Below are 57671 nucleotides of genomic sequence, written 5' to 3'. Positions count from 1 at the left end.
GCGAGGCGAGCACGATCGGGAGCGAGAACACGTACCCCCGGCTCGCCCTGACCAGGCGCCGATCCGCGATGCTCACAAGATCACTGTCCACGAGCACGATGCCCCCGGCTCCGAGCGCGAAGGACGTCCGCACGATGGCGCCGATGTTGCCGACGATCTTCACCCCGTCGAGGACGATGAGGTCGCCGGTCGTGCCGGCCAGATCGTCGAAACCGCACGGCTTCGGGACCCGGGCGATACCGAACGTCTTGGGTCTCTTGTCGGTCTTGAACACCTGATTGACGATCGAGGACTCGATCAGGCGGACCGGAATGTTCTGCTGCTGACAGGCGGCGAGCAGTTCACTCGGCATGGGACTGGTCTCGATCCCGTAGACCTCGATGAAGTCCAGCCCCGCGCGAATGCATTGCAGGAGAGGCTCCGTGTCCTCGATCAGCGCCGTCCGGACAACGGATCTCGAATGCTTCGTGACGTCGATGATCCTTTGTACGGCAGGATCGGATCTCCCGGTGATAACGTCAAGGCTGGTCATGACGGGAATTTAGCATGCGCATTATCGGCTCTTCGTGCCTGGCGGGGGTGCACGGGCGACCCGCCCGTGGGCGGGGTGAGCGGGGCGCAGGGGCCGAGGCCTTCGGGGGTGAAGCTACCATGCTCCGCGTCCCGCACGGCCTCGGCCCTCGGCGTGATCGATCCCGGGTGACTCACCCACAAACGCTCACGAGGGCTTCAGCTCGGCCAGCGAGCGTCGCATCACGTGGGCCACGAAAGCCTCGCCGGCCGGAATAATGCCCAACCGGTTGTTGGTGGTGTGAAGGTAGTTCGCCAGACAGCCGGCGTACGTGGTGTCCCCGAGCCGGAGCTGCGCGAGATCGCCGTCCGTCGCTTCGCCGTGAGCGGAGTGCGCGGAGGCCAGCGCGTTCGCGTAGATGTCGTGGAACGCGTCAGTCCTGCCCTCGAGCCAGACCGACCTGCAGAGGTTCGTCACGCTCTCGCGCGTCCTGTCGTAGAGGCTCGGCCACATGTCGTCGTATCCCGGCGGTACGTAGCGACGCCACCAGGCCTCGTACCTGCCGAGGAATTCCCGGCTCTCCTCGACCCCCAGACCCGAGCCCCTGAGCGACATGGCCATGATCCTCATGGCCTCCCCGATCGGCGCCTTGAGCTCGCGGTCCGCCTGGGCGGAAAGGAGATCGAGCACCGCGACGGAGGTCTCGCAGAAGACGCGCTCGGCGATGTCGACGCCCACGGTCCCGCCGTACTTCCGGTACTCGGGAACGTAGTCGGCCGGTTCGATGGTGCCGGCCGGCCTGATCTCCGCCGGTTGTTCACCTTCGAGGTCGGCGAGCTCGGACTGGAGGGAGACCTCGTACGCGTACTCGTCCGACAGCTCTGTCGTGAGCTGCGGGACTGCGGAGGCCAGTGATGTCCTGACCGCCTCGAGGGTGGCCTCCAAGGCGCCGTCGATCCTGAGCCGGATGTGCGGACCGCCCTGCCAGTACCGGAGGAAGAAGAAACGGTCCCGCCCGCCGGTATCCCGCACCAGCGGACCGATCACGTCGCACAGGAATCCGGTCTGCAGGGAATGCGGCAGGTAGATATGGAATGCGCGCCAGCCGCCCTGGGCGGGTCCGTTACGCATTGTCTCTGTAGAGCTCAACGAAAAACTCCTCCGCGGCTGCCGGTCCCGTACCCTCGTCGTACTCGTCGACGGCCGGCAGACACTCTCGAATCGACACGTATATGTCGTCCCGTGACAGTGCGGACTTCGCGAAGCTCCGCACGAGGTAGGGATTCCGGAAGTCCACGTACATCGGCTTGTGGACACTCGCCTTGTGCAGGTGCTCGAAGTCGGACCAGTTTCGCGGGAGTCCCTTGGTCCGGCCGGCCAACGCGTTGTACTCCGCCAGCGTCTGGCAGAGCACGAAGGCGTGCCGCGGCAGGCCGCGGTTCCGGCGCCACTCGTCGAACTCGATCAGAGCCTGGTACGAATCCTTGCTCACCTCGGACAGCATGGGCATGTCCTTCGCCGGCACGGTCCACGACTGCCTGTCGACGACGACGTCACCGACCACGAGGCGAGGCGACGAGTTCGGATACGAACTGGGATCCAGTGCGTCCCGGATGTCGTTCAACGGATGCCAGGGGTACCGAGTCGTCGGGCTCAGTGCCTCCAGCAACTGGTACAGCACGGGAACCCCGACCGGGATCAGGAAATTCATGGGCATCAGGTCGAGGGCTTCCTCGGCCTCGGGGTCCCACAGAGCCAAGGTCCGGTTGGCGTGGTCGACACGGATGTGCAGGTCACCGAGGCCGTACGCCTTCTGTTCCCCCGCCGCGGGCCACGACCCGGGATAGTTCAGCACCTTGTCCGTCAGAGGCGGGTGCAGATTGAAGTTGAACCCAAGAACCGCGTTGAGGTCCACCTGCTGGGGAAAGGCGCGCCGGAGGTGCTCCCGGAGGGTTGATCGCAGCGTCCACCCGTCGACGCCGGACCCCTCGATGAACTTGCTGAACCTCGAGAAGTAGACGCCGTACCCGGTGAGCACACCGTTCACCACGATCGTGGGCGACGGTGTGCTGCGGGCGAACTGGATGCGGAAGGTGATGGACTCGGGATCCACGCAGTCCGTCACGGCCGCGCACGCGTCGGCGACCGCGCCCGGCTCCAGGCGCAGGACCCCGTCCTCTTCCACGATCTGCTCACCGATCTCGCGCAGCGCCTGAGCACGCTGTGTCGCGAAGGCCTCCGCGAGGGCGGATCCCCGGCCCGCGAGCACACTGTCCTGCTCGGCTTCCGACAGCCGGGTGAACCGGTCGAAGAACTCCAGGAACGGCAGGGTCTCGCGCTCGCCGAAGTGCGCGACGGCGAACGAGTACAGGCCCAGTCGCTTCACCTGCCCGTAGTCGAGCATGGACGAGAACCGCCACATGCTCTCCAGTGCGGGGATGTTCTCGGAGACGGAATCCAGGCTCCAGGTGGCGGGCGGCGCCTGTGTCCAGGCGTCCTCGTACACGGGCGAACGGACGATCGCCTCCGGCGGCGGGCCGACCGCGCAGACCTCCGAGATCGCGGAGATGGCCCGGTCCCCGGCGAGCAGCAGGGACTGGCGTTCCGGAACCGAGGCGTCCGGGAATCTCGTCTCCAGCTCCCTCAGTGTGGCGAGGTGACCCGCCAGGACGGACGTGGCCTCGGTCGTCCCGGAGCCGATGAACTCGGCCAACTGCTGCGCATACGCGGGGTCCTGCTCGTCGATGCCCGGACGGAAGGACAGCAGACCGGTACGCAGGAGCGCGTTCAGGATCTTTCTGCTGACGGCGTCGTCACCGGTGAGCCCGGTCAGGCCCTGGAGCACAGCCGGCACGGGTGCCGAGCCATCCGCCAGTACGGCCAGGACACGGTCGACGGTCGCGTCACGCTTGATCCGCACGACCGCTTCCGAGCCGCCGTACCCGCCCGCGCGCCCGTCGGACCTGATCCCGATGAACTGGATCGAGGTCGCGTCCGATCGCAGCGACGAGTTCAGGAGCAGGATGCCGAGGTCCAGGCCGCCGGGGACTCGCTGCAGTCCTCCGACCAGCCAGTTCAGCAGGACGCGGTTCAGCGTCGTCTCGGAGTGTGTGTCGCTGCCGCCCGTCGGGCCGCCGGCCCCGGCGATGTCGGGCGGGAAGGCGCCGACCTCGGTGAACCGACCGAACGGCGACGGCTTCAGGGCCGCTCGATAGGCGAAATTGACCAGCGAGGACTCCCAGGTCCGCACCTTGCTCGGTTTGGCGGACGCGCTCTCGCCGGAGACGTACCGGAGCAGGCTCTGGTACAGCTGATCACCCGAGAGCTGGATGCTTTTTGCCATGGCATCGTGGTGGAACAGCCGACGGAAGCCGGCCCGCGCCGACTCCTTCTCGGCCTCGAACGACGACCGCGACTCGCTTTCGCAGCTCCGTGCCCGCTGGACGAGTTCGTACCACGTTTTCACCTGCGACAGCGTGCCGCCGTCCAGATGCGGCTGAAGCGTCTCGATCCGGCGCAGTGCGCGGTCGGCCCTCTGGTTGTAGATGTCGCGCCGCAGCTGAACGATCTCGGCGCGCACCGACTCGTCCGCGCCCGGCACGAGCCCGGCGAGCAGATCCGACAACTTGCCTGCGCAGTGCTCGCTCTCGGCCCTGAGTTCGTGGAGCTCGTCGATCTTCGCCCAGGTACGCTCGAACTGCAGGTCGCCGAGCTCGGCGACGGGCAGTCTGCCGCGCCGGTAGACGACGTAGGGACTGATCTTCACGTTCATCGAGCGGTACCCCCCGATCGCACGAGCACGGACTCCTTTCCTGGCATTTCACGAATGTGGCGTGCCACCGGTGCGGTGACAACTGGCGGCCGGGCACGGCCTAGGGGAACGGGTGCGGCGGAACGTCCACCGGTGACTGCCCGGGCGACAACTGGGAGACGCAGGGCAGGGAATCGCAGTGGAGCCGAGGGAGCCCCTCCATTCTTCGGGTGTCGTGCCCGAAAGTCATCGGCAGGAATCCGGGGACGAAGGCGCGTGTGCAGACCAGTTCGCGCCACCGCAGCTCCGGGGTGGTGACATCGGCCGCGTACACGTCCGAGCCCACCGCCTCGATCCTCCCCCGCACGTAATCGAGGTCCTCCCGGAGCGTGGAGAACACCGGACCCGACTTCGACACCTCGGTGAGGCTGATGTCGGGACGGTCTCGCGTCGTCAGGAAGTCGAACCACTCCCTGGACGTGGGCAGGGCCCCGACCAGGCTGTGGTCCGACATCGTCCGCACCGAACGGAAATCCGCTGCCAACCGCTCGCCGTGCTCGCGATTCCCCTCGAAGGAATGCGTGATGGCGGACAGAATGGCGGAGACCTCGAGAATCGCCGACTCGGCCGCCGACCTGGGGTACAGACTCGCGCCGGCCGACACGAACGTGCAGGGACCCGACGTCGAGTCGCGTTGGGCCAACGCGACCACGACGGGGATCCCGGTGTCCAGAGCCGCCCAGTAGAGCCGAATGCGGAATCCCGTGACGATTTCTACGCGCTCCACCAGGTCCTGGATCTCGCGGTCGGCCGGCCCCAGCGTGAGCTCGGGAAGAAGGAGTCTGCGGTACCAGGTCAGCAGGAAGGCATCCCGCTCGACGATTTCGAGAATGCCGTGCAGCGTCGCTTCCTCGGGACTCTGTCCCAGCGCGAAACCGTTCGAGGTGTCGTAGAACAACGGTTTCCGCGATGTGGGCCTGCGCACCCAGGAGAGCGCCATTTCGGGAAGGTATCGAGCCCGACCGTCGCCGAGCGGGGTGACCTCGACCCAGCGTATCTGCTCGTCCACGCCCAAGGGCGCGTAGGGAAAGTCCTCCTGCGCGTACTGCGCGTCGAAGTGATAGCCGAGAGTGCGGGGATCGATGGCGCGCGCCCCCAGTTCGGCGAGCGATGCCTCGACGATTCCGTCGGTTGCCCGGAAGTGAAAACCGGTATAGCGTTCCAGGCCCTCGAGAACCGCCGTGACCCTGCTCTTCGTGAAGTTCAGGGTCCTCCCGATGCCCGGTTCCAGATCACCGCTGTTGAGCGGTACACCGATCTGGGCCGCGGGAACCGGACCGTCCAGGTCGAGGAGTGGTTCCCGGAACAGCGAATGCGCGCCCACGTAGTCGGACGTAAGGGTCGACGGTAACGCGCGCCGGCTCCGCAGGGCTCCGTCGGCCTTCCTGAGGAGCGCGGGCTCGGAGTCGAACCTGGCCGCGGTCGTGGTCCTGCCCGGGGCGCACACCGGGCACCCCGATCGCGGCGGTACGTGGCCGTACTGCACGGCACAACTTGTACGGTCGATCGTCGCGAGCGTGCCCGCGGGATACCGGTCCTGCATGAGCGAGGCCGTGACCCGGGCGACGACGACCTGCAGCGCGGGCCCGGTCTGCTGCCACAGTGATGCGCGGCCCGGGCCCTGCGCCCTGTCATCGCCGGGCGGTGCGTGACGCGGGACCTGCTGTCTGGTGAGAAACCCGGACAGGCACTCAGGGCATCCGTTGTCGCCGCTGTAGTCGTATGCCAGCACGTATATCTTGCTGCGCCAGAACAGAATGGCCACGCACTTGCCCGACGCGTCCCTCGGATCCGCAGGTCCGTGCAGCCGCACCGGATTCGTCAGCTGCCCGAAAAGAACTTCCGCCGGGCGCGGCGTGCCGTTGTCGGCCAGGAGGCCCGACAGAAGGTTCTCGGTGGGCATCTCGTGCGGCTGTCTCTCGTCTCCCGCCCGGCCCCGGTCTCGCGTCGTCCTCACGTCACGCCACTTCCACGAGCTGAACTTTGTTCCGCATGAAGGGAATTGTGTGGGGGACAGGCTCGATGCGGTCCGGCAACGAGACATGCTTCCACACTTCCCGCCAGGTCCGGAAGTGCGGATTGAGGTGGACCAGAACGCTGCCGTCGTTGACCAGTCCGAGCAGCGCCATGGAGACGGCTTCCCCGTAACACGCACCCAGGCCGTGGGTGACCGCGCCCTCGGCCCCCAGGCCGGCTGCGCGGTAGAGGCCGTTCGGCAGTCGCGCGCCGACCCACCGCAGCACACCACGACGTCCGCTGCGAGCGATACTGCGATCGATGTACCGGCTCATTCGACCGCACTCGTCGTCACCCAGGTCTTCGTCCGACATCGGGTCCAGATCACCTTCGCCGACGGGTTCGCGCAACGAAGTCCTCAGCAGCGCGCGGTAGATCGCCTCGTCCACGTTCCATCCGGCGCCCAGGTTGCGCGACACCGGGCCCTCGTGCGACGGGTCCGCGATCAGTTCGACGGCGTTGAGGGCGGCCTGGTAGAAGGCCTCCCTCGAGGACAGCGTGTCGGCGCGCACCTCCCGGACGTGGGAACAACCGGAGATGTCGGTGAGGACGGTGGCCCGGGCGCTCCCGAACGGGACCTGGGGCAGGTCGCCTCCGTCGAGGTCGAGGAAGGGTCCGACCAGCCGGTCCGTCCAGCCGGCCAAGGTGGCGATGATGCGGTCGTTGTCGTCGTGCAGTCGCTCGTCGTCGTGCGGGCTCGCGATGTTCCTCCGGACCAGCGGCTCATGCGCGTCCTCGAGCGGGTCGCCGTGATCGTCGGGCACGCTCGCCCGGTGACAGCGACACCCCGAGTCGTGCCACACCGGATGCGGCTTGACCGCGGGCAGGCCCGCATCGATGGACAGCGCGGTGCCCGCCGCGGAGTGATCGGCCAGTCCCGCGCACCGCACGTAGATCGAGTGCACCAGGACGGCCGCTCTCAGCTCGGCCGCCGTCCCCGGCGGCGCGTCCTCGGGCGCGCCCTCGGCAGGGGCCGCCCACGTCCGGCCGTACCTGCGCAGGCAGTCCCAGCAGCCGGTGGAGTCGGCGTCGGACCAGACGATCCAGTCCAGCGAGCCGATCCCGCCCGCTATGCCGTGCGGCACGCCCCGCTCGAGCAGGGTGTCCTGGATCCGGACGGTGCGCTCGTGCGGCAGGCCGTCCGCATCGACGAGGACCACTACGTCGTCCCGCCATCGACGCCCGGGTTCCGCCCCGTCCGGCACCGACCAGGAGGTGTCTCCGGCCACGGGGTGGTACTCGGTCCGCAGCCCGTTCAGCGGTGATGCGTCGAGAGCGCGGCGCAGGTGCTCGAGCCAGTCGGGACGGCCGAGCAGGACGAGCGTGGTGCCGAGCACGGCGTCCAACGCGCGCGCCGGCTCGTTCGTCAGCTGGGAGAAGTACGGGATCAGCCACGCCGACGCGGGGCCCTTCTCGGCCACATACCGGCTCATCGGCCCGTCCAGGCGAACGGCGCAGCCGCGGGCCACGAGTGTGTCGAGCAGGCGCGACACCACAGGACGCGATGCGGCCGCGTACTGGTTCACGAGGTCCTGGACCGGGCGATTCCCGTCCAGCATGCTCAGCAGCGTCGAGACCAGATCGAACGCCGCGGCGCCCTTCACCGTGAAGGACGCGACGCCGTTGCCGATCCAGACCCCCTCCACCGTCCGCAGCACCGACACGTCGGGACGCGCGACGACGAATCCCGCGGGCGAGTCACCCCCGGTGGTACCGGTCGCTTGCTGCATCGTGAACACTGCACCCCCGTACGGGATTTGACCCGTAGTCAGTCCGTTCAGGAAAAATCACCCATACGTCCAGCCGCGCGACAACGGAAGTCCGGGCCGCCGCGACGGGGCCGCCGCTAACGCACTGGATGGGCGTAGGTCGAGGAGATCAGCGGATGCCTGGTGACACCGTCGCTCTGGACCAGGTTCCGTACCGCCGGCGCGATGAACCCGCCGAAGAGCGTGCCGACGAACCCATGGGACTGGAACGTCAGATGGAAGTCGTAGATCGCCATCGCGGCGCGCGTGACGCACAGGCGATAGCCGTGCGACCCGGCCCACGAGTCCGCCCGGTCGAGGCCGCCGTAGACGGTGACGATCCCACCCGCGGTCGCGAACTCGCGCTGCACACCGAGGTTTTCGACGTCGCCGAGAGCCGACATCGGCGCGATGAACGAGGACTCCTGCGCCGTGACGCGGTAGATGCCGGGCTCGAGCCCCTCGCTCCTGAAAGCGAAGACGAACGCTTCGAGCGGACCGGCGGCGTCGTCCAGACCCCAGTCCGCGGAATCGCGCCGCAGGGCTCCCCGGAGCAGGTGGATGATCACCTCCGTGCGCACCGGGTCGTCCGAGTACTGCAGCGACGACCGCCGCTGCAGCAGGGTCTCGAGCAGGTCGTTACCCGGGCCGAGGACCTCCTCGTCCAGGTCGACGGGGACGGGTGTCGCATGCTCGAACGGGATGGGCGCTCTGCGGGCCGCGAGCCCGTCGCCCGTACTCGTGCGGGAGCCGAAGCTCTTCAGCACGGGAAGCATTGTCGAGAGGTCGGATCTCACGGTTCACCCCAGTCCCATGACGGCCGCGACAGGTTCTTCGTCCGGCGATATGCCGAGGTGCTCGCTCAAGGAGTCGTCGTCCCAGTCCTTGTCGAGCGAGAAGTCCAGGGCCACGTGTTCGGCGACCTCGCGGGCACTGGTCAGCGCGCACCCCGCGTCGAGCAGCGCGAGGCGGAGCCCGAACGTGCCGTACTTGCGGACCACCTTCTTGAGGTTGCCGGTGACGACGAGAAGCAGTCGTCGGTCACCCGGCGGGACACTCGTCGACAGCTGCGCCAGCGCGTGATCCCGCTCGTTGTAGGCGTAGACGCCCACCGGCAGCACGCTCTCGTCCCGCGACACCAGGTAGGCCGTGGCCGAACCGATGTTCCCCGCCGCCGCGGTCCACCGTTTCACCCACCCGTCGGACGACTGGTCACGGATGCCGAACGCGACCTTGAGCAGCAGGCCCACGTCGTCCAGACCGATGGCCGCCCGGCGCTCCGACGCGGCTCGCCGGTGCGCACCAGCCAGCCTCGACACGTCCGGATCCGGCAACGGCACCTGCGGACAGCTCGGCCATTCCCGGAATTCGGACTGCAGCCGGATGTTCGACGACTGGTAGTGGGCCAGGTGCCCCTTGGGATCCAGGAACCGGCGTGGGGGAATCGCGACCGCCGCCTCGTACGCGGAGCAGGCAGGCGGTGAGGACGCCTCCGGGCCCTCGCTGAAGGAGCAGGTGGGACATCCGGCACGCGTGGCACTCGCCCGGTACTTCGTCGACAGGGTGGTCAGGTCGATCACGCTCGCATCGAGCGGCAGATGGGTCATCGTCGCCCGTGAGACGAGCGCGACGACATGGTGGGCGACGAGGCCCGCGACGAGGTCGTGCGCGCGCTCCGGCGGGTTCCCCGACAGCTTGCCTTCGCCCGATGTCCCGCACTGCAGGCAGGGGGTGAACGACGGATCCACGTACGGGCCCACGACCAACGACGTCGCGTCGGCCCGCACCCGCAGGAGCGGCCGGTTCTCCGCCCAGCACCTGTGCTGCAGCCCGGCGAGTTCCGGCTGCGACTCGCTGGTCTCGAAGAAGACGACGAGCTCGTTTTCCGCGGTCCGCCGCCCATCGGCGTCGACGACCACGTCGCACACGCCCCCGAAGGCGCGCGTCGCGGCCTCCACCAGCAGGCGGTCCCCGGTCAGGCGGACGGCGGAGCGGGCGAGTCTTGCGGCGCTGTCCGTCCAGGACCGGTTCGCTCCGGTGGAGTTGCCGAGACGCGACAGGAAGCAGGCGAACTCCGGCGGGACCGACTTGTCGTCGTCGCCGGGCACGCCCTCCTCCAGGACCCCCGACGCCCAGAGCAGGGCCACGGATTTGTAGACGGCAGCCTCGTCGAGTCCCACCGCGTCGGCAAGTTCCGCATGCGTCGCGGTGCCGTCGCACGCGGCGACCAGCCGAACCAGACTCTCGCGCGCGAACCCCCCCGTGAACACCTGCGGCCGGTCCGAGCCGTCGAGCATGACCGAGTCGCCGACCTGGCGCAGTCGGACGCCGCGACGCACGGCCGGACGGACGGGCACGGCGATCTGCAGGTCGCGGCGTGCGGCCCGGCCGATCGTCTCCGCCTTCACCTCGGAAACCAACAGTGCACTCCTTACGGGATCGTTGGCGCTTACGGGAGCCCTGCCACCGCTCCGGCACCGCTCGTCGGGCGGTCACGGAATCGGACGCCGCAGCGCGGGCAACGGTCCACGGCCACTGTCTCGGCCGTCGCCAGGGTCCCGGCCACCAGGTCGAACGTCCGCACCGTGGCCCCGAGCCCCTGAGGGCCGGTGCGGAGCTCGTCCACGGCCAGGGCGAGCAGCCCGTGGGCGATCGCGAGGTGTTGCGGGCCGAAGCCCTCGTCCAGTCCCCGGGTCGCCCGACCGACGTCGTACGGCTGCGCGGGGTCCCTGTGCTGCTCGATGCGTGCCAGGTAGCACGAGTAGCAGGCCGTCGCGCCCGGGATCACGGCTGGACCACAGATGATCCTCGTCGGGAGCAGTTCGACCCCCACCGACGGAATGTTCCGTTCGAAACCGATCCTGTCGAGCGCGTCGCGCAGCGCCTCGTCCCGCCCCGCGTGCAGGGCCACCAGCATGCCCGCGCGGGGCAGCTCGGCATCGCCCGGGACCGTGGTCATCGTCACCCGGCTCGACTCCGGGATTCCGTACGCCTCGGCGTACTGCTCCCCGAACGCATCACGAACCAGGTACAGGCATTCCACCGGTGCTTCCGGTGCCATGTGATCCGCCCCCTCCACTGATCCACTCACCCCGCGCTACGCAAACGGCTGCGGATCGGGATTGAGTGACTCTTCGTCATAGCTCTCGAAACCCATGGCCCGTGGCGCGGCGTAGAGCCTGGCCGTGGCGAGGTAGCGCTCGCTGTGTATGAAGGACAGGGGCACGGCTTCCGGGACCAGCACCTTGACGGCGTGCATGCCCACCTGCCGCGCCTCGTCCGTGGTGATGTCGACCGCCAGGACCTCGGCACCCCGGGCGGCCAGCCTGGAGACCGCGCCCTCCAGGGGATCCGCGTCCGCAGGCAGGCGGGGCAGCTCCTCGAGACGGCGTACTTCTCCTTCCCCCTCCAGCAGGTGCCCGAAGGCGCCGCGGCGCTCGATCGAGGCGTTCCACGCGGCGCCGCCGATCACGCTGACGGTCCCGTCGTCGGGTCGCTGCACCGGGTTGTGGGTCACGTACTCGCGTAGCGCGATGCGCAGGGAGGCGAGCTCGCGGTAGATCTTGCCGACCGCCCGGTGCGGATCCAGGTCGCAGGTCGCGCACACGATCTGCGCGAGCGCGTCGTCACTGCCCGCGAGCTGCACGGCGTAGATCACGGGGATTCCGAAGTCCGTCGTGGCGTCGAACAGCCGGACCTCGAGGTGACGCGACGTCCCGGTCGCGTAATAGGCACGCGCGAGTGGTTCGAGGAGTTCCGGATCGACCTGCAATCGCGGTAGACGCAGTCTCTGCAACCAGGCCAGCGCGAGCGAGTCCCGTTCGACGACCTCCAGGAGCCCGCCGAGGACGGCGCTGCGGATGTCGGAGTGGACCGCGGCCCCGGTGGTGACGCCCCGGGTGAAGAGTTCGGATCGCGACTGGGGCCGCATGTGCAGGTACACCGCGATGGCCGGCACCAGGACGGTGCGCCGTCGGGTGAGGGACCAGGCCCGGACCCATCGGATCGGGATGCTCGGGTCGTACGGTTCCAGACCGTTGTCGCTGCGACTGAGCTCGCGCGCGGAGCACTGCGGCCATCGAGTGGGCGAGACGAACTCGTCGGAGAGGGTGTCCTCGGCAGCGACGACGATGTCGTCGTCATTCCACGAGCACGTCGAGTACCGCTCCAGGGCTTCGGCGATCGATATCAGTCTCGCCCGCTCGCCGGTGAGGGCACTGCCGACACCGTTGACGTTTCCCATGTCGGCGTCGTGATTCCAGGCCCGCAGATTGTCCAGCACTTTCGAGGGGTCGCCCAGGCTGGACACGTGGATGGCGAAGTCGGGCTCACCGTCGCCGGTAGGCAGGGAGGCGGTGCGGGATACGAGGCCGTACGGGGATACCAGGGACTGAATTCGCCGTAAATCGGGCGGATTGGACTCGAGGTCCCCCCGTGAATACATTCACCCCTCCGGTCCTTCTCGCGTCTGCTCGCGAAACGATACCTCACCCCACACGAGGTAAAAGGAGTTGACATCCGCCGGAGATACGTCTACCGGTCGGCCCGGATTCAAGCCCCACAGATTGTTCAACTTGAGACAATGGGCTCTGCCGCGCGGAAATACGGAGCGGCAGACGAGTCGGGCTGTACGCCGGGTATATCTGACGCACCCTTCTGACCTGCGCTTATGCGAGTCGTATCGGCTGTGACCTGCTAGGACGGGTTGCAGAGGCGATCGGAGGCAGTCAGAGGAAACCGCTCTGATTCGCCCCGGGTTCGACCCGAGCTGCTCGGAGCCAGTCAGAGGCAATCGCCCTCTGTTTGGCCCCGAATCGGCCGAGGTCGGGGCGGTGTCGAACGGGTCAGCACTCCTCTGGCGGCACTCCGAGTCGTTCTCGGTCGAGCCGCGATGGGGACGCCTGCCTCTGATGCGGGGCCAGGCATACGAAGGCCTCCAGGACGGCAATCCTGGAGGCTTCGCTGGCACCGATTGGAGGTCGGTTCCGGACACCACCCGTGGTTTTAGCGGGCCTGGATGGCGTCCACGTCCTTGCGAGACGACCTCACAGTGCCACACCACACCCATCAGACGGACTCACCCCGACGTCCAATTCACCCGAGCGAGCGACTGGGTCTTCACAGGCTGCTTCCGGCCGCCGCTGACCTTGTCCTACTCGGAGACCTCACCGGCCGTTATGCGACGGGCAGCTACAGCAGGCTCGGCTCCGACGGCCGGACCGTGGTCTCGCGCGAGAACCGTCGCAGCGCGGCCGAGCACGGGCACCGGATCACCGCGGCCATCGCCTGCCACGTCGCCCGCGCCGGCGGAACCGTCGATGAGCTGACCCGGCTGCTGCTCCACCCCGACCATGAGGGTGGTCGGCACGCCCGGCACATCGCGGTGCGCTCCGGGCAGTCGCGTGCCCTGGACTACATCCGCAGGGTGTGGGCCAGCGCCTCGGTCGCGGTCGCCAGCACGCGGATCCTGGGGTCGCGCCAGCAGACGTACGAGGTTCTCGCCGCGCTGAGGGACCGGATCGAGACGACGCCCTGGCGTGGGGAGCGGGAGCGGACCGCGCTGCGGGTGCTGCGGGCGCATCTGAACTTCGCCGAGATCGCGGGCGGCCCCCTGCGTCACGCCAGTGAGCGGCAGACCGCTGAGGAGGCCGGGATCTCCCGGACGACGCTGCGGGTCGTGTACGAGACCGTTCTCAAGCCGCGTGGCTGGCTGCGCCGCCTGCGGGTCGGCCATGGCCGGGAGGGCTCGACCTGGTACCTCGGCGACGGCAGCGCCGACCATCACGACGTCCCCGCTCGGCTGTCTCGTTTCCGGACCACTCAGTACCCCCCCGACCCGGCACTTGAGGAGTGGCCCACCCCTGAGACGGGGGCGGCGGCCGACATCGACTCCACCGTCATCGGCCGTCTAATGGGCCACGACGCCTTCGCCCACCGCGGCCTCGGCAGCTCTGCACTCATGATCATCGGCGCGCTACACGTTTGCCCAGCACAGACGGTCGGTGAGCTCGTCGGCTCGGCATCGGTGTCCCGGGCCACCGCCTATCGGACCTTGCGCCGCCTGGCCGCCCACGACCTTGTAAACCACAGCGGGGAAACCTGGACCCTAGCGCCCCGCGCGCTGGAGGGCTTCGGCGCCAGCCTGTCCCAGACCGTACCCGGCCCGACCGGCCACCCGGCACAAGGCTGGGACGCCGTCGCCCGGCAATGCGACACCGCGGGCGTCTCGGCCCGGCGCAAGGCGCTGCACGCGGCCGAGCGCGCGGGGTATCGGGAGGCACTGGACCGGCTGGTTGAGCACCGCAGCAAGGCCGTGGTGATCGTCCGAGACGGCCGCCAGGTCCTCGTACCGGCACCCCGCCCAGATGAGATCCCCTCTGCGTGGCATGCGCCCGGTGGGTGCGTCCTCGACCCGGTCACCGGTCGCGCCGCTCCTGACTGGCGGATCGCCACCGATGGGCGACTGCTCCTCATCACCCCGGCTGATCAGCGCAGTTACGACGAGCTGGCCGCCGCCCATACCGAAGCCCTCAGCGAATGGGAGTCCGTCGCATGAACCCAGAACCCCCGGTCGCATCCGATGCGAGCGAGGCCGTGACGCCCGAGTCCCTGCGCAAGCAGTACGAGTCCGGGCCACGGTCGACGAACTCGTCGCCGCCAGTGGGCTGTCGTACGGCACGGTCCTCAACCGGCTGCACGACGCCGGGACCGAGATGCGCACGTCGTGGCAGACCCGCCGCATGCGCCAGGATCCGCAAGCGCGCCTGCGTCTCGCGGCCCGTCTGCGCACCCTGTACGAGCAGCACGGCGCGACGCTCACCGAGCTCGCCGCGGCCGCGGGAGAGACGAGGCGTGCTGCCCGACGCCTGCTGATCGAGGCCGGCGGCACCGTGCGCACGACACAGCAGACGCTGCGGATGCGTGCTACAGCGCGGGCCGCCGAGCGGCAGAAGCTCGCGCTGTCCCTGCGGGCACGATACGAGGCCGGAGCCACGGTCCCGGACCTCGCCCAGGAGTGCAGCTACTCCGTCGCCACCGTCTACCGGCTCCTGCACCAAGCAGGCACCTGCATGCGGCCCCAGCACAACCACGGCCCGGTCCGCGACCCGAGGAAGCGGCCATGAGCGCCCCCGTTCTCGCAGGTATCCCCCGAGGCACCGCTCGGCTCAACGACCCGCCCATCCACCATCCCGGCTTCGGTTGCACGGCAAGGGCACCCCCGCTCGCCTGCAGGCAGCCAGGCCCACAAGCAAGCGTCGACGCCGTCGACAGCCCCCGCCAAGTCAACGCATCTTTCCAGTTTCAGGAGATCAAGCACACGTGAATGAGAACACCCGTCACAAGACCCTGGCTGCGGCCACAGTCCGCGCCTGGGACGCCTTCGTGATCGTTGTCGGCATGCTCAAGGGCGGCACCGGCAAGACCACCTCCGCCTGGTTCATCGCCCTCTACTACGCCGCCGTCCTCGGCGTCCCGACGCTGCTGCTGGATGCCGACGCGACCAGCCAGTCCGCCTACGACTGGTTCAAGGTCGCCCAAGCCGAGGGCTTCGAGATCCCCGAGAACCTGGTGGTCGAGCGGTACCCGTTCGACGACATCGCCGAGTACAGACGTGCCAAGCGCGCCGAGTTCGGAGCGATCGTGGTCGACGCCGGCGGCGGCAGCGCCCGCATCTTCCACGAGGCTGTTACCGAGGCGAATCTGCTGCTCGTGCCGGTCGCCCCCACCAAGATCGAGCGCCGCAAGCTCGTGGCCACCTTCGACGAGGCCGAGCGCGCCGCCGCCCGCAACGAGCACGGTGTCACCGCCCACGTCGTGATGGTCAAGGCCGACGACCGCACCAGCCTGCCCCGCAACGCGAAAGACAAGCTGTTGGAGCTTGCCAAGGGCGAGGGCATCGGCCCGGACCGCGACGAGCCGTTCCCGCTCGCCGAGACCGTCATCCACTCCTGGGTGCACTACATGGAGGCCTTCGGCGAGATCCCGACCGAGCGGAGCGAGTACGCCGAGCTGATGAAGGAGCTCACGGCATGAGCGAGCGTATGAAGCCCCCCAACCGCCGCACCGGCCGCACCCTCGGCGGCGGGGCCAAGAAGGCGACCCCGCCGCCCCCTCCCCCGACCTCCGAGCTCACCCCCGAGCAATACGCCGCCGAACAGGCCACCGCCCAGAGCGAAGGCCATCCCACTGCCAGCGAGCCGCATGTTCAGCCCGCTCCTCCCGCCGTTCCCGCCGAGACATCGGCACAGGGCCAGGCCGAGGCGGTGCTGGAAGTGGCGGAGGCCGCTACCCAGCCGCCTGTTGAGGTCAGGCCGAGTCGCCCCGTGCCCGAGCCGGCCGCCAGTCAGCCGGTTCGCCCGGCCGTCGTCGCCCCCGAAACGGAGAAATCCGCTGGGGAACCAATGGAGCGGCAGGTGCCGCCTGTGGCCCCCGCTCCCGAGTCTGCAGCACCTGCGCTCCAGCCCACGCAGCCGCCCGAACCTGTTGCACAGCATGGCCCGTCCCGCGTCACGTCCGCAGCCTTTGGTGCGGCCCCGGCCGCCGAGGTGGCCATTCGCTCGGCAGTTCCTCCGGTCGCAGGCGGTACCGCGTTCCCGGTGAGGACCGAGGGTCCGGGGGCTCACCAGGAACAGGACGTCCGATCGCAGGAGACGCCCAGCGAGGCAACGCCGTACGCACACGGTCCCGGCCGTCCCAAGGACATTCCCGAGGTCGCCGTCGTTCTCAACCAGCGCATCATCACGCGCGAGAGCCTCGACTCGTCGATCCCCACCGCGCTGAAGCTCAAGAAGCGGATCAAACGCTTCGCGCTCGACAACGAACTCGATCACCTGCCCATCGGCGACATCGTCTCGGTCGCGCTGGACGAGTGGCTCACCGCCCGCGGCTTCTGACGCGGCGTGCATCTCCCAGGGTGTCCGCGAACGCTTCTCCCGTTCGCGGACACCCGTCCCCCCGACTATTCCACTAGTCCACTAGGCGGCTAGCCAGTCGACTAGTGGGCCGGACTGGAGCACCCCATGCCCGATCTCTCGCGCCACGCCCGTCAGCTGCGTGAAATGGCTGACGCCCTCGACGCGTAATCCGACCTGACCGACGACCCGTTGGCGCCTCATCCGGACACATTGGAGGTCATCAATGGCCGCCATACCAATCGTGGGCAGATCAACTACGCCGTCCCCGACGCATTGCAACTCCAGCGGCGCATCCGCCGCTACCACGCGGACCACGGCGTTCAGCACGGCGACATCGTCGCGCTCGCTCTCGACGCCTTCCTGCGCGCCAAGGGCTACCCACCCGACGTCAAACCAACCGCGCCAGAAGCCTCGTGAGCGGAACGGACGAACGCATGGCCCGGACCGCAGTGCTTGTGAGCCGCAGCAGCAGCCGCGACACACGTGATTATGCAGCGGCGGGCCACCGCCGCTTTGCGTATCCGGACCCACACTCCGGCCCCGCAGCCAGGGCACAGCCGGCTTCGCGTGCCTGAATTTGCCCACTGGTCACTCGGCGGCCCATTCCGCGGCCCTCTGCATACATAAAGCGTGAAATTCGAACAGATCGACTACCACACACATTGCGCCACCGACCGATCAGAACAAGACGCTCGATCACCAATTGACGACAAAGAGCGACGGACATCACCCTTTAAATCGGACCAAACGCCACGCTTCGCACTCAGGAAGCCCTTGCTAGGGCTGTCTCGATTGGGTAACTTTTCAACCAGGGAGAACCGGGGGGTAGCCATCAATCGGGATCAGCCTGAAACAGGCAGTACACAATTTACTCACGACCCCGTGGAACACGCACTGCTGCAAGCGCGGAATCTAATCGATTCCGCCGTTCTTGAATTCCGTTCTCTTCCCGCGCCGCGTTTCGTGGAGTTGTCCGCCGACCAGCGGCAGGAGGCGCCCGGTGCCACCCTGACGGACCTGGTGGCCCAGGCCCGGCGCACCGTGCTGATCTCGCTGTCCGGCCGGAGCGGGCAGTTGGCGGCCGTACGCACCGTGCTGGGCGACCTCAGGGCCCGGGCCAAGACCGGTCCAGGCCGGATTACCGTCCGCGTGCTCGGGTCCGCCTCGGCACTGCGGGAGGTGCCAGCCTGGGCGGGGGCGGCCGACCTGGCGGAACTGCGGGTGACCAGCCACCCGCTCGCCGAGTCCTTGGTGGCGGACGTCGCGGAGGCGCTGATCCATGCGCCGGGCGACAGCACGGGTGGCCTGCTGGTTCGCGACCGGGCCACGGTCCGCGTGCTGGCCTCGCTGTTCATGGGGGCCTGGGACGCCTCGCTGCCCTGGCCGGATTATCAGATGCTGGACGCCTGTCTCGCCACCGACACCGCGCGTGGAGTCCTGGCCCGGTTGTATGCCGGCTCCACGGACGCGGTCGCAGCCCGTGAACTGGGCCTGTCCCTGCGCACGTACCGCCGGCACGTCGCCAGAATCCTGGCGTCTCTGGGAGCCAGTTCCCGTTTTTCCGGTGGTACCCGAGCAGGCGAATTACAGTTTTTTGACATGCATAGAAAGGAATAAACGTGTTGCCGACCACGAAAATTCTGGAGCAGGATCTGCTCAAGGTCCGGGGTCTGGTGGAATCATTGGCCGCACAAAGGCGTAGCCAGACGGTGAACGATTCACCCGTCACCCAGCTCTCCATAAGCCGAGAAGCCCTGGGCGAAGCGGCCGAAAACCTCATGTCCCAGGCTTCGGAATCCCTCTGTCTGATAATCGGCGAACGCTCCGAGACGACCACCGCCGTCGTTGCCGCCTTTCGCCGGATCGTGCCGATGCTGGCCGCAGACGTCACCGTACGGGCGCTCGTCCCACCGGTCACCCGGACCCGGTGCGCGCTCAACGCACTGTTTCCGGAAGAGGCCGAGGTGCGGCTCGCCGCGCTCTCGGGGCTCACCGCAGTCGTCTCCGACACGCAGTCGACACTGGTGTCGAACGCCCCAGGCGACCCGGCACTCATACGCAGCACGTCCGTGGCGACGAACCTGCGCGCGCTCTTCGACACCATCTGGCCGACCGCGACGGTACTGGACCCGCATCTGCGCTTCAGGGAACATGCCCAGGCCGAGGAATTGCGCCGCGTCCTCGGCTGTCTCCAGGAAGGGCTCATCGACGACGTCGCGGCCCGCAAGCTCTCCATGTCCGTGCGCACCTACCGGCGCTACGTCGCCGACGTCATGGCACTGCTGGGCACCAGCTCCCGGTTCCAGGCCGGCGCCCGGGCGATCGAGACGGGCCTGCTGCCACGGCGGTCGACGCGCGTAGCGGACAGGCCCGCCCCGGCGGACATCGTCAACCGCGTATCTCCAGCGTGCAGCACTTGACGCTGCCGCCGCCCTTGAGCAGCTCGGACAGGTCGAGGCCGATGGGCTCCAAACCCCGCTGCCGGAGCTGACAGCTCAGCTGCTGGGCGGCCTCGGGAAGCACCACGTGCAGGCCGTCGCTGACGGCGTTGAGACCGAAGACCGCGGCGTCCTCGGGCCCGACCAGCACGGCGTCCGGGAACAGCCGGCGCAGTACCTCCCGGCTGCCCGGGGCGAACGCCTCAGGGTTGTACATGATCTCGTCGCCGTCCAGCACGGTCAGCGCGGTGTCGAGATGGTAGTAACGCGGGTCGGTCAGCTCCAGTCCGATGACCGGGCGGCCGAAGAACTCCTGCGCCTCCTGGTGGCCTTCGGCGGTGCTGCGGAAGCCGCGGCCGGCCAGGATCCAGCTGTCGGTGACGAGGAAGTCGCCTTCGCCCTCGTTGACATGCTCGGGGTCGTGGGTCTCGGTGAAGCCGCGGGACCGGAACCACTCCAGATAGGCCGGGCCCTCGGCGGCGCGCTCCGCGTTGCGGAACCGGGCGCCGAGGACCTTGCCGTCCACCACGGTGGCGCCGTTGGCCGCGTAGACCATGTCGGGCAGACCCGGCAGCGGGTCGATCAGGTCGACGGTGTGGCCGAGTTCGCGGTACAGGGCGTACAGCCGCTCCCACTGGGCGACGGCCAGCTCGGCGTCGACCGGCTTGGTGGGATCCATCCAGGGGTTGATGGAGTACGTCACCTCGAAGTGAACGGGTCGGCACATGAGGTAACGGCGGGGACGGAAGGTGCGCTCAGGGATGGCGGGCGCGGTCATGGACGTCATGTCTCTCCAGATTCGGGGTGAGCAGGACTGACCCGGGGTGCGCGGCACGGTGGTGCTGGGCACCCCCGGCGCGAGCGGGAAGGGGGCCGGGACGCGGCGCCCGCGGGTCAGCGAGCCGTGGCCAGCAGCTCCTCCATGTGCGGGAACCGGGACGCGATCGGGTCGCCGGTGAAGGCCTCGTCCCAGTCGGTCTCGGCGACGTAGATGTGCAGGGCGGCGAAGTCGGGCGTCTCCCCCATGTCGAACCAGTGCCGTACGCCAGCGGGCGTGCACACCAGGTCGCCCGGCTCGGCGATCAGCACGTGGACGGTGTCGTCGTCGGCCAGCCGCAGATAGAAGCCGCACCGGCCCTGGGCGAAGAACCAGACCTCGTCCGAGCGGTGGGTGTGCTCGTTGAAGTAGCGGTCACGGGAAGCGCGGGCCTCGGTGGCCCACCGCGGGTCGGAGTCGTCCGGTGCCATCCGGACCACCTCGACATGTCCCAGGCCGGTCTCGGCGGAGAATCGGTCCGCCTCCGTCCGGTACAGGCCGAGCACGTCGTCGTCGCCGAAGCCGGCCGCCAGGTCCTTGAGGGTCCACCGCTCGAACCGGGCGCCGTGCGCTCCGAGTTGGGCCGCGATGCGGTCGGGGTCCTGGGTGGTAAGCAGCGGCTTCGCCTCGCCCGTGGCGGGCAGAACCTGGAGCAGTGTCATGGTAGTCGCCTTTCGATGGTGCGGACGTACGACACGGCGCCCGGTCAGTGGCCGGGCTCGAAGTGCAGCTGGCTGAGGAAGCAGTCCCGGGGCTGGTTGACGGCGAAGGTGACGCATTCCGCGAGGGACTGCGCGGTCAGGGTGTCCTTCGGGGTACGCGAGGCGCCCTCCCAGGCGGGCGACAGCGGGTCGATGTTGTCGAAGTCCGGCGGGAACAGGGAGATGACGCGGATGCCCTCCGCACGCAGCCGCTTGGACAGGATGCCGGTAAACGCGGCCTGTCCGCCCTTGGCCGCGTAGAACGCCTCGTGGCCCGCGCAGCCGGTGTAGTTTGGCGTCGCGGCCGCCGACACCAGGGTGACGATGTCTGGCCGCTGCGAAGCGCGCAGTAGCGGCAGGAAGTGCTTGACCATCAGGACGGTGCCTCCGGCGGACGCGGTGGTGGCGAGGATGTCGGCATCGTCCGCGATGGTCAGGTCCTCGCTCTCCAGCCAGTTGGCCCCGTTGTTGAGGAGTACGTCGACGGCGCCGGCCTTCTCCCGGACGCCGTCCGCGAAGGCGCGTACGGACTCCGGATCGGTGATATCGCAGGCAAAGGCGTGCACCCGGTCGCTGCCGAAGTCACGGATCTCCTGCTCGGTGCGGCGGGCGCCCTCCAGGTTGCGCGCGGAGAGGAACACCTCGGCGCCCTGCCGGGCGAAGATGATGGCCAGGGTGCGCCCGAAGTCCCGGGCGGCACCGGTGATGACGACGCGGAGGTTCTCCATTGCAGTGGTGCCTTTCAGGTCGCGAGCGGCAGTCCGCTCGTGCGGAGGATGGCCTGCACGGGGCGGCGGTGGCCCCGGATCAGCCGCGGTGCGGGGAACTGTCGGGGAGGGCCGCCGGCGCACGGGGTTCCCGGTCTGCCGAGGAGGAAGGCGCGTACACCGCGGGCACGACCGGCGTGCTGCGGATGTGGACGCAAGTGAAGCCGCGTTGCCGGAACAGGGGGGCGAGTCGGCGCCCGGAGGAGTAGGCGTCAACGGTGGCGACCCTGCGGCATGCTCTGGGTTCTCCCGTCGATTACTTGGAGGGGCATGCTCGTCGGCCGAGGAGGTGGGAGGTCACCGGCCGAGGGGCCGCCGGGCGTCGGCGGTGACGGAAAAGAGGCCCTCCCGATTGCGGTTCTGGCAGAACTCGACGTCGGCGAGCAGGATGTCCTCGTCCTGGTGCCTCAACAGGATGGCGCCCGCGCCGCCTTCACCGGTGGTCGGGATGATCGTCTCGCCCGGAGTTGGCAGGAAGATGTCACCGGCGTAGGAGCGCAACGCCCGGATCTCGTCCAGCCCTTCGATGCGGACCAGTCGGCCGCCTTCGCGAGCAACGAAGGCGTAGTCGGCGACGAAGCCCGGCTCGGTCGGCCGCCCGGCCAGTGCCCGGGAGCCGCCGGCGAGCGCGGCCGCCTGGTCGGGCAGGCCGAGCAGGGAGCAGAGATGCGGCAGGGGGTGGCCCGCAGTCCGGGCCGCGAACTTGACCACTTTCATGGTCCCGTCAGCGCCCGTGACCGCCTCGAACGTGACGGGTCCCGAAGCCAGGCCGACGCCCTTCACCACGGGCGACAGCCGGTGCGCCAGTTCGCGCTCTCGCGGCGAGCCGGGCGCGAGGTTCACCACGCTGGTGAGCAGTGACCTGGGGCCTTCCTCCAGCGAGAAGCACCGCCAGACGTCGGTGAGGTGGAGCACGCCGTCGAGGACGACACCGTTGACGAAGCACGGTGTGCCGGGCACATGGTCGTGGGCGACGATCCGGCCGCCCCAGTCCCACAGCCGCCGGATCTCGGGTTCCGGCGGCGCGGCTCCGGGCCGGACCAGCACGGCGGAGCCGGTGTCGTCGGAGATCTCCGGCCGCAGGACGACCGTACGGTCCCGGCGGGCCGCCAGGTGGGCGGTCAGCTCCGCCGGGCCGTCGAGGACGTGCAGGTCGAAGGCGAGTTCCGGGTCGGCGGCCGCAACGGCTTCGTGCTGACGCAGCTTGCTGGCCCACGGGTTGGCCACCACGGTGCCGGCTTCAGACACGGTCGTCTCCTTCGGGTTGGTCCGGTGGGGGTGCGGATCGCCTGCCGAGCCTGCGACCGGGCTTACGGCCAAGGAACGGTCAGAGAAGCCCCGTTGGGCTCCTTCGGCACCTGGTGCAGCAGATAGTCGGCCGCCACCTGTGCCCAGGCTTCGGGGCCCGGGTACTCGGTGTGCTCGTCCGGCAGACAGGTGGCGAGCATGGCGGTGTCCACGCCGCCGCCCGGGTCGACGGCGACGGCGGTGACGCCCGGCAGCAGTTGTTCGGCCTCCTGGGCGATGGCCCGGGTGAAGCCCTCGACGGCGAACTTGCTCGCGGTGTAGGCGGCCAGCCTGCCGCGCGGGTTGCGGCCCCAGCCCGAGGAGACGGCTACGAAGGTGCCGTCGGTCGCCATGCGGGGCAGGAAAGCGCGGGCCAGGGTGTAGACGCCGACGACGTTGACGTCGAGGGTGGTGCGGAAGTCGGCCGGGCTGGTTTCCCACACCGGGGTCTGGGGGCTGATGTACCCGGCGTTGGCGACGACCAGGGCGGGCGCGCCGAGTTGCCGTACGGTCTGCTCGGCCCACTGCTCTACGGCGTCGGCGTCGGTGACATTAGTGACGGTGATCAGGTGGCCCTCGCCGAGGTCGGCGCGGAGCCTGTCCAGGGCCTCGCGGTCGCGCCCGCAGCCGGCGACAGGGTGGCCCAGTGCGGCGAAGCGCCGGGCCAGGGCGGCGCCGAGGCCCCGGCTCACGCCGGAGATGATGACAGGCGTGGTGGTGTTGATGGAACCCATGGTGTTCTTTCAGACGGTTTGTTCGAAGTGGAACGCCTTGATGAAGCAGTCCCGTGGCTGGTCGATGGCGAACATGACGCACTCCACGAGAGAGTGGGCGGTGAGCTTGTCGCCCGCCCTGCGGGGCGCCGTGTCCCAGTCCGGGCCCAGTGGGTCCGGGTTGCTGAAGTCGGGCGGGTACAGCGAGATGACGCGCACGCCGTGCGGCCGCAGTTGGGGGGAGAGCAGGTCGGCGAGGCCGGCCTGTCCGTGCTTGGCCGCGTAGAACGCGGCGTGGGCCTGGGTACGGTGGTTGCCGGTGAGCCCGGCCGACGAGATCAGGTTGACCACGTCGGGCCGGTCGGACTTCAGCAGCAGCGGCAGCAGGTGCTTGGTGACGAGGACGGTGCCGGTCACGGTCGAGGCGACCGTGGCGGCGATGTCCTCGTCGTCGGCGGAGGAGAGGTCCTCGCCGGGCAGCCAGCGGGCCCCGTTGTTGACCAGCACGTCGATGTGGTCGGTCACCGTGGCGATCTCGTCGGCAAAGGCGCGGACCGACGCCGGGTCCGCCAGGTCGCAGCGCAGGGCGTGGACCCTGTCGGACCCCAGGCCGCGGATCTCGTCGGCCACGTGCTCGGCCGCCGCCAGGTCCCGGGCGGAGAGCAGAACTTCGTCGCCCCGGCGGGCGAAGAAGAGAGCGAGCGTCCGGCCGAAGTCCCGGCCGGCTCCGGTAATGACCACGCGCTGGCCGCGGGGCTCACGGCCGGCGGGTTTGGCCTCGTTGCCGTTCTGAGGTGTCACTGTGGGGTTTCCCGTGTTCGTAGTCGGTTCAGGGTGTGCAGGGCTCGAGTCAGTGCCCCGGAGGACCCTCGTACGCCCCGGTGCCGATCAGCAAGCCGTCGGGGTCCAATCCGGCCGCGACGAGGGAGCTTTGGCCGTCCGCCCCGTCGAGCACCTGAGCGGGCGGGAAGAATCCGTGTCCGGTGACGAGCACGAAGCCCATGCCGACCGCCTGGGCGGCGAGGAGGTCCTGCCGCGAGTCGCCGAGCAGGACCGCCTCGCCGGGGGCGGCGCCCACGGCGGCGAGCGCCGTGGACAGCCGCCGCGCCTTGGGCTCCTCGCCGCCGAGCACGGCCCGGAACTCGCCGGCCAGCCCGTGTCCGTCCAGGACCCGTTCCGCCTCGGCGGTCAGGGTGCCGGTGGCCACGTACAGCGGCAGGCCGCGCCCGGACAGGCCGCGGACCAGCCGGTCGGCGTCGGGGCACAGCGGCGCCTTGGGGTAGCGCTCGGCGAGCAGCTCGGCATAACCGCCCGCGTAGCGCTGGTAGAACGTCTCGAATCCCTCCCCCGTGGCCTGTTCTCCGCCCAGGTGGTCCTGGTGGAAGGCGAGGAAGTGCTCACGGCGGGAGCGGCCGAAGGTCCGGCGGAACTCATGGACGTAGGGGTCCACGAGTTCCGGTCCGAACTCCGCCAGCGCCTCGCGTACGCACTCCACCTTCAGCTCGTTGGAGTCCACGAGCACACCGTCGAGGTCGAACACGACGAGACGGTGGGTGGTTAGCGCGTGTTCGAGGCGCGTGCCGGCATGGTCAGACAGCGGCATGGCGGAGCGCGTCCTCCAGCGACGCCGCGGCGAACGACGTCTTGCGGTTCTGGGCGAGGAAGTCCAGGGCGCGCAGTTTGACCTCGAGGTCCCGCTCCAGGCTCTCCTCCAGACGCTGGACGTAGGTCGGGTGGATCCGGCGCATGCCCGCGATGGCGTAGAGCGCGCTGGCGCCCCAGTGGTACTTGTGCATGAGCGGTTCGAAGCGCCGGGCCACCAGGTCCAGCATCGGCTGCAGCGCCCGCTGGTCCGTGCCGAGCGCCGCCAGAAGCTGTTCGGTCCTGGTGTTGCCGGCGCCCCGGCCCATGCCAAGGACGGTGGCGTCCAGCCAGGTGGCGCCCGCCTGGGCGGCGGCAAGGGTGTTGTGCAGCGCGAAGCCCTGGTTGTCGTGGCCGTGCAGGCCCACGGGGGCGGCCTGGCCGGCCCTGAACCCCTCGACCAGTTCGGTGATCCGGGGGGCGTGCAGGGAGCCCAGGGAGTCGGCGACGTACAGCGACTCCAGCGGGCCCAGGCCGGCCACCAGGCGGACCAGGTCCGCCACTTCGGCGGGGGTCGCCAGGTCCACCTGCATCAGGTTCAGGCAGACCCCGAAGCCGGCCTCGCGCAGGGAGTCGACGGCTTCGGCGACGCCAGCCGTCCCGCTGTGGTGGACGGCCACACGGACCAGGTCGACCGGCAGCGGCCCGTCGGCCAGCAGCCTGCGCAGCCGCGGGCCGGCCTCGGCCGCCGGGACCTCGGCCAGCGCGGTCGCGTCCACCATGACGGCGAAGCGCAGCCGGTGGCCGTCGGGCAGGGCGTCGCGCAGCGCGGGCGTGACACCCGACGGGAAGCTGCCGTACGGACCCCGGTCGCTCGGGGTGAACTGGGTGTAGCCCAGCTCGACCACGTCCACGCCGGTCGCCACGCAGGCCTTGAGGTACTCCTCGACGAGGGTGTCCTCGAACTCCCAGTTCGTGTAGTAACCGCCGTCCCGCAGCGTGCAGTCCAGGACGGTGACGTCCTGGCGGGCCACCGTGCTCACTTGTCCTCCAGGTCCGGAAGGGTGTTGGTGAAGTCGACGTGGTGGATGCGGCGCATCGGCGCCCAGTTGAGGCGGCCGTCGTTGCCCGGGTGCCGGACCAGGAGGCTGCCCTCGCCGTCGTGCATCATGTCGTCCCACTCCTGGACCCGGGGGTGCAGGTCGTTGGCGCGCAGGAAGTCGTGCACGGGCTCGAAGTGGTCCTCGGCCTCGACGTACATGAAGAGCGTGAGCGGGTCGATGTAGAAGATCTGCAGCTTGCGGACGCCGATGGTCTCCAGGGCGCCGCCCGCTCCGACGACCTCGGGCCACACCTCCCGGTGGAGCGCGATGTACTTCTCCGCAGCGGCCTCGTCCCGGAGGCGGATGGTGAAGGCGTGGTTCTTCATGGAGCGAGCTCCTTCGCAAGGGTGAGCAGGTGCCGGTACGTGCGGTGGACCTCGGTCCAGGACTCGTCGTCAAGGACGTGGCGGCTCGGACCGCGGACATGGGTGGTCTTGATCAGGCCACGTTCTTTCAGAAAGCGCTTGGCAATCGACAGGTAGTAGTCGGTGCTGTTCATCATGTGGCACATGAGGTACGACAGCGGGTAGCCGATCCGTTCGGCCTTCTCCCGCTCGCCGGCCTCCAGCAGCCGCCACAGGGTCACCACGATCTCGGCGATCTCCGTGGCGGGGATCGTTCCGGCCAGGCCCCGGCTGTGACAGTCGAGGAGCATCATGCCGCCGTCGCCCTCGAAGATGCGGGCCCGTCCGCCGCTGGCGTCGCGCAGCTCGCTGACCCTGGGCGGCGAGGGCTGGGCCTCGGGCTTGAACAGCACCCGGTCGGGGCCGTACCGCTCCAGCATCCGGACCTGGGCGGCGATGGTCAGGGGCTGCTTGGCCAGGCTCTTGGCGTGATGGATAATCACGGGGATCCGGACCGACTCCACGACCCGGGTGAAGTACTCCACCATCCCGTTCTCGTCCAGCGGGATCGTGGCCGGGTGCATGACCAGCAGGGCGTCCACCCCGACGGACTCGGCGTGCCGGCTGTACTCGACGGCCGCCTCGGGCGTCTCGGCGCCGGTGCTCATCACGGACGCACCCCGTCCGGCGGCGGCCTTCGCGCTGAGCTCGGCGACGCGCAGCCGCTCGGTGTGCGTCAGCCGCAGCACCTCGGAGACCTGGCCGACCACGAACCCGTCGCAGCCGACGTCGAACATGTGCTCCGTCTGGGCGAGGAAGTCCTCCTCGTCGAGGGCGCCGTCGTCGGTGAACGGCATGATGACGACCGGCAGAACCCCCTTGATCTCCCTGGTCCCGTCGGGCCGTTGCAGACTCATCGGTTCTCTCCGTTCCCGTCGCGCCGCCTCTGCGGCCTCGTCCGGCCGGTCATTCCAGACCGGCCAGCGTTGCGATCTCGGCGGCTGCCCAGGGCGCCATCTTGAATCCGCCCCCGTTGAAGCCGGTGGCCAGCAGCAGCGCAGGGGCGTCCGGGTGCGCCGTGACACGGGCGCGGCCGTCCGGGGCCCAGCACTCCGCGGCGCGCAGCCCGCCGAGGTGGCGGCTGCCGGGGAGCCATCCCCAGCGCCGGGCGCCCGCCGCAGCGGCCAGCCGGGACTGGGCCGCGTCCACCTGCTCCCGGCCGGGTGGCGAGGGCAGCCGGTGGTGCGTGGGGTGTCCGACGTAGACTCCGCCGGAGCCCGGGTCGGGCCGGCCGTTGACGTCGAACTCCTCGTCGGTGTAGGCGGGTTGGTCGGGCACCGGCGCCTCGGGTTGGTACAGCTCGACCTGTACGGCCTGAGCCCACAGGTCGTGTGCCAGGCCCCAAGAGGTCAACAGGTGCGCGGTGGCGGCGCCGGTGGCCAGTACCACCCGGTCGGCACGGACCGCTCCGGCGCTCGTACACACCCCGGTGATCCGGCCGTCGCCCGAGCGCATGAGGCTGTGCACGGCGATTCCTTCGAGGACCGTGCCGCCCCGGCGCTGGCCGGCGCGCAGGAAGCCGCGGGTCACCTCGGCCGGGTCCAGCCAGCCGGACTCCGGCTCCCACACCGCCCCGCGGCCGGCCGGCCCGGCCAGCAGGTGGCCGAAGTGCTTGGTCACCTCCTCGGCCTCCAGCCAGGTCACGGGCAACTGAGCACCGAGCCGGGCCGCCTCCGCTCGTGCGCCGGACGTGCGGTCCGGGGCCGGCAGGTACAGGAACCCGCTGGTGTGGAAGGCGGCCGGTTCCCCGGTGTGTTCGGCGAAGCGGCGGAAGTACCGCCAGCCGGCCGCCGCCCGGTCGGAGAGGACCGGGTCGTCGTGGTGGCAGCGGACGATGCCACCGCTCCAGGCCGTCGTACCCAGCCCGACACGGTCCCGCTCGACCAGGGTCACGCGGGCGCCGCGGGCGGCCAGTTCGTGGAAGACGGCCGTACCGACCACTCCAGCGCCGACCACGACCACATCCGCCCCGTGGACAGGGTCAGTCATGCCTCGCACCTTCCAGGGCGAGCGGTTCGTCGTCGCTGTACACCGCCGCCTCCCGGTGCTCCAGCACGGAGCGGAGGATCTCGCCGGAGCGGACCGCGACCATCGACAGCAGCGAGGACGTGATGCCGTGCGTGTGCTCGGTGCCGCCCTGGACGTAGATCCCGGCGTTCTCAAGGCCGTCCACGGTCAGCCGGTAGTCGCGGCCGACGCGCAGCCGTCCGGCGGCGTCCCGGGCGCAGTACGGAGCCAGGCCGCCGAGCAGCGGCAGCGGGTCTTGCTCGTCGTAGCCGGTGGCGAAGACGGCCGCGTCGGCGGCGACCTCCTCCTCCGTGCCGGTGGCCTGCGAGCGGACGCGGACGGTGACGCCGGCGCCCTCGTCCCGTATGTCGGTGACCTCGCTGACGCCCCGTACGTGCAGGCGGGTGCGGCCGCGCACCTTCTCCTGGTACGCCCGCCGGTACAGCTCCTCGATCAGATCGAGGTCCACGACCGCGTAGTTGGTGTTGCGGTGGTAAGTCATCAACTGGTTCTTGGCGGCCTCGTCGGCGTCGTAGTAGACGTCAACGGCCTCGGGGTCGAAGACCCGGTTGGCGTACGGGCTGTCGTCGGCCGGGCTGTAGCCGTAGCGGGCGAAGACCGCCTCTACGTCGGCCTGCGGATAGGTGCGGTGCAGGTACTCGGCCGCCTCGGCGGCGCTCTGTCCGGCGCCGACCACCACGAACCGGCGGACGTCCGCGGTCCGCCCGGCGAGCCGGGTCAGCAGCTCGCTGCTGTGCCAGACGTTCGCGCCGGCTTTCACCCCGTCGGGCATCCGGGGCCGCAGGCCACAGGCGACGACCACATTGCGCGCACGGTGCACGGTGCTGCCGCCGGGGCCCGGGACGACCACCTCTAGCAGGTCGTCGACCGCGCGGACCTCGGTCACCTCGCTGGAGTAGGAGACCAGGTGGTCGACCCCGGCCGCCGCCCACTCGAGGTAGTCGTGGAACTCCTCGCGAGTGGGGTAAAGGATCTTGTGGTTGATGAAGTCCACCAGCCTGCCGCGTGCGTGCAGGTAGGGGACGAACCCGAAGCGGCTGGTCGGGTTGCGCAGAGTGGCCAGATCCTTCAGGAACGACACCTGCATGGTGGCGCCGTCGATGAGCATCCCCCGGTGCCAGCCGAAGCTGGGCTGCCGTTCCAGGAAGAGTGCGGTGACCGCCTGGTCGCGTGGAGCGCTCTCATTGTGCTCCTCAAGGGCGATGGCCAGGGCCAGATTGGCCGGCCCGAAACCGATTCCCACAACGTCGTAAACCGGCGAGAAATTGTCGCGCGGATTCCCCATCAAGACATTTCCCTTCCCGTCGGGCCGTTGGTTCGATATACCATTGCCCGAGGCGAGTCAGAAGCTATCCCGGATCCCGGCCGAGTAGCGGACAGGTGGCGGAGCGTGGCAGCGAGCTGCCATCCGACACGCGTCACACCCTGCCAACTGGTCAAATATGACCGACTATTTCATCCTTCGTCGGTGACACCTTCCTGCAAGGTCACCTGAGTCCGCTGGCTCAACGCCTAGGTTGCCACGCACAGTTGACCGGGACAGGAAAAGGCGTGGAAATGTCCCCGGCCTACTGGTCGAGCGATCCTTTACGGGATATGGATAATTCATGATCACCAAATTTCGGATACATGAAGGCGCCGCTGTCAGCGAGTTCGGCATGGCGTGCCAGCGGATCATTCCCTGGCAAGCACAGGAGGATCAGGAGGAACCGCCCTTCGGCGGCATGGCCTGCTTCTTGCCGGCCGGCGCCTCCTCGGACCCCGACTGCCACGACCAGGACGAGATCATGGTGGTCCTCTCCGGTTCCGGAAGCCTCGACCTCGGCGGCGACAAGGCCGAGTTCACGACCGGAGACGTGATCGTCCTGCCTCGCAACAAGGAGCACGTCGTGCACAATCCGGGATCCGAGACCCTGACCTGGCTCTCGGTCTACTGGCCGCTGCACGAGCCGAAGCGGATCGAGGGTGCGGAGGTGACCGCGTGAGCGCTCCGGTCTGGATCACCGCCACCCCGCCCACCCCCAACGGCGACCTGCACGTCGGTCACATCGCCGGACCCTACGTCGCCGGCGACGTACTGCGCCGCTTCCTCGCCGCCGACGGGGTCGAGGTCCGCTACACCACCGGCCTGGACGACCACCAGAGCTATGTACCGGTGCGCGGTCTGAAGGACGGCGGGCGCACCGGCGAGGAGGTCGCCGACGGCTACGGCGCGTCCATCGTCCGGGTCTGGCAGCAGGCCGAGGTCGGTTTCGACAACGTGGTGCATCCGCGCAAGGAGGACGGCTACCTCGCCTACGTCCAGGACTTCCTGCGCCGCCTCTACGACGCCGGGCACGTCGTCGCCCGTACCCGGCCGCTGCCGTACTGCACCCCGTGCGAGCGCTGGCTGTACGAGGCGTACCTGACGGGCAAGTGCCCGCACTGCGGCTCCTCGTCCAACGGCAACGCCTGCGAGCAGTGCGGCCACCCCAATGACTGCGCCGATCTGGCCGAGCCGCAGTGCACTGTCTGCGGCGCCCCGGCCGAGATACGCGACGCCGCCCGGCTGTACTTTCCGCTGGCACCGCTCGCCGACCGGCTGAAGGCGTTCTGGGCAGAGGTCGACATGCCGCCGCATCTGCGGGTCCTGTGCGACCGGATGCTGGCCGACGGGCTGCCGGAGATCGCGGTGAGTCACCCCGGCGAGTGGGGCGTGCCAGTGACCGTGCCCGGCTTCGAGGACCAGCGGGCCTATGTGTGGTTCGAGATGGCGCCGGGCTATCTGTGGGAACTGCCCGCACAGGAGCGGGAGAAGGGCAACTGGCCCGCCCCCGTGCAGTTCTTCGGCTTCGACAACGGCTACTTCCACGCGGTGCTGTTCCCCGCCCTGTACGCCGCCCTGCACCCCGAAGCCGCCCTGGCGCGGGCCTTCGTGGTCAACGAGTTCTACCAGCTGGAGGGGCTGAAGTTCTCCACCAGCCGGCGGCACGCCGTCTGGGCCCACGAGGCGCTCGCCGAGGCCGGCTCCGACATCCTGCGCCACCATGTGCTCGCCGACCGGCCCAACGGACGCCAGACCAGCTTCACCCGCGCCGACCTGGCACGCACCCAGGAACTGCTGACCGTCCAGTGGAACGGCTGGCTGGAGCGGCTGTTCGCGGCGGTCGCCCGCGACAGCGACGGCCGGGTCCCCGAGGAGCGGCCCGAGGGACCCGCCTGGCAGCGGCTGCGGGCCCGGATGGAGCGCACCGTGGCGGAACTGCGCGAGGCCTACAGCGTCGAGGGCTTCGACACGCGCCGTATCGTCGCCCTCCTCGACGAGGTCGTCGTCGGCGTGAACGACTTCTGGTACGTCCACGAGCACGAGCGGGACCGCTCGCCCTCCGCCCACCGTGCCGCCCTGACCGCCCAACTGGCCGTCGCCGGCGCCCTGTCAGCGTGGGCCGCGCCCGTCATGCCGGCCGGCGCGGCACGGCTCGCCACGCTGCTGGGCGAGGACGCGGACCGCGCGGTCGACGCCGCCGCGCTGACCCCGCCCCCGGCGGGCCGGCCGCTGACCGTGCCCGACCGTCCGGTCTTCGGTGACTGAGGTCATGACACGACAGGATGACACCGAAGTGCGACTCGCCGTCGTCGGACCCTTCAGCGGCCCGCGGGCGGCCTGGGGCGAGCTGCTCACCCGGGCCGCCGCCGACCACAGCGATCCGGGCGTCGTCTGGGAGTTTCACGACGACCGGGGCGACGCCGACGCGGCCGAACGCGTCGCGCGTGCCCTTACGGCGGAACCCGAGCCCGTCGTGCGAGCCGTCATCGGGCACTTCAACAGCCTGGGCGCCGCACGGGCCCTGCCGCACTACCGGCAGGCCGGTCTCCCGGTGCTGCTGCCGCTGGCCACCGACCCGGACCTGCTCGCCTCCGGCGGCGGCGGAGCGCTGCGCTGGTGCCCGCACGACCTGGGTCAGTCCGCTGCGATCCGCCGGGCCGCCCAGGACCTCGGCATCGGCACCCTGGCCGTCGTCGACGACGGCAGCCCCTACGGGCGCCGGCTCGCCGAGCGATTCGTCGCCCTGTCCCCGGACCCGGCCGCGGCGGGCCAGGCTCTCGTTGTCTGCGGCACCCACCACGGCGCAGCCGACATCGCCCGGCGCCTGCGCGCGGACGGGCACGACGGACCGCTGTTCTTCACCGACGACTGCGCCGTACCCGAATTCGCCGATCTGCTCAGCGACGTGGCGTATTCCGCCCGGGTCGTACGGCTGCGCGGCGGCCCGCACCTCCAGGTCGAGGCGGCCTTCGCGGCGCTCGTACGAGCCCTGCACTCGGACCCGGCCGCCACCGGTGACCGGCTCCTCGCGGCCGTCCGCGCGGTCGCCCGCTTCTCCTTCGACGCTGACGGCGATCCCGTCGACGCGGACGACGACGCCGGCTGGGAGGTCGTCCCGGCCACCCTGCTCTCGGCCTCAGCAGCACCACGCCCGACGGGCACCCCGGTCACCGGCTACGACGTCGTGGTCGTCGGCGCCGGTGCGGTGGGCGCCGCCACTGCGGCGGAACTGGCCGCGGCGGGCCTCACCGTGGCGGTCGCCGACCTCGGTCCCGACGCCGGGTCGGCCACCCGCGCCTCCGGGGGCCTGGTCCGGGCGTACGAACCGGTGCCCGTCGTACGCGCCCTGGCTGTGCGCAGCCACCAGTTGCTGTGGGGCACCGCCTCCCCGCCCCGGTCGGCCGGCTTCCGCCGCACCGGCTCGGTGGTGCTGCTGGGCCCCGACGACGTCGCCGAGGCCGAACGCGGCATCAGCGAGTTGTCCGCGGCCGGTATCAAGGCGGACCTGCTCACGCCCCGCGAACTGACCGCACGCTGGCCCGACGTGACGGCGGACGGCGTCGCCGCCGCGGTGTGGGAACCGGGCGGCGGCTACGCCGACCCGGCCAGCACTGCCGCGCTGTATCTCGCCCGGGCCCTGCGGCACGGGGCCGTCCTGCTGCCCCCAGGACCGGTGCACGCCCTGGAGCCGCACCGGCGCGGGGTGCGTGTGTGCACCCCGGCGGGCGCGCTGACCGCCCGCTGTGCCGTGGTGACGGCGGGCGGCGGGACCCCGGCGCTGCTCGGCGACCGGCTGCCGCCCCGCCCCGGCAGCCCGGCCCCGCGCACCAAACGCATCCGATACGCCTTCTTCCGCGGACCCGGCCGGCCACTGCCCGCGGTCAGCGACCTGACCTGCGGCATCTGGGGCCGCCCGCAGCTGGACGGGCCGTTCGCCGGCGGCCAGCTGACCGGCCGACCGGTCGAGGAGTGGGACGTGTCGGCCAACGACGGCGACGCCCTCACCGACGAGCAGATCGCCCACATTCGCGCCGGGGTCGTCCACCGCTGGCCCTGGGTCTCCCGAGTGCCTTACCTGAGCGGGCGGTTCGGGGCAGACCTGTACCATCCAGACGGGCCGTTCCTGGGCCTTCTTCCCGGTGAGCCCCCGGTCGTGGTGGCCGCGTGCTGGTCTGGAGCCGGTTTCAAGACGGCGCCGGGTGCCGCCGAAGAGGCGGCGGCCGCCGTGCGGTGCCTGCTGCAGTGGCAGGGCGCCACGCCGTGACCGCTCCGCCCCCAGCACACAGCGAAGGTGACACCTTGAGCACTTCCCCGCGCCAGCCCCTCGGCGCCGAACTCCCGGTCACGGACCGGACGCGTCTGCGCCGCATGAAGGAGAAAGGCCGCACCGCCCGCGCGGACCTGGACGCCGTCCTCGCCGCCGGGTTCGTCTGCCACCTCGGCGTCGTCGTCGACGGTACCCCCGTGGTCGTACCCACCGTGTACGGCGCCGCCGCGGACACCCTCTACTTCCACGGCTCCGTCGCCGCGCGCAGCCTGACCTCGGCCCCAGGCCAGACCGTCTGCGTGACCGTCACCCACGTCGACGGGATCGTGCTGGCCCGCTCGCTCTTCGAGCACAGCATCAACTACCGCAGCGCCATGATCTACGGCGTCCCACGCCCGGTCACCGACCCGGAGGAGACCCTGGCCGGGCTGCGCCTGATCACCGAGCAGGCCCAGCCCGGCCAGTGGGACTACGCCCGCCACCCCAGCCGCAAGGAACTGGCCGCGACGACGCTGCTGGCCCTGAGCCTGGAAGAGGCGTCGGTCAAGGTACGCACCGGACCGCCGGACGATGGCGACAGCCCCGACGCCGCACTCGGCCTGTGGGCGGGCGTCATTCCCGTGCACCTCGTACGCGGCACCCCGGTGCCCGACCCCGCGCTCGCACCGGACATCCCGCTGCCCCACCACCTCGACTGACGCCCCCGCCCGGGGTCCGAGACGTAGTACGACGACACACAGAAAGGCGAGACGCCATGTGCGGTCTGAGCGGTTGGGTCTCCTACGGACGGGACCTGCGAAGGGAGCGGGAGCAGGAGACGGTCGCCGCCATGACCGCGACCATGGCCTGCCGCGGCCCGGACGACTCCGGAGTGTGGACCCGGCCGCACGTGGCACTCGGCCACCGCCGGCTCGCCGTCATCGACATCGAGGGCGGCCGCCAGCCGATGTCCTACGACACCGGCGGCGGCGAGGTAGCCCTCGCCTACACGGGCGAGATCTACAACTTCATCGAGCTGCGCGACGAACTGCGCCAGCGCGGCCACACCTTCCGCACCCGCAGCGACACTGAGGTCGTGCTGCACGCCTACCTGGAGTGGGGCGAGGCGCTGGCCGATCGGCTGAACGGCATGTACGCCTTCGTCGTCTGGGACGGCCGCACCGAGCGGCTGCTGCTCGTCCGGGACCGCCTCGGCGTCAAGCCGCTGTACTACTACCCGACCCAGGACGGGGTGCTCTTCGGCTCCGAGCCCAAGGCCATCCTCGCGAACCCCTACGCGGAGAAGGCCGTCGACCTCGACGGGCTGCGGGAGGCGTTCTCCTGGATCCGCACCCCTGGGCACGCCGTGTGGCGCGGCATGCGGGAGGTCCGGCCGGGCACCCTGGTTACCGTCGACCGCGGCGGCGAACGCACCCACACCTACTGGAAGCTGGAGGCCACCGAGCACACCCACGACAGGGCCGCCTCTGTCGCCCGGGTGCGGGAGCTGCTCACCGACATCGTGCGCCGCCAGCTGGTCACCGACGTGCCGCGCTGCACCCTGCTATCCGGCGGCCTCGACTCCAGCGCCATCACCGCGTTCGCCCAGCGGGAACTCGGCGACAGCGAGCAGATCCGCAGCTTCTCCGTCGACTTCGCCCGGCACGAGGAGAACTTCACCGCCGACCCGTTCCGGGCGGACGCCGACGCCCCGTTCGCCAAGGAGACCGCCGCGCACTGCGGCACCGCGCACGAGAACCTCGTGTTCGACGCCCAGAGCATGGCCGATCCAGCCGTACGGCGCGCGGTGGTGGCCGCGAAGGACCTACCGACAGGGTTCGGCGACGCCGACAACTCCCTCTACCTGCTGTTCAAGGCCATCCGCAAACGTTCCACTGTCGCCCTGTCCGGAGAGTCCGCCGACGAGGTGTTCGCCGGCTACAAGTGGCTGCACCAGCCCGAGGCCCAGCAGGCCGGCACGTTCCCCTGGGTCGACCACACGCATGTGACCAGCCCGCACACCGGCACCGGGGTGTACGACAAGGGCCTGCTGGCCGCCCTCGACCTGCCCGGCTACATCCGCCAGCGGTACGCGGAGGCGGTCGCGGAAGCCCCCCGGCTGGCCGGCGAGGACGCGTTCGAGGCGCGGATGCGGCTGGTGTGCTACCTGCACCTGACCCGGTACCTGCGCATCCTGCTGGACCGCAAGGACCGGCTCAGCATGGCCGTGGGCCTGGAGGTCCGGGTGCCGTTCTGCGACCACCGGCTGGTCGAGTACGTCTTCAACACGCCGTGGTCGATGAAGACCTTCGACGGCCGCGAGAAGAGCCTGCTGCGGGCGGCCTCCGCCGATCTGCTGCCGCGTTCGGTGGCGGAGCGCCGCAAGGCCCCATACCCGTCCACCCGCGACCCGTTCTACACGGCCGCGCTCCAGCAGCACGCCAAGGAGGTGCTCGCCGACCGGGGTCACGCCGTGCACACGCTCACCGACCAGGAGTGGGTGCAGCAGACGGTGGCCCGGACCGCCGACGAGGTCGACGGCACGACCCGCACCGGCCTGGAGCGCTGGCTCGACTTGGCGACCTGGCTGGAGATCCACGCCCCCCGGCTGGTCCTGTCGGACTGAGCCCACACAGTCGGCCCGACGCACCGATCGTCGCCGTCCGGGCCGGCGAGATCCGAGACAGGGAGGCGAACGATGAGTCAAGCATCGATCAAGTTCCGCATTCTAGGGCCGGTCGAGTACCACGACGGAGAGAATTGGGTCCCCATCAAGGCCGCCAAGCAGCGCACGCTCATGGCACTACTGCTCCTGAACGCGAACCATCTGGTTCCCGCACAGCAGTTGCACTCGGAGCTGTGGAGCGACGGTCCGTCGAGCCACGTGGGCAGCTTGCTGGCCGGCTGTGTGTGGCGGCTGCGCGCCGCCATCGGTGACTCCGCCGGGGAGACCCTTCTCACCCGGCCCGCCGGGTACCAACTGGCCGTGCCGTCCGGGGGGCTTGACCTTCACGAGTACGAGTCACTCGTCGCCTCCGGCCGCATGCAGCGCGCCTCGGGGAATCTGGTCGAGGCCATGAAGTCCTTCAGCGCCGCGCTCGAACTCTGGCGGGGCTCTCCCCTCGCTGACGTTGCCCTCACCTCCTCGATCATGGCCGAGTCCGCGCGTCTGGAGGAGTCCCGGCTGGCGGTGATGGAGGCGAACTTCGGCGTGCAAATCGCCTTGGGGCAACACGAGGACGTACTGCCCGAACTCAAACTCCTGGTCGCCCAGCATCCGTTGCGGGAACGGCTTCACGAGCACCTGATGATGGCGCTGTACCGGACCGGGCAACAGGCCGAGGCGCTGGGGGCGTACCGGGACCTCCACCACCTGCTCGCCGACGAACTGGGTATCGATCCGAGCCGGCCACTGCGCGAGCTTCAGCAGCGCATCCTGGAAGAGGATCCGCGTCTCAACGACCGGGGCGCCCTACATGGCGCGACGGCATCCGGTCCCATGGAGCCTGCTGTGTCCTCGGAGGCGGCATGGTGTCTGCTCCCGCACCAACCCTCGCTGTTCGTCGGCCGGACGTCCGAACTGGCCACGATCGTCGGGCCCTTGGCGGAGGGGCGCCCGGCGGTCGCGATCCACGGGCTGGCGGGCTCGGGCAAGAGCGCCTTGGCAATCGCGGCTGCGCATGCCGCGGCCGGTAATTTCCCCGGCGGGCAGGTCTATGTGGACATGCGGGGTACCACAGGCAGCTCCGCCCTGCGGCCCGACCAGGCGATGCAGCTTGTTCTGCGTTCGTTCGGAACAGAGCAGGGGAGCGGTGGCGCGGCGGCGCCGCATACGTGGGCCGGTCCGGCCGGGGGCAGGGCTTTGATCGTGCTCGACAACGTCCGCGACTCCGACCAGATCCAGGGATTCCTCTCCGCGCCGCCTGGCTGCTCGCTTCTCATCACGAGCCGATCGCCCATAGGAGGCATGGACGGCCTCAGGCATCTGCGTCTGGGACGGCTGACCGTGTCCGCCTCGATCGACCTGCTCCGGCAGAGCGTTGGCGTACCGCGCATCGACGCGGAACCCGCCTGCGCTTCCGAACTCGCCAGGTCCTGCGATTACTTGCCCTTCGCGCTCCGCCTTGCCGCCGACCGACTCGCGACACGGCCTGACTGGTCGGTCGGGGACTTCGCACGGTATGTGGCCGAGCCGCACCAGCGGCTCGACTTCCTGGCCGGCGGCAACGTCAGCCTGCGCGACTCACTACTGGCGAGTCTCCCCCTTCTGTCCGATGAGTCCGGCGGGACGGCAGTGACAGCGGTGACGGCACTGCGGAGACTGGGCTTCCTAGATCTGACCATCGTCACCGTCGAGGCGCTGGCAGTGCTTCTCGGTACAACGGAGGGTGAGGCGCACAAGATCGCCGAACGGCTTGTCGATGTCGGGCTCATCGAATCGCTCGCGATCGACCGTTACCGCGTTCCGCAGAGTGTCCGGGCCCTGGCGCGAGAGATCACAGGATCGGACCACGAGGCCGCCGAGGCTGTACAGCGCGTTGTCGACCACTACGCCATTGCCGCGTGGGAACAGACGAGGCTGACTCCTGGAGCCTGGTACCGCCGAGAGCGGGAAACGCTCACCGCCCTGGTCACGCGTGACAGGACCGGGACCTTGATCGAATCCCTTGGCAGAATGCGTTCCATGTTGAGCGCGAGCGGATCCCGCTCGGCGCACATGCAGTCTTAACTCTCTTCGACAGCAATGAACTGATGCGTGTCGGTCTGCGTACGCTGCTGGACAAGGGGCCGGACATAGATGTGGTGGGAAAGCTGCCCGGATCTGCGAGATCGGCGACATCATCCGGCGAACCCAGCCCGACGTGGTTTTCGGTGAGACGTCCATCTCCTCGTATGCCGCCAAGGACGGGACCGTGAGCTTGTTCCGCTTTGACGGACACCATCGGTGTGGTGGTCAGGCCGCCATTGCGGCCTCGTAGTCGGCGGGACTGCGGTAACCGAGGCTGCTGTGCAGTCGGTGCAAGTTGTACCAGCTCTCAATCCACTCAAAGATCGCGGTGTGGGCGGCGGACCTGCTCGGCCAGGGCTGGGTGCCGATCAGCTCGTTCTTCAAGGTGGCGAAGAACGACTCGGCCAGCGCGTTGGCGTGATCCGTCGACTGCTTCTGCATCCGACTCTGGAGACGGAGCTCAGGTGCGGGTGACGCACCCCTTCCACCCGCTGTTCGGGCAGGAGCTGGAGTTCATCGAGCGTCGGCAGTGCTGGCGCGGCGACCGGGTGTACTACTTCGACGAGGTGGGCGGCCGGTCGCGGATCCCGGCGGAGTGGACGTCGGTGGCGCCGGTGGACGTCTTCGTGGTGGCTGCCGAGGGGACATGCCCGTTCCGTACCCAGGATCTGGTCGAGCTGGCCGGGCTGGTCGACCGGCTGCGGGGTGTCGGGGAGATGACGCCGTGAGTGTCGCGTGGTTGACCCCGCACAGGCGGTCGCACTGGGGCCCGCTCGGGGGCGCGCGATGGGTGGGCATGTGCGCTGGCCTGCTGCTTTCGCTCCGGATGTGCCCGTATCGGGTCTTGGCTGGTCGGGGTGGTGTCGTAATCCTGGTGACGAGTCCTTCGAGGGGAGGCGGGCATGGCGACCAGCGCCGTGAAGTTGGAGTCGTTGCGGAGTCGCGGACGCTCAACCCGCGTCCCGAGGCGGTTACCGACGAGGTGTTCGCCGCTTCGCAGTTCCTCGACCCGTACGACTTGGTGCAGGTGAAGTACGAGATGGTGCGCCGGGTGCGGGTGGACAAGGTGCCGGTCGCGAAGGCGGCGCGGGCGTTCGGGTTCTGCCGGCAGTCGTTCTATGCGATCGCCGCGGCCCAGCGGGCGGACCTGCCGCTTTGGTGCCGGGCAAGCCGGGGCCGAAGGGGCCGCGCAAGCTGACCGAGCCGGTCATGCGCCACGTCGAGGCCCTGCTGGAGGCGGATCCCGCCCTCGGCGCAAGGGAGTTGGCCCCTGCGGTGGCCGAGGAGTTCGGGCTGCGGGTGCACCCGCGCTCGATCGAGCGTGCGCTGGCCCGGCGCCGGGAGAGCCACAACCAGGAGGCGGATATACCCGCCGCCATCTGAGCCGGCCGACGCGAGAGCTGTGTCCGCTCACTACGAGCGGCTGCGGTCCGCGGTCCTGGGCGGCCGGGGCAGCGGTGGGGAGCACGGCTTCGCGGTCCTGGTGCGTGCGGGGATGGCCGCCTGGAGCCGGGTGGTCACCCAGGTCGCAGCCGCGGCCCGGCCCTCGCCGCCCCTGTCGACCGGGAACTCACCGGGCTCGGAGCTCGTGGACGCGCTGGCCCAACTCGTCCTCGGACGGCTCCAGCCGCCCTCAGCCCGTCATCGTCATCGTCATCGTCATCGTCATCGTCATCGAGTGTGTCGCGGCCGGGGAGGAGGCAGCGCGGTGAACATGGAACCGTCCGGGGCGGGAAAGGTGACCGCCAATCATCTTCGGCGCAGCGCGTACTTGTATGTCCGTCAGTCGTCGTTGAAGCAGGTCGTGAACAACACCGAGTCCACGCAGCGGCAGTACGCGCTGCGTGGCCGTGCGATCGCGTTGGGCTGGGACGCGGGGCAGATCATCGTGATCGACACCGATCAGGGGCAGTCGGGGGCCTCGGCCACCGGCCGGGACGGCTTCCAGCGCCTGGTCTCGGAGGTGTCGATGGGACGGGCCGGCATCGTCCTGGGTTTGGAGGTCTCTCGGCTGGCCCGCAACAACACCGACTGGCACCGGCTGTTGGAGATCTGCGCGCTGACCGGCACGCTCATCCTGGACGAAGACGGCCTCTACGATCCCCGCGCCTTCAACGACCGGCTCGTCCTCGGCCTCAAGGGCACCTTGTCGGAGGCCGAACTCCACCTGCCAAAGCCCGGTTGCGTGGCGGGCAGCTGTCCAAGGCCCGGCGCGGTGAGCTCAAGCAGTCGCTGCCCATCGGTTACATCCATGATCCGTCCGACCGGATTGTGAAGGATCCCGATGCTGCTGTCCGTGCGGCGGTCGAGCGCGTCTTCGCCGTGTTCGCGGCGACCGGCTCGGCCCGCCAGGTGGTCACTGCCTTCGCCCGCGACCACCTGTCCTTCCCCGCCCGCATCCGCACCGGGCCGCACCGCGGCGAGCTGGTGTGGGGGCCGCTCTAGCACTGGCGCGTGCTGTCGCTCTTTCACAATCCCTGCTACGCGGGTGTGTTCGTCTATGGACGTCGCCGCGGAACGCGTACGACCAAGGGCAAGGCGGCTTGGATCCAGGTGCCCCGCGATCAGTGGGACACGATGATCCCCGACCATCACGAGGGCTACCTCTCCCTTGAGCAGTGGGAGGCCAACCAGCGCGCCCTCCCTCGAGGCGAACGCAGCCAGCCGCGGTGAGGACCGCAAGGCCGGCCCGGCCCGCGAGGGCCCGGCCCTGCTGCAGGGGATGGTGATCTGCGGCAAGTGTGGCCGCCGGATGACCGTGGGCTACCGCCAGTTCCACGGCGAGCTCTTCCCCGACTACCGGTGCATGACCCGCGCGATCCAGGACGGCGGGCGCGTCTGCGAACGCCTGCCCGGCAAGGCCATCGACACCGCCGTCGCCGGCCTCCTGCTCGAGACGCTCACCCCGCTCGCCATCGACGCCGCCTTGCAGGTCACCGACCAGCTGGCCGCCCAGGCCGAACAGGCTGACCGGATGCGCGCCAGCCACATCCAACGCGCCCAGCACCGCGCCGATCTCGCCCGCCGCCGATACCTCGCCGTCGACCCGGACAACCGGCTCGTCGCCGACGCCCTGGAAGCCGACTGGAACCAGGCCCTGCGCGAGGTCACCGATGCCAAGGACGCCTACGACCGCACGAAGGCCGAGACCGCCCCGCTTGAGGCCGCCGTCCGCGAACGGCTGGCCACCCTCGCCGCCGACGTCCACGCCCTGTGGGCCGACCCGGCCACCCCGACGCGCGAGCGGAAACGTATCGCCCGCCTGCTGATCACCGACGTCACCCTGACCCGCACCGCCACCGAGACCGTCGCCCAGGTCCGCTTCTCCGCCGGCCAGCACCACCGGCTCGCGATCCCGCTGCCGCTGGTCGGCGGCAAGGCGTGGCAGACCCACCCCGACACCGTCGCCCTCGTCGACGAGCTGCTCGACCACCACACCCACCGCGAGATCGCGGCCATCCTCAACGAGCGCGGACTGACCAGCGGCAAGGGCCTGCCCTTCACCGAACTCCTGGTCCGCGACATCCGCGACAACTACCGCCTCACGCACCGCTTCGACCGCCTGCGGGCCCAGGGCCTGCTCACCCTCGAGGAATACGCCGCCACCGTGGGCACCACCACGCAAACCGTGAAGATCTGGAGGCGGGCCGGCCTGATCGAGGGCGTGCCCTACAACGACAAGAACTGCTACCTCTACCCGCCGCCTCGCCCCGACGCCCCACGGGTCGCCATGGGCGTCAAGCTCACCGACCGCCTCGCCGCCCACCAAGCGGCGGCTTCAACCGCACCATCGTAAAGGAGCGCAGTGTGATGACAACGGTTTGTCCCAGCACTGGCCGGTGCGGCCGACGGACAGCCGGATGCCCAACTTGCCTGCCAGCAGGGCAAATTCATGGCTGGTGTATTGGCAGCCACGGTCGGAATGGAAGACCACCGGCCCTGCCGGGCGGCGCCGTCGGCAGGCGGACCGCAACGCGTCGGCGACCAGCTCGGTGCGCAGGTGGTCGGCGGTGGCCCAGCCGACCACTCGCCGGGAGGCGATGTCGATGACGGTGGCCAGGTAGAGCCAGGCCTCCTGGGTTGGGATGTAGGTGATGTCGCCGCACCAGCGGGCGTCGGTCGCGGTCGGGTCGGGCCGGAAATCGCGCCCGAAGCCCAGGAGTTCTTCGGTGCCTCGTGACCTCCCTCACCCTGGTCGACCCGAGGTACTACCACCTGGACACAGCCCTCGCGGTGCTCTCGGACGACGAGATCATGTACTACCCGGAGGCCTTCACCGAGGGCAGCCGGGCCGTGCTGCGCGAGATGTGCCCCGACGCCATCCTCGCCACCGCCGATGATGCGGCCGTCTTCGGACTCAACGCCCTCGGGGACGGACTCCATGAGCTGTTGCCCGAAGCGGCCCGTGAACTCGCCGATCGCCTGCGGGAGCGGGGCTTCGAGCCGATCGGCGTGGATCTGTCCGAGCTGCTCAAGGACGGCGGCAGCGTCAAGTGCTGCACTCTGGAGCTGCGTGGCTGAGTGACAAGTGGTTGAGTGACAAGGAGAAGGGCCCGCACGGCAACTGCCGTGAGGCCCTTCTCCGTTCGGGGCGGGTCGGGGCTGGAAAGGCCTACCGTGCAGCGGGAGCGGACCGGGTCAGCACCCGTACTTCGCCCACCGGGCGGTCCACGTCCGCCGCGGCCATGACCAGGACATGATCCATGTCGCGCATCATCCGCAGCACGGTCTCCTCCTCGTACACCTCGGTGTTGTACTCGATCTCGGCGAGGATCCCGTCGCTGCCGTCCCAGTAGCTGACGACCATGTCGGCCCGGGCGGCGCGGTTCGGGGCCTGGAGCATGGTCAGGCCTATGTCGCCGAGAGTTATGTCCTGGCCGATCGGCCCGAGGTAGTTGAGGGTCAGCTTGACGTTGGTCAGGCGTGACCGGGTCTCCTCCGGGAGGGCCGCGTGCACGACCGGGAAAGGCACACCCTGGTGGGCTAGCAGGTTCCAGGTCGCGTCCCGTGCCGCGGTGGCCACCTCACGGATCGAAGCCTGATCGTCGACCGTGGCGCGGACTAGGCAGGAGTTGCTGACGAGTCCTACCAGCGCCTGCTCGCTGCGAGTGCTCCGGTTCATGCTGCGGACCCCGATGGTCAACTCGCGTTCCCCACCCCGCGCCAGAACGATCTGCCAGGCGGCCAGCATCACGGAGAACGGAGTGGCACCGAGTTCCTGGGCCAGTGCCGCACGTCCCAAGTCGGCCTGCGCGGTGAACCGGTAGCGCACGGTCGCGCCGGGATCGCCGACCGCCGTGGGCCGGCCGGGCTCGCGGTCGTGGGCCACCGTGGTGACGACGACCCCGTCGAGTGCCGTACGCCACTGGTCGAGGCTTCGTCGCCATCGACCCTGTTCTTCCTCCGAGCGCAGCTTCTCGGCGTAACTGTGGAAACTAGCGGCGTCGTTGGTAAAGACCGGTTTCTCGCCTCGGACCAAGCTCGCGTACGCGGCGGAGAGGTCGTTGAACAGAACCATCATCCCCCAGCCGTCCACCACGATGTGATGGACGGTCAGGATCAGTTCTTCCTGCGCCCCGATCCTGACTAGGGCCAGCCGGGCCATGGGGCCCGCGTCCAGGTGGAACTCCTGTGTGTGGAGTTCCACAGCGGTGCGCAGGAACTCCTGAGCGGCCTGATCAACGTCTGGTACGACCGGCTCGATCAGCCGCGCGGTAACGTCCACGGCCGGTTGGATGACCAGGTCCAACTCGCCGTCGCGCGCCACGAACCGGGAGCGCAGGCTTTCGTGACGATTCGTCACCGTCTGCCAGGCGGCGGCGAGGGCGTCGAAGTCGACATGTCCGGCACACTCCAGTCGCCAGGTAATGTGATACACGGAACTGTCCCTGGCGCTCTGCAACGTATGCCAACGGGCGGCCTGTTGGACCGTCGCCGGGATGACCAGAGGTCTGGTGGTCACACTCGTCTCCTCGGTCACTCAGTGACTTGTACAACTGATCGGGTCGGATAACTAGGGCGAGTCGGGCACGGTGAACTGGTCGGGTCGGACATTGGACGCACGTCAGGCCGCGAACTCGTCGGTCAGCCGCTTGCGGTCCACCTTCCCGACGGTGGTCAGCGGGATCGACTCGCGGTGGTGGTAGCTGCGCGGATGCATATAGCGGGGCAGGGCGGAGACCAGCTTCGTGAATTCGTCCGCCGGGACCTCCTTGCCGGTGTACACGGCGCGCAGTTCGTTCTCGCCATCAGCGGCGGGGACGACGAGGACTATGGCCTCGTCGATCGAGAGGTGACACCGCAGCGCCGACTCGATCTCACCGAGTTCGATCCGGTTTCCGCGGATCTTGACCTGTCCGTCGACCCGTCCGAGGTGGACCAGTTCACCGCCTTCGAGCCGGCACCGGTCGCCGGTGCGGTAGTAGTGCTCCGGCGTGAGCGGCTCCTGGCCGTCGTGGATGCGGCCGCGGCCGTGGTTCGAGTCGGAGTCCGAGCCCGATTCCATGAGGACGAACCGCCCGGCGTTCTCCCTGGGGTCCAGATAGCCGGGGAAACGCTGCGGGCCACGCACACACAGCTCACCGTCGTCGGCGGGCCGCAGGTCCTCGTCCAGCAGGAGCCAGTCCAGATGCGGGTGCGGGAGGCCGATGGGGATGGACCGGTTGGTGGTCTCCGGCCAGTCGGCCCGCTCCCGCGGAACCTCGTACCCGGTGATGACGATCGTGGTCTCCGTCGGGCCGTAGCAGTTGTTCATGACCGCGTTCGGCGCCGCGGCGCACCAAGCCTCAGCCTGGTCGATGCCGAGCCTCTCCCCGCCGAACAGGCCACGCCGTAGCGTGGGCATGCTCCCGGGGGCCAGCGCGCGCAGGCGCTTGGCAAAGGAGATGACGGACGGCACCGACATCCAGTGGGTGAGCCGCTTCGTGTTGACGATCCGCACCGGGGTGAACACGTCACCGTGTTGCGCCACGCAGAGGGTCGAGCCGGACCCCCAGGTGCTGAACATCTCGGACACCGAGCCGTCGAAGGACATCTCGAAGTTCTGCGAGACCCTGCAGCCGGGGCCGAGTTCATAGCGCGGAATGACCTCCGTGAGGAACGCGTTCACGCTGGCGTACGTGGTGGGCACGCCCTTGGGCCTGCCGGTGGTTCCGCTGGTGAAGATGATGTACGCCGTGCCGGTCTCAGGCGGGTGGACCTGGCCCGGGATGTCGTCCGACGGTTCGGGTGCGAGCAGGGGGCGCCACTTCTCGCCCGTCATGTCGAGCAGCTGTACTCCGGCGTTGTGCCGGTACTCCGCCGCGCCGTCACCCGCGGTGTCGTCGAACACCGTGAGATCGAGTCCGCCCTCCTTGGTGATGTCGAGGTTGCGCGACGCCGGGGCCGCGGGGTTCAGCGGCACCGCGGTCGCACCGAGCCGCTGCACCGCCAGATAGGCGACGTAGCTGACCGCAGTGCGCGAGGTGAGCAGGCCCACTCTGTCGGGCCGGCCACCCGCCGCTTCGACGATGCGGGCCGACATCCACTCGGCAGCGGCCCGTAGTTCGGCGTAGGTGAGGGTGACGTCTAGCACCTCAAGGGCCGGGTCGTCCGGATGCGCCTCGGCGGAGGCCCGGAACCAGTCGTAGAGGGTGCGGGTCGTCATGGTGCTTCCCTTTCGGAGGAGACGCTGATCGAGATGTCCAAGGAGTGGGGTACTGCTCGCGCCCGAACGTGCCGCCGTGCCCGTCACCACATGAACTGTCCGCCGTCCACGACGAGCTTTTGTCCCGTCATGTACGCGCTGCTCGGGCTGACGAGGAATTCGAGGGCGTTCGCGATCTCTTCCGGGGCGGCGATCCGCCGCTGCGGTATCTCGTCGAGCATTCCGCGCCGGGCGTCCGGATCGTTCAGGTTGAACCGCTCGACCAGTTCGTCGGTCTCGGTGTTGCCGGGAATCAGGCAGTTGACCCGGACGCGGGGGGCCAGTTCGAGAGCGAGGCACTTGGTCAGATGCAGCAGACCCGCCTTGCTCGCACAGTAGTTGGCGCCGTTGCGGCGGGGACGGATGCCCGTGGTGGCGCCGACGTTGACGATCGTCGCGTCGGTGCCGGAGGCCACCATCACCGGGGCGAGCGCGCGGGTCAGATAGAAGACACCGGAGAGGTTGGTGTCGATGACCCGCCGCCAGTCGTCGTGGCTCATCTTCAGGAACGGACGGTCGACGTTCATCCCGGCGTTGTTGATCAGGACCACCGGCGGCCCGTACTCCGCCACAACCGCCTCCGCCGCTTCGACCACCGAGGCTCCGTCGGACAGATCCACCCGCACGGTGTTCAGCCTGGGGCCCAACTCCCGCACCGCCCTGCGCGCACCATCCTCGTCGGACCGGTACAGCGCGTTCACCTGGAAACCCAGCTTCACCAGACGGCGGCTGAAAGCGAGGCCGATACCGCGGGTTCCGCCGCTGACGACGGCTACCGGAGGCCGAGTCGTCGCTGTCGTCCCTGTTTCAGCTGTCATCGCCCGTCCTGGTTCTGGAACGCGTGAATGGCCTCGGCCAACTGGGGAAGGTGCGCGGGCTCGAACACGTCGTAATGTCCGGCGTCGAGGCGGACGAGGTCCAGGTTCGGCGCGAGTTCCCGCCAGCGCCGTACGGCGGCCTGCCGGTCGCCTTTGTCGTACGGGGAACACACGAGGAGCAGTAGCCTGCCCGGGTAAACCGACTCGGTCGCGTAGTCGGTGAGGGCGGCGGCCTGCGCCGCGAAGGTGCGCACCACACTGCCGACGGACCGCGGATTTGCCTTCGGGCCGAGATCGGCCACCATCTTGTCCCGGATCCACTCGTCCTCGCCCGGCTCGGGCACCCGGGGCAGCGGTGAACTGTCGACGATCACGAGATCCGGCCGGTGTCCGTCCTCGGCGAGCCTGGCGCAGACCTCCCATGCCACGAGGCCGCCGAGTGACCAGCCGGCCACCAACTGCGGCACCGTGGCTGCCCCGTTGACGATGCCGAGTACTGACTCGGCCATCTCCGCGACCGTCGTCTCTGGCTCTTCGCCCGGCATGAGCCCCAAGGGTCGTACGAAGTCCACGGAATGGGTCCTGCCGAGCACCGAGGCCAGCCGCCAATACGGGGTGAGTCCGCCGCTGGCCCCTGGCAGGATCAGGCAGCCGGGGCGGTCCTTGCCCCGTGCCATCGTGATGAGGCGGCCGGGCACAGTCGCGGCCGTCATGCCTGGGCCTCGTCTTCGGCGACGTCAACATCTCGTGCGTGCTGGGCATCTTCGGCCAGGCTCGCCCGTACGAGTGCGGCGAGCGTCGCGATGGTGGGCGACCGGAAGAACTCGGCTACCGGGACCGTCGTGCCGTACTCCTCCTCGATCTCGGCGAGGGCCGTGAAGATGTTCAGGGAGTGGGCTCCGTAATCGATCAAGGACCGGTCGCGGGCGATGCCGTCAGTCTCCAGGATCGACGACCAGATGGCGGCCAGTCCGCGCTCCAGATCGGAGGCGTATTCGACCGTGGTCGTGGCCGCGTTCGTCTTCTGCTCGGCGATATGCCGGTCCGCCAGGGCGGCCAGGGCGTCCCGGTCGGTCTTGCCAGTGCGCGACGTCGGTATCCGGTCGATGTCAAAGGTCCAGGACGGCGACATGTACGACGGCAGTGCTGCGGAGATCCGGGCCTGGAGCTCCCCGTGATCGGGGTCGGCGCCGGGCTCCGCGACGAGGAAGAGGACCAGTTCGCGGTCGGCCCCGAGCCCTCTCGCCACTGCGACGGACTGCCTGACTCCGGCCGCGGTGTTGGCGACCGCCTCGATTTCGCCGAGCTCCACCCGGTAACCGCGGATTTTCGTCTGGCTGTCCCGTCGGCCTAGGAAGATCAGTGTCCCGTCGGCGTTCCGCACCACCTGGTCACCTGTGCGGTACATGCGCGAGGTGCCGTCGCCGGAGAACCGGTCGGGCAGGAAGCTCGCCACGGTCCGTTCTGCGTCGAGATAGCCGTCCGCGGGGCTGACGCCGCCGAGGTAGAGCTCGCCGGGTACGCCGACGGGTGCGAGATGGCCCGTCCCGTCGACCACGTACGCCGCCACACCCGGCAACGGGCGGCCGATCGGTGCGTGGGCGGGCCACCGCGCGTCGTCGCCCCGCATCTCGTGCACCGTGGCGGCGTTGGTCTCGGTGGGACCGTAGAGGTTGACGAGCACACATTCTGGGTGGTCGACGAAGAACCGGCGGATCTCGTCGTCGACGAGGAGCTGCTCACCGGAGACGCAGACGCGCCGCAGGCCGGGAAAGTGGGCCGAGGCACGCCGTGCGGCCTGGACGAACGAGCGGAGGGCCGCCACCGGCAGGAAGACGTGGCTGACCCGTGTCTCCTCGATGCGCCGGATCAGCGCCGGGAAGTCCCGCCGGTCGGCCGGCTCGCGGGAGACGACGGTGCCGCCCGAGGCGAGTGTCGGAATGATCTCCTGGAAAGAGACGTCGAAGCCGAGGGGCGCGTACTGGAGGAAGCGCGTCGTCACATCGTGCTCCATGGCGGAGATCTGCCACGCGGCCAGGTTCAGCAGGGGCCGGTGGCCCATCACCACCCCCTTGGGGACGCCACTCGATCCCGAGGTGAACATCAGGTACACCGCTGAGTCGGCGGAGCCGCCCGAGGCACGGGGCCCGTCGCCGGGGACGGAGAGTTCGGCCAGGCTGGTGGTGCGCGTCCCGGGGAGGTTGAGGCCGTGGCCGACGATTAGGCGGCAACCTGCCTGGTCCGCCATGTGAGCGAGGCGTTCCCACGGCAGGCTCGTGTCCAGCGGCAGATAGGTGGCACCGCAGCGCAGGATCGCGAGCATCGCGATCACGGTGTCGCACAGCCCGTCCAGGGACAGGCCGACGACCTGCCCCGGCGTGACGCCATGCCGGGCCAGTCCGTCGGCGGTTCGCTCGGCGCCGGCCATGAGTTCGCCGTACGTCAGGTTCCGCAGGGGCTCCTCGACGGCGATCGCGTCGGGCGTACGGCGAGCGGCCTGCTCGATCCACTCCGCGAGACTGCAGGCCAAAGCCGGTGCCAGTCGGCCGGCATCCGCCAACTCGGTAGCTGTGTCCGGAATGTCGCCGTCGGTGAACAGATCGGCCAACGGGCGGGTGCCGTCTTCGAGCGTGCGACGCAGTGCCGTGCGCAGCGACGCGAGTAGCGCGTCCGCGACAGCCTCCGGTATCAGATGCCGGTCGTACTCGAGCTCCAGCAACCATCGGCTCTCCACCTTCGTGGCACCGAGCCACAGGTCGAACTTCGCCGTTCCGTTGCCCGGTTCCTGCACCCCGACGACGGCGCCAGTCGATTTCCCGTCGAAGGTGTCCTGCATCGCGAGCATGCAGGAGAACAATGGGTTGCGGTTGCTGGTGCGGTCCTGCCCGACAGCCGCCACGAGCTGGTTGAGCGTGACTGCGACCCTGGCGCGGCAGTAGTCGACGGCTTCCCGGACGGTCTCGGCGATGTGCTCGTCCACCGTGCGCGACCAGTCCACGTCGACCGTGACGGGCAGAGTGTTGACGAAAAATCCGCAGAGGTCGTACGAGCGAACTGTGCGCCTGGCCGACAGGGGACTGCCGATCAGGACCGTGGACACACCGCCGTGCCGGGCGAGTACGGCCCCGTAGACGGCGCTCAGCAGTACGAAGGGCGTGACGGACAGCCGCTTGCACGTCTCCTGGAAGTCGGACGCTTCTCGCTCACTGAGAAGCCACGAAAGGCGTGCACCGGAGAAGTCCGTCTCCTCTGGCCGCCCCGGCCGGGGGTTCAGCACAAGAGGTGGGACGCCACGCAACTGCTCGGCCCATACCTTGACGTGCTCGGCCGTCTCCGGCGAGCCGGAGGCCCGGTTCTGCGCCTCAAGTTCCCGAAGGAAGGCCGATTCGCGTGCCTCGCGCAGCGTTTCGACGTCCTCTGTGGTGAGCTTCGAGGTCAGCGCGGATTCCAAGTCACGGATGATCGGCCCCATCGAGACGCCGTCCCCGACGATGTGATGGCCGCACAGCAGAATGGCGGCCGCGGAGCCGTCAGTGGCGCGTACGTATCCCAATCGATAGGCCGGCCCTGCCGCGAGGTCAAACGGGCGTTGCCCGAGCCGCCTCGCCAATGCCTCGGCAGCTGCGGCGTACTCGCCCGGCGGTACGTCCACCCGCTCGAACGGCACATGTCCCGTCTCCGGCGGAGGGGTGAACCTGGAATGCATCCTCGGCAGGTGGCCGAAGACCTGGCGCAGAGCCGGCTGAACCGTGACCAGTACCGCGAGGGCATGGTCGACGGCATTGCCAGACAGCCGCGGCTCTAGGTCGAACTGCATGATCTGGTTGTAGATCTCGGGGGTCGGCACCCTGCTGTCGACGACGAGCAGCCCCTTCTGGGAATCGGTAATAGGCAGAAGGGCGGGGTCCGTCGTGCTTGAGGCCGCGGTGTTCTTCAGCATGCGGCACCGGCCTCATCTGCATCGTTCGCGACCAGGCTGGTAAGCCAGACCTTAAGGTCCCCGACCGTCCGTACGTCGACCAAGCCCGCAGCGTCGATCTCCGCGTCCGCGCCGGCGGCGACCTCAACAGCAAGGCGCAGGAGCGACAGCGACTCCAGACCGGCCTCATGGATCAATGTGGAGTCGCCGAAATCTCCCGTGGCATATTGCGCGATCATCGAATCAAGGTCTGGCGGTGTGGTCAGCACGTTGTCTCCACCTCATGCCGATGGCTCGTACGCCGAGCGTGGGTCCGCTCGTGCAACAGGTAACGGTGGGCGTGGCCCGCGAAGAGGCTCCGCCGGGCGCTTACGACGCCTGCACGGCGATTCTTCCGAGCCGAGTTGTTCTCTCGATGTGCTGTCGATGCGCCTGTCCTGTGACGTGTGTTGACCGTCACGTACTGTAACGACGACGCTAACTTCGCGTGATGCTACGGACCGCTGCTTTGCTCCCCCTTGCAGGGCTTTCGACACTGGGCTTCGACGCCGGGCGTTTCCCCCCGACGCCGCCAGTCTGCTACCGGGCCTCCTGGCAGCTACCCTGACCGGTCTTCCACCGGCAGGCGACAACGAGCTCACGACTCAAGCTCAGCTGCATCACGAAGACCTCCGAGTCTGCTGGGGGCGCGAACGATCGAGGCTAACGATCAAGACCCAGGACTTCCGCCGTCGACCTGCCCAAGTACCCCCCCCCGGACATGTCACACCAGCCGCGCTCGCCAGCAGAAATCAGGGTGGCGGAGGTTCAATGTAATGAGGAGGAATGCACGGTGTCTTCGGCTGTTTGTCGGGACCAACCTCCACTCGCGGACAAGCCGTTGACGCGAATGGCACCGCGCGAATGGAGGGACGTCCCGACCGTCAGCGGGCTGCGATCCGAGCTTCGACTTCGGTGAGCACCTTCGGCGTGAAGACCCGCAGGAAGGGAACGATGACCACCGCTGTGGCCACGGCGAAGAGGCCGAACGTCACCCGGTACCCCAGCCACTGGGCGAGCGCTCCCGACACCGCGGCACCGACCGGGATGGAGCCCCAGGAGAAGAGCCGGGCGGCGGCGCTGTAGCGGCCCATCAACTCGGCACCCACCAGAGTCTGACTGATGCTGCGGGAGTTGACCGCCCACAGTGTGCCCCCCATGCCGCCGAGGAACGCGGCTGCTCCAATCGCCCAGATGTTGCTGGTCAACGCCGGGACAGCGACCATGGAAGCGGAGAAGAAGATGTTTCCGAACATGACCCACCGCCGGCCGAGGAGCCGGTTGGCGAGGCCGACGCTCATCGTGCCCACGACACCGCCGACGCCCAGCGCCCCCACGAGCATGCCGTAACGGTCCGCGCTCAGGCCCAACTCCTTCGTCGCGATCAGCGGCATGAGGGCGAACCAGGCGGACCAGCAGGTGATGAGCCCGGTGACCGTCAGCGAGAGCATCCGCAGCAGCCGCTGGTTCCACAGGAACCGCAGGCCTTCGCCGATCTGCTGATGGACGGTCAGCTCTGGCTGGCCAGACTGCCGTGAGATCCGGAACCGGCCCACCAGGAAGGGCAGGATGAGGACGGCCAACGCGTATCCGGCGATAGTCGCGCCGAGCGCGATAGAAGCACTCGCGGCGACGAGGATGCCGCCCACGAAGGGCCCGGCGAACTCGTTGCACAGCGTCTCCGCCGCTGTCACCCAGGTGTTGGCGCGCTCGCGACCGGCTGGTGCCACGGCGGCCGGGACCAGCGCCGCGGCGGACGTCAGAGCTATCACCTCCGCGACACCGAGGATCAGCCCGCCCCCGTAGAGCATGGGAAGGCTGACCACGTCAGTCGCCACGGCAGTGAAAAGACTGAGCACCACGGTCATGCGCATGGTGTTGGCCAGCCACAGGAGCTTGCGGCGATCAGACCGGTCGACCAGCACGCCCACGTGCAGCGCGACCAGCAGCCACGGCAGGGTCAGGGTGAGCAGCACACCCGAGACCAGAGCGGGTGAGTCGGTCAGTGACGTGGCGACGAGAGGGAGCGCCACCTTGGTCACGCCGTCGGTCAGGTTGGTCACGGCGGTGAACGACACCAGCACCCAGGTGTTGCGCCTGCTGGGGTCCGCCGGGGGCGACTGCGGGGACAGGCCCGGCGACGAAGTGCTGGGCACCGTAGGTTCTGCCATAGGAGCTCCCCATTCTGAATTCGCCCCGTAACCGAGGCGCACAGCGCGACGTCGGGCGAGTCCTGAACAAGTGACCCCTCCCGATTGATCAGGCGCCAACACCCCGGCGAGTTTAGCCAGTTGGCGACCCGGCGCAACGCGTCGAACAACCGCCCATGCAGGGGCAGAGGTCATGGAAAGCGCTGAATTCCGCGGTGCGCGAGCGCCAGACAGCGGCAGCGAATCGGCAGCACATTGGGAGAACACCACTCCCGGCAACCATCTCCCCTTGGAAGCGGCCACCGCCCCTCCGCTCTCTCATATCGACTGCCGAGGTTCAGGCGAGGAGACCATGCGGGATGGAATCAACGACGGCACTGGCAACCGGGTCGTCATCAAGGTCGGAACTTCGTCCCTGATCACTCGGGGAAAGGTGGACCCCGTCAAGCTCGACACCCTCTGCGCGACGGTGTCGAAGGGAATCGAGGCCGGTTTGGCGCCGGTGCTCGTCACCTCAGGGGCCATCGCACTGGGCCGGACCAAGCACAGCACTTTGACACAGGACACAACGGAGGCCGCACAGACTGCGGCGGCGCTCGGTCAGGGAGTGCTGTACTCCGCACTCCATGCCCGATTTGCCGCGTACAGCCTTGAAACAGGGCAGATCCTGCTGACGCCGCACGATCTCGTCGCGCCGGAACGCGGAGGGGGGGTCCGCCGCACGCTCGACCTGATGCGGTCGCTGGGCATGGTGCCCATCGTCAACGAGAACGACGCGTTGGGCGTGCGCAACAACGACGTACTGGCCGCTCTGCTCAGCGGGTTCATTGAAGCGCGGCTGCTTCTGCTGCTCACCAACGTGGCCGGCCTCTACGACAGCAACCCGCTGCTCGGCGAGGACGCTGCGCGCATCGCCGAGGTGACGGGTCCGATCTCCGAGGTCGAGGCAGTGGCCGGGGGATCCACCGAGGATGGCGGAACCGGCGGCATGCTCGTGAAACTGAGCGCCTGCTGGATCGCCACGCACGCCGGGGTCCGCACCGTGGTGGCCGATGCCATGGACTCCACCGCCCTGGTCGCGGCCTTCCGGGGCGACGAGGTGGCGGGGACCGTCTTCCCGCCGCGCACATCCCACTCCGCCTCACCCGATCTCGGTCGCCTGTGGCGTGCGTTCCGGAACCCCCCTAGCGGGTCCGTAGTCTGCGATGCCGCGGGGCAGCAGGCCATCGAGTCGGGCCGAGCCCTGCTCGGCGGGAGCGTCGACGCGATCAAGGGGTCGTTCGACAGCGGCGACGTCGTGGACATCGTCGGCTCGGACTCCCGGGTGATCGCCCGCGGCAGCGTCCGCCTCAGCTCGGCGGAGGCCGGGGCCGGCGGCCGGTCTGCCTCGGCATTGTTCAACGACTGTGACTACGTACAGGTTTTTGGAGGCTAGTTGTGTCGGTAACCGAGATCTGCCGTGCTGCCGCGGAGGCGTCCGTCGCCGTCAAACAGCTGACCACGGCCCAGAAGGACCAGGTCCTCCTGGACATGGCGGCCGCCGTCGAGCGCCACCGGGACTCGATCATTGAGGCGAACAAGCAGGACATCGGGGCCACCCGCGCGGCCGGCGTCACCCCCACCCTCATCGACCGCCTGACCCTTACCGATAGCAGGATGGCCGGCCTGGTGAAGGCCATCCACAAGGTGGCATCGCTGGCGGACCCGGTCGGTGAGGTCGTCAAGGGCTGGACGCGACCCAACGGGCTGCTGGTCGAGCAGGTGCGGGAGCCGCTGGGTGTCATCGCGGTGATCTACGAGGCTCGGCCCAATGTCACGGCGGAGGTCGCGGCGCTGAGCCTGAAGACCGGCAACTGCGCGGTGCTGCGCGGCTCGTCCATGGCCACGGCCACCAATGCTGCGATCATGGCGGCCCTGGCGGAGGCCATCTCCGAGCACGACGAAGTGCCCGCCGCGGCCGTTCAGCTGATATCAGACCCGTCCCGTGATGCCGCCATGGAACTCATGCGTGCCAAGGGGTACGTCGATCTGCTCGTCCCGCGAGGCGGCCCGGAGCTGATCGCCTCCGTCGAGCAGAACGCAACCGTACCCACGGTGATCGACGGCGCCGGCAACTGCCACACCTACATCGACGGCTCCGCCGACCTGGACATCGCGACCGCAGTGACGATCAACGCGAAGACCTCCCGGCCCAGCGTGTGCAATGCGATGGAGACCCTGCTGGTCCACGAGGACCTGGCGGAGTCCTGGCTGCCCGGTGTCCTTGAGCTACTGGCCGAGACGGGCGTGGAGATCCGCGGCGACGAGACCGTGCAGCGCGTCTGGCCGAAGGCGGTCGCCGCGACCGAGGAGGACTGGGGCACCGAGTACCTGCGGCTCGTGCTCGCGGTCAAGGTCGTTCCCGATGCCGACGGCGCCATCGCGCACATCCGCCGGTGGGGCACTTCCAACGCGGAGGGCATCGTGGCCAAGGACATCGACGTGGCGCGGCGCTTCACCCGGGAGGTCGACTCCGGCAGCGTCTTCGTCAACACCTCCACCCGCTACTCCGACGGCGGGGAGTTCGGCTACGGCGTGGAGATCGGTGTCTCCACCCAGAAGCTGCATGTGCGGGGACCCATGGGCCTGGACGCGCTCACCACCGTGAAGAACGTGGTCTGGGGCAGTGGCCAGACGAGGACGATCTGATGGGGGGACAGCTGCACACCGCGACGAAGCAGCCGTTGCGCACCTCCTTGCTGATGGAGGACATCGGCCAGGCACTGTCGGTCCAGTACAACAACCTCGTCTACGACATGAAGGCCGCCGGAAGGGACATCATCACGCTGTCCCTCGGCGAGGCCTTCTTCGACCTGCCGCTGCCAGTGTTCGACGGGCTCACGACGCCCGGTCTGCACCACTACTCGCACTCCCGGGGACTGCCGGAGCTGCGGCGGCTGCTGGCCAAGTACTACGAGACCAAGTTCGCGCTCCCGGTGGACCCGGACACCGAGGTGATCGTCACCGCCGGATCGAAGGCCGCCATCTACATGGCGCTCATGGTCATCCTCGACCCCGGCGACCAGGTGATCGTGCCGGAGCCGTACTGGCTGAGTTATCCGGCGCAGATCCGTATGTGCCGTGGCGAGCCGGTGATGGTTCCCCACGATGTGCCGGTCTTCGACTTCGAACGGTTCGTCACTGCGCGCACACGTGCCGTCATCATCAACAACCCGAACAACCCGAGCGGGCACATCTACACCCGGGCCGAGCTGGAGTATTTGCACGAACTGGCCGACCGTCATGGGCTCTTGCTGATCGTCGACGAGGCGTACAACGAATTCATGCCGCCGGGCACCGAGTTCCTCGCGGCCGGGGCGCTCGACCCGGACAAGGAACGCACGGTCACGGTTAACTCGATGTCAAAGAACTACGGCGTCTCGGGCTGGCGGATCGGATACCTCATCGCCAACCAGCGGCTCACCGACCAGGTTCTGAAGATCAACCAGCACCTGGTCACCTGTGCGCCGACCATTCTGGCGGCCTATCTCGCCGAACGTTTCGACGACCTTCTGGACATCACCAGACCGCAGATCCAGCGCACCGTCCAACTGCGCAACCGCGTCGGTACCTGGTTCGCGGACAACGGCATCGACACATTGCCCGGCACGTCGACGTTCTATCTCTTCGCCTCCCTGGGCGGATCCAGCCTCGACTCCACCGAGTTCGCCAGCCGGCTGCTGAAGGAGAGCGCGATCAGCGTGGTGCCCGGCATCGGGTACGGAGACTCATGCGATCGCTACATCCGGGTCTCCGTGGGCAGCGAGTCCGAAGACCGCATCGCCCGCGGCGTGGCCGCGATCCGCGACCTCATCGAGACCACCACTCCCGCACACCTTCCCTCTCGCCCGGGTTCGACGTAATTCGTTCGCCTGGAGGGCCGAATCTAGGGTGTGACCTG

At 69.2% G+C, this 57671-nt stretch carries 53 protein-coding genes and 1 pseudogene (1 of these 54 running past the window's edge); 24 read left to right on the top strand and 30 right to left on the bottom strand.

Annotation, left to right across the window (positions count from 1 at the left end):
• The 9 genes from nshR to ABZV31_RS01925 form a co-directional block, all read right to left on the bottom strand.
• Positions 1-532: the 5' portion of an NshR/TsnR family 23S rRNA methyltransferase gene (gene nshR, locus ABZV31_RS01965; RefSeq protein ID WP_355886760.1), read on the bottom strand. Its footprint begins 275 nt before the window's first position; the window shows 532 of its 807 coding nt (coding positions 1-532); the start codon lies at positions 530-532; its stop codon lies off the left edge, out of view.
• Between the two features lie 186 nt (positions 533-718).
• Positions 719-1642: a thiopeptide-type bacteriocin biosynthesis protein gene (locus ABZV31_RS01960; protein WP_355886758.1), complete on the bottom strand. Its 924-nt coding sequence runs from the start codon at positions 1640-1642 to the stop codon at positions 719-721.
• Positions 1635-4283: a lantibiotic dehydratase gene (locus ABZV31_RS01955; protein ID WP_355886755.1), complete on the bottom strand. Its 2649-nt coding sequence runs from the start codon at positions 4281-4283 to the stop codon at positions 1635-1637. The genes ABZV31_RS01960 and ABZV31_RS01955 overlap by 8 nt, the downstream gene beginning before the upstream one ends.
• Positions 4284-4383: 100 nt before the next feature.
• Positions 4384-5646, bottom strand: a complete 1263-nt coding sequence (locus tag ABZV31_RS01950) for a YcaO-like family protein (RefSeq protein WP_355886753.1) — start codon at positions 5644-5646, stop codon at positions 4384-4386.
• Between the two features lie 634 nt (positions 5647-6280).
• Entirely contained in the window at positions 6281-8068 is a 1788-nt protein-coding gene (locus ABZV31_RS01945; RefSeq protein WP_355886751.1) for a hypothetical protein, read from the bottom strand.
• 116 nt (positions 8069-8184) lie between these two features.
• Entirely contained in the window at positions 8185-8862 is a 678-nt protein-coding gene (locus tag ABZV31_RS01940) for a tpaF (RefSeq protein ID WP_355887563.1), read from the bottom strand.
• Between the two features lie 24 nt (positions 8863-8886).
• Positions 8887-10506: a tpaE gene (locus ABZV31_RS01935; RefSeq protein ID WP_355886750.1), complete on the bottom strand. Its 1620-nt coding sequence runs from the start codon at positions 10504-10506 to the stop codon at positions 8887-8889.
• A 29-nt stretch (positions 10507-10535) separates the two neighbouring features.
• Complete coding sequence (locus tag ABZV31_RS01930) at positions 10536-11147, bottom strand: TOMM precursor leader peptide-binding protein (protein WP_355886747.1); 612 nt, start codon at positions 11145-11147, stop codon at positions 10536-10538.
• Between the two features lie 36 nt (positions 11148-11183).
• Positions 11184-12530: a YcaO-like family protein gene (locus ABZV31_RS01925; RefSeq protein WP_355886744.1), complete on the bottom strand. Its 1347-nt coding sequence runs from the start codon at positions 12528-12530 to the stop codon at positions 11184-11186.
• Between the two features lie 777 nt (positions 12531-13307).
• On the opposite strand from ABZV31_RS01925, the gene ABZV31_RS01920 reads away from it, so the two are divergent.
• The 7 genes from ABZV31_RS01920 to ABZV31_RS01890 all read left to right on the top strand — a co-directional run bounded on the left by ABZV31_RS01920 (position 13308) and on the right by ABZV31_RS01890 (position 19421).
• Entirely contained in the window at positions 13308-14642 is a 1335-nt protein-coding gene (locus tag ABZV31_RS01920) for a transcriptional regulator (RefSeq protein ID WP_355886741.1), read from the top strand.
• A gap of 184 nt (positions 14643-14826) precedes the next feature.
• Positions 14827-15210: a helix-turn-helix domain containing protein gene (locus tag ABZV31_RS01915; protein WP_355886738.1), complete on the top strand. Its 384-nt coding sequence runs from the start codon at positions 14827-14829 to the stop codon at positions 15208-15210.
• Positions 15211-15406: 196 nt separating this feature from the next.
• Positions 15407-16120 (top strand): ParA family protein, encoded by a 714-nt coding sequence (locus tag ABZV31_RS01910; protein ID WP_355886735.1) that lies wholly within the window; start codon positions 15407-15409, stop codon positions 16118-16120.
• Positions 16117-16980, top strand: a complete 864-nt coding sequence (locus ABZV31_RS01905; RefSeq protein WP_355886733.1) for a hypothetical protein — start codon at positions 16117-16119, stop codon at positions 16978-16980. The genes ABZV31_RS01910 and ABZV31_RS01905 overlap by 4 nt, the downstream gene beginning before the upstream one ends.
• Positions 16981-17211: 231 nt before the next feature.
• Positions 17212-17418 carry a hypothetical protein gene (locus ABZV31_RS01900; RefSeq protein ID WP_355886730.1) on the top strand — a complete coding sequence of 69 codons (207 nt, stop codon included), beginning with the start codon at positions 17212-17214 and terminating at the stop codon, positions 17416-17418.
• A 465-nt stretch (positions 17419-17883) separates the two neighbouring features.
• Complete coding sequence (locus ABZV31_RS01895; RefSeq protein ID WP_355886727.1) at positions 17884-18618, top strand: hypothetical protein; 735 nt, start codon at positions 17884-17886, stop codon at positions 18616-18618.
• A gap of 2 nt (positions 18619-18620) precedes the next feature.
• Positions 18621-19421, top strand: a complete 801-nt coding sequence (locus ABZV31_RS01890; RefSeq protein WP_355886726.1) for a hypothetical protein — start codon at positions 18621-18623, stop codon at positions 19419-19421.
• Here the strand turns inward: ABZV31_RS01890 and ddaH are convergent.
• The 12 genes from ddaH to ABZV31_RS01830 form a co-directional block, all read right to left on the bottom strand.
• Positions 19390-20217 carry a dimethylargininase gene (gene ddaH, locus ABZV31_RS01885; protein ID WP_355887560.1) on the bottom strand — a complete coding sequence of 276 codons (828 nt, stop codon included), beginning with the start codon at positions 20215-20217 and terminating at the stop codon, positions 19390-19392. The genes ABZV31_RS01890 and ddaH overlap by 32 nt on opposite strands.
• Positions 20218-20333: 116 nt before the next feature.
• The gene (locus tag ABZV31_RS01880) at positions 20334-20918 is read right to left on the bottom strand and encodes a cupin (RefSeq protein WP_355886724.1); all 585 of its coding nucleotides are present in this window, start codon (positions 20916-20918) and stop codon (positions 20334-20336) included.
• Positions 20919-20962: 44 nt separating this feature from the next.
• The gene (locus tag ABZV31_RS01875) at positions 20963-21685 is read right to left on the bottom strand and encodes an SDR family oxidoreductase (protein WP_355886722.1); all 723 of its coding nucleotides are present in this window, start codon (positions 21683-21685) and stop codon (positions 20963-20965) included.
• Positions 21686-22021: 336 nt separating this feature from the next.
• Complete coding sequence (locus tag ABZV31_RS01870) at positions 22022-22972, bottom strand: hypothetical protein (protein WP_355886719.1); 951 nt, start codon at positions 22970-22972, stop codon at positions 22022-22024.
• A 62-nt stretch (positions 22973-23034) separates the two neighbouring features.
• Positions 23035-23745, bottom strand: a complete 711-nt coding sequence (locus ABZV31_RS01865; protein ID WP_355886716.1) for an SDR family oxidoreductase — start codon at positions 23743-23745, stop codon at positions 23035-23037.
• Positions 23746-23754: 9 nt separating this feature from the next.
• On the bottom strand, positions 23755-24525 hold the full coding sequence (locus ABZV31_RS01860; RefSeq protein ID WP_355886713.1) for an SDR family oxidoreductase: 771 nt from the start codon (positions 24523-24525) through the stop codon (positions 23755-23757).
• 49 nt (positions 24526-24574) lie between these two features.
• Positions 24575-25327 carry an HAD family hydrolase gene (locus tag ABZV31_RS01855; RefSeq protein WP_355886711.1) on the bottom strand — a complete coding sequence of 251 codons (753 nt, stop codon included), beginning with the start codon at positions 25325-25327 and terminating at the stop codon, positions 24575-24577.
• A complete protein-coding gene (locus tag ABZV31_RS01850) occupies positions 25314-26348 on the bottom strand; it encodes a hypothetical protein (protein ID WP_355886708.1) in 1035 nt (344 codons plus the stop codon). The genes ABZV31_RS01855 and ABZV31_RS01850 overlap by 14 nt, the downstream gene beginning before the upstream one ends.
• Positions 26345-26734, bottom strand: a complete 390-nt coding sequence (locus tag ABZV31_RS01845; protein WP_355886706.1) for an L-rhamnose mutarotase — start codon at positions 26732-26734, stop codon at positions 26345-26347. The genes ABZV31_RS01850 and ABZV31_RS01845 overlap by 4 nt, the downstream gene beginning before the upstream one ends.
• Positions 26731-27669: a dihydrodipicolinate synthase family protein gene (locus ABZV31_RS01840; RefSeq protein ID WP_355886703.1), complete on the bottom strand. Its 939-nt coding sequence runs from the start codon at positions 27667-27669 to the stop codon at positions 26731-26733. Before ABZV31_RS01840 ends, ABZV31_RS01845 begins: the two co-directional genes overlap by 4 nt.
• 49 nt (positions 27670-27718) lie before the next feature.
• Positions 27719-28801 carry an FAD-dependent oxidoreductase gene (locus tag ABZV31_RS01835; RefSeq protein WP_355886700.1) on the bottom strand — a complete coding sequence of 361 codons (1083 nt, stop codon included), beginning with the start codon at positions 28799-28801 and terminating at the stop codon, positions 27719-27721.
• Positions 28794-30125: a SidA/IucD/PvdA family monooxygenase gene (locus ABZV31_RS01830; protein ID WP_355886697.1), complete on the bottom strand. Its 1332-nt coding sequence runs from the start codon at positions 30123-30125 to the stop codon at positions 28794-28796. Before ABZV31_RS01830 ends, ABZV31_RS01835 begins: the two co-directional genes overlap by 8 nt.
• Before the next feature lie 322 nt (positions 30126-30447).
• Between ABZV31_RS01830 and ABZV31_RS01825 the strand changes: the two genes are divergently transcribed.
• From ABZV31_RS01825 to ABZV31_RS01800, 6 genes are all read left to right on the top strand, one after another.
• Positions 30448-30825: a cupin domain-containing protein gene (locus tag ABZV31_RS01825; protein ID WP_355886695.1), complete on the top strand. Its 378-nt coding sequence runs from the start codon at positions 30448-30450 to the stop codon at positions 30823-30825.
• The gene (locus ABZV31_RS01820; protein WP_355886692.1) at positions 30822-32411 is read left to right on the top strand and encodes a class I tRNA ligase family protein; all 1590 of its coding nucleotides are present in this window, start codon (positions 30822-30824) and stop codon (positions 32409-32411) included. Before ABZV31_RS01825 ends, ABZV31_RS01820 begins: the two co-directional genes overlap by 4 nt.
• A gap of 4 nt (positions 32412-32415) precedes the next feature.
• Positions 32416-34410, top strand: a complete 1995-nt coding sequence (locus ABZV31_RS01815; protein WP_355886690.1) for an FAD-dependent oxidoreductase — start codon at positions 32416-32418, stop codon at positions 34408-34410.
• 104 nt (positions 34411-34514) lie between these two features.
• Positions 34515-35111: a pyridoxamine 5'-phosphate oxidase family protein gene (locus ABZV31_RS01810; RefSeq protein ID WP_355887558.1), complete on the top strand. Its 597-nt coding sequence runs from the start codon at positions 34515-34517 to the stop codon at positions 35109-35111.
• Positions 35112-35167: 56 nt separating this feature from the next.
• Positions 35168-37018 carry an asparagine synthase (glutamine-hydrolyzing) gene (gene asnB, locus ABZV31_RS01805; protein ID WP_355886688.1) on the top strand — a complete coding sequence of 617 codons (1851 nt, stop codon included), beginning with the start codon at positions 35168-35170 and terminating at the stop codon, positions 37016-37018.
• Positions 37019-37090: 72 nt separating this feature from the next.
• Positions 37091-39121, top strand: a complete 2031-nt coding sequence (locus ABZV31_RS01800; protein WP_355886686.1) for a BTAD domain-containing putative transcriptional regulator — start codon at positions 37091-37093, stop codon at positions 39119-39121.
• Positions 39122-39346: 225 nt separating this feature from the next.
• Here ABZV31_RS01800 and ABZV31_RS01795 read toward each other — a convergent pair whose 3' ends face one another.
• Positions 39347-39562: an integrase core domain-containing protein gene (locus ABZV31_RS01795; RefSeq protein WP_355886683.1), complete on the bottom strand. Its 216-nt coding sequence runs from the start codon at positions 39560-39562 to the stop codon at positions 39347-39349.
• 23 nt (positions 39563-39585) lie between these two features.
• On the opposite strand from ABZV31_RS01795, the gene ABZV31_RS01790 reads away from it, so the two are divergent.
• The 7 genes from ABZV31_RS01790 to ABZV31_RS01760 all read left to right on the top strand — a co-directional run bounded on the left by ABZV31_RS01790 (position 39586) and on the right by ABZV31_RS01760 (position 42917).
• Entirely contained in the window at positions 39586-39849 is a 264-nt protein-coding gene (locus ABZV31_RS01790) for a Y4bD/Y4pK family protein (protein WP_355886680.1), read from the top strand.
• Between the two features lie 254 nt (positions 39850-40103).
• Positions 40104-40319, top strand: a complete 216-nt coding sequence (locus ABZV31_RS01785) for a hypothetical protein (protein ID WP_355886677.1) — start codon at positions 40104-40106, stop codon at positions 40317-40319.
• A complete protein-coding gene (locus ABZV31_RS01780) occupies positions 40280-40504 on the top strand; it encodes a helix-turn-helix domain-containing protein (RefSeq protein ID WP_355886675.1) in 225 nt (74 codons plus the stop codon). The genes ABZV31_RS01785 and ABZV31_RS01780 overlap by 40 nt, the downstream gene beginning before the upstream one ends.
• 112 nt (positions 40505-40616) lie before the next feature.
• Positions 40617-41396 (top strand): recombinase family protein, encoded by a 780-nt coding sequence (locus ABZV31_RS01775; RefSeq protein WP_355886672.1) that lies wholly within the window; start codon positions 40617-40619, stop codon positions 41394-41396.
• Positions 41393-41566 carry a hypothetical protein gene (locus ABZV31_RS01770; protein ID WP_355886670.1) on the top strand — a complete coding sequence of 58 codons (174 nt, stop codon included), beginning with the start codon at positions 41393-41395 and terminating at the stop codon, positions 41564-41566. The genes ABZV31_RS01775 and ABZV31_RS01770 overlap by 4 nt, the downstream gene beginning before the upstream one ends.
• A 9-nt stretch (positions 41567-41575) precedes the next feature.
• Positions 41576-41794 carry a recombinase family protein gene (locus ABZV31_RS01765; RefSeq protein ID WP_355886667.1) on the top strand — a complete coding sequence of 73 codons (219 nt, stop codon included), beginning with the start codon at positions 41576-41578 and terminating at the stop codon, positions 41792-41794.
• Positions 41795-41843: 49 nt separating this feature from the next.
• Positions 41844-42917, top strand: coding sequence for a zinc ribbon domain-containing protein (locus tag ABZV31_RS01760; RefSeq protein ID WP_355886665.1), 1074 nt, complete (start codon positions 41844-41846; stop codon positions 42915-42917).
• Here the strand turns inward: ABZV31_RS01760 and ABZV31_RS01755 are convergent.
• Positions 42900-43280 (bottom strand): DDE-type integrase/transposase/recombinase, encoded by a 381-nt coding sequence (locus tag ABZV31_RS01755; RefSeq protein WP_355887555.1) that lies wholly within the window; start codon positions 43278-43280, stop codon positions 42900-42902. The two genes, ABZV31_RS01760 and ABZV31_RS01755, sit on opposite strands and share 18 nt — an antisense overlap.
• Between ABZV31_RS01755 and ABZV31_RS01750 the strand changes: the two are divergent.
• Positions 43272-43642 (top strand): annotated as a pseudogene (locus ABZV31_RS01750) (amidinotransferase); the annotation flags it as partial. The gene ABZV31_RS01755 and the pseudogene ABZV31_RS01750 sit on opposite strands and share 9 nt — an antisense overlap.
• 91 nt (positions 43643-43733) lie before the next feature.
• Here the strand turns inward: ABZV31_RS01750 and ABZV31_RS01745 are convergent.
• The 7 genes from ABZV31_RS01745 to ABZV31_RS01715 form a co-directional block, all read right to left on the bottom strand.
• Positions 43734-45083: a condensation domain-containing protein gene (locus tag ABZV31_RS01745; protein WP_355886663.1), complete on the bottom strand. Its 1350-nt coding sequence runs from the start codon at positions 45081-45083 to the stop codon at positions 43734-43736.
• Positions 45084-45185: 102 nt separating this feature from the next.
• Entirely contained in the window at positions 45186-46766 is a 1581-nt protein-coding gene (locus ABZV31_RS01740) for an AMP-binding protein (RefSeq protein WP_355886660.1), read from the bottom strand.
• An 83-nt stretch (positions 46767-46849) separates the two neighbouring features.
• Positions 46850-47623: an SDR family NAD(P)-dependent oxidoreductase gene (locus tag ABZV31_RS01735; protein ID WP_355886657.1), complete on the bottom strand. Its 774-nt coding sequence runs from the start codon at positions 47621-47623 to the stop codon at positions 46850-46852.
• Positions 47620-48336 (bottom strand): alpha/beta fold hydrolase, encoded by a 717-nt coding sequence (locus tag ABZV31_RS01730; protein ID WP_355886655.1) that lies wholly within the window; start codon positions 48334-48336, stop codon positions 47620-47622. The genes ABZV31_RS01735 and ABZV31_RS01730 overlap by 4 nt, the downstream gene beginning before the upstream one ends.
• Positions 48333-51563, bottom strand: a complete 3231-nt coding sequence (locus ABZV31_RS01725; protein ID WP_355886652.1) for an amino acid adenylation domain-containing protein — start codon at positions 51561-51563, stop codon at positions 48333-48335. Before ABZV31_RS01725 ends, ABZV31_RS01730 begins: the two co-directional genes overlap by 4 nt.
• Positions 51557-51811 (bottom strand): hypothetical protein, encoded by a 255-nt coding sequence (locus ABZV31_RS01720; RefSeq protein ID WP_355886649.1) that lies wholly within the window; start codon positions 51809-51811, stop codon positions 51557-51559. The genes ABZV31_RS01725 and ABZV31_RS01720 overlap by 7 nt, the downstream gene beginning before the upstream one ends.
• A gap of 654 nt (positions 51812-52465) precedes the next feature.
• Positions 52466-53752, bottom strand: coding sequence for an MFS transporter (locus tag ABZV31_RS01715; protein ID WP_355886647.1), 1287 nt, complete (start codon positions 53750-53752; stop codon positions 52466-52468).
• Between the two features lie 331 nt (positions 53753-54083).
• Here ABZV31_RS01715 and proB point away from each other — a divergent pair, with 331 nt between their 5' ends.
• The 3 genes from proB to ABZV31_RS01700 are packed head-to-tail and all read left to right on the top strand — an operon-like array spanning position 54084 to position 57633.
• The gene (proB, locus tag ABZV31_RS01710; protein WP_355886644.1) at positions 54084-55166 is read left to right on the top strand and encodes a glutamate 5-kinase; all 1083 of its coding nucleotides are present in this window, start codon (positions 54084-54086) and stop codon (positions 55164-55166) included.
• A 2-nt stretch (positions 55167-55168) separates the two neighbouring features.
• Positions 55169-56419, top strand: coding sequence for a glutamate-5-semialdehyde dehydrogenase (locus ABZV31_RS01705; protein WP_355886642.1), 1251 nt, complete (start codon positions 55169-55171; stop codon positions 56417-56419).
• Positions 56419-57633, top strand: a complete 1215-nt coding sequence (locus ABZV31_RS01700; protein WP_355886639.1) for a pyridoxal phosphate-dependent aminotransferase — start codon at positions 56419-56421, stop codon at positions 57631-57633. Before ABZV31_RS01705 ends, ABZV31_RS01700 begins: the two co-directional genes overlap by 1 nt.
• Positions 57634-57671: the final 38 nt, after the last annotated feature.

The organism is Streptomyces sp. NPDC005202, from assembly GCF_040608235.1.
Taxonomy (GTDB): domain Bacteria; phylum Actinomycetota; class Actinomycetes; order Streptomycetales; family Streptomycetaceae; genus Streptomyces.
Note: the sequence above shows the minus strand (reverse complement) of the source record. Positions and strands in the feature narration are given on the sequence as shown.

What these genes read in the sequence shown, in the direction of transcription:
- ABZV31_RS01810 (WP_355887558.1), top strand. Translation starts at nt 34,515, where the DNA reads ATGAAGGAGAAAGGCCGCACCGCCCGCGCGGACCTGGACGCCGTCCTC.
- ABZV31_RS01915 (WP_355886738.1), top strand. Translation starts at nt 14,827, where the DNA reads ATGCGCCAGGATCCGCAAGCGCGCCTGCGTCTCGCGGCCCGTCTGCGC.
- ABZV31_RS01945 (WP_355886751.1), bottom strand. Translation starts at nt 8,068, where the DNA reads ATGCAGCAAGCGACCGGTACCACCGGGGGTGACTCGCCCGCGGGATTC.
- ABZV31_RS01815 (WP_355886690.1), top strand. Translation starts at nt 32,416, where the DNA reads ATGACACGACAGGATGACACCGAAGTGCGACTCGCCGTCGTCGGACCC.
- ABZV31_RS01940 (WP_355887563.1), bottom strand. Translation starts at nt 8,862, where the DNA reads ATGCTTCCCGTGCTGAAGAGCTTCGGCTCCCGCACGAGTACGGGCGAC.
- ABZV31_RS01855 (WP_355886711.1), bottom strand. Translation starts at nt 25,327, where the DNA reads ATGCCGCTGTCTGACCATGCCGGCACGCGCCTCGAACACGCGCTAACC.
- ABZV31_RS01760 (WP_355886665.1), top strand. Translation starts at nt 41,844, where the DNA reads ATGGTGATCTGCGGCAAGTGTGGCCGCCGGATGACCGTGGGCTACCGC.
- ABZV31_RS01730 (WP_355886655.1), bottom strand. Translation starts at nt 48,336, where the DNA reads ATGACGGCCGCGACTGTGCCCGGCCGCCTCATCACGATGGCACGGGGC.
- ABZV31_RS01725 (WP_355886652.1), bottom strand. Translation starts at nt 51,563, where the DNA reads ATGCTGAAGAACACCGCGGCCTCAAGCACGACGGACCCCGCCCTTCTG.
- ABZV31_RS01930 (WP_355886747.1), bottom strand. Translation starts at nt 11,147, where the DNA reads ATGGCACCGGAAGCACCGGTGGAATGCCTGTACCTGGTTCGTGATGCG.
- ABZV31_RS01825 (WP_355886695.1), top strand. Translation starts at nt 30,448, where the DNA reads ATGATCACCAAATTTCGGATACATGAAGGCGCCGCTGTCAGCGAGTTC.
- ABZV31_RS01775 (WP_355886672.1), top strand. Translation starts at nt 40,617, where the DNA reads ATGGCCGCCTGGAGCCGGGTGGTCACCCAGGTCGCAGCCGCGGCCCGG.
- ABZV31_RS01865 (WP_355886716.1), bottom strand. Translation starts at nt 23,745, where the DNA reads ATGGGTTCCATCAACACCACCACGCCTGTCATCATCTCCGGCGTGAGC.
- proB (WP_355886644.1), top strand. Translation starts at nt 54,084, where the DNA reads ATGCGGGATGGAATCAACGACGGCACTGGCAACCGGGTCGTCATCAAG.
- ABZV31_RS01735 (WP_355886657.1), bottom strand. Translation starts at nt 47,623, where the DNA reads ATGACAGCTGAAACAGGGACGACAGCGACGACTCGGCCTCCGGTAGCC.
- ABZV31_RS01875 (WP_355886722.1), bottom strand. Translation starts at nt 21,685, where the DNA reads ATGGAGAACCTCCGCGTCGTCATCACCGGTGCCGCCCGGGACTTCGGG.
- ABZV31_RS01845 (WP_355886706.1), bottom strand. Translation starts at nt 26,734, where the DNA reads ATGAAGAACCACGCCTTCACCATCCGCCTCCGGGACGAGGCCGCTGCG.
- ABZV31_RS01700 (WP_355886639.1), top strand. Translation starts at nt 56,419, where the DNA reads ATGGGGGGACAGCTGCACACCGCGACGAAGCAGCCGTTGCGCACCTCC.
- ABZV31_RS01925 (WP_355886744.1), bottom strand. Translation starts at nt 12,530, where the DNA reads ATGTATTCACGGGGGGACCTCGAGTCCAATCCGCCCGATTTACGGCGA.
- ABZV31_RS01960 (WP_355886758.1), bottom strand. Translation starts at nt 1,642, where the DNA reads ATGCGTAACGGACCCGCCCAGGGCGGCTGGCGCGCATTCCATATCTAC.
- ABZV31_RS01830 (WP_355886697.1), bottom strand. Translation starts at nt 30,125, where the DNA reads ATGGGGAATCCGCGCGACAATTTCTCGCCGGTTTACGACGTTGTGGGA.
- ABZV31_RS01955 (WP_355886755.1), bottom strand. Translation starts at nt 4,283, where the DNA reads ATGAACGTGAAGATCAGTCCCTACGTCGTCTACCGGCGCGGCAGACTG.
- asnB (WP_355886688.1), top strand. Translation starts at nt 35,168, where the DNA reads ATGTGCGGTCTGAGCGGTTGGGTCTCCTACGGACGGGACCTGCGAAGG.
- ABZV31_RS01715 (WP_355886647.1), bottom strand. Translation starts at nt 53,752, where the DNA reads ATGGCAGAACCTACGGTGCCCAGCACTTCGTCGCCGGGCCTGTCCCCG.
- ABZV31_RS01840 (WP_355886703.1), bottom strand. Translation starts at nt 27,669, where the DNA reads ATGAGTCTGCAACGGCCCGACGGGACCAGGGAGATCAAGGGGGTTCTG.
- ABZV31_RS01905 (WP_355886733.1), top strand. Translation starts at nt 16,117, where the DNA reads ATGAGCGAGCGTATGAAGCCCCCCAACCGCCGCACCGGCCGCACCCTC.
- ABZV31_RS01880 (WP_355886724.1), bottom strand. Translation starts at nt 20,918, where the DNA reads ATGACACTGCTCCAGGTTCTGCCCGCCACGGGCGAGGCGAAGCCGCTG.
- ABZV31_RS01800 (WP_355886686.1), top strand. Translation starts at nt 37,091, where the DNA reads ATGAGTCAAGCATCGATCAAGTTCCGCATTCTAGGGCCGGTCGAGTAC.
- ABZV31_RS01795 (WP_355886683.1), bottom strand. Translation starts at nt 39,562, where the DNA reads ATGCAGAAGCAGTCGACGGATCACGCCAACGCGCTGGCCGAGTCGTTC.
- ddaH (WP_355887560.1), bottom strand. Translation starts at nt 20,217, where the DNA reads ATGACCGCGCCCGCCATCCCTGAGCGCACCTTCCGTCCCCGCCGTTAC.
- ABZV31_RS01835 (WP_355886700.1), bottom strand. Translation starts at nt 28,801, where the DNA reads ATGACTGACCCTGTCCACGGGGCGGATGTGGTCGTGGTCGGCGCTGGA.
- ABZV31_RS01740 (WP_355886660.1), bottom strand. Translation starts at nt 46,766, where the DNA reads ATGACGACCCGCACCCTCTACGACTGGTTCCGGGCCTCCGCCGAGGCG.